The 57,671-nt window shown below is 65.1% G+C and carries 51 protein-coding genes (2 of these 51 only partly in view); 9 read left to right on the plus strand and 42 right to left on the minus strand.

Features of this window, described 5'->3' with window-relative positions; translation table 11 throughout:
* From AM586_RS08355 to AM586_RS08375, 5 genes are all read left to right on the plus strand, one after another.
* On the plus strand, nt 1–317 hold the 3' end of the coding sequence (locus AM586_RS08355; protein WP_047823902.1) for a formyltransferase. Its footprint begins 616 nt before the window's first position; 317 of the gene's 933 nt are visible here — the last part of the coding sequence; the start codon falls outside the window, past its left edge; the stop codon is at nt 315–317.
* Nucleotides 318–335: 18 nt separating this feature from the next.
* Nucleotides 336–1,376 carry a bifunctional UDP-4-keto-pentose/UDP-xylose synthase gene (locus tag AM586_RS08360; RefSeq protein ID WP_047823900.1) on the plus strand — a complete coding sequence of 347 codons (1,041 nt, stop codon included), beginning with the start codon at nt 336–338 and terminating at the stop codon, nt 1,374–1,376.
* Between the two features lie 11 nt (nt 1,377–1,387).
* A complete protein-coding gene (locus AM586_RS08365) occupies nt 1,388–2,332 on the plus strand; it encodes a polysaccharide deacetylase family protein (protein WP_047823898.1) in 945 nt (314 codons plus the stop codon).
* A gap of 9 nt (nt 2,333–2,341) precedes the next feature.
* Nucleotides 2,342–2,833 carry a peroxiredoxin gene (locus tag AM586_RS08370; protein ID WP_082439711.1) on the plus strand — a complete coding sequence of 164 codons (492 nt, stop codon included), beginning with the start codon at nt 2,342–2,344 and terminating at the stop codon, nt 2,831–2,833.
* A gap of 341 nt (nt 2,834–3,174) precedes the next feature.
* Complete coding sequence (locus AM586_RS08375; protein WP_047823896.1) at nt 3,175–4,971, plus strand: PhoH family protein; 1,797 nt, start codon at nt 3,175–3,177, stop codon at nt 4,969–4,971.
* An 87-nt stretch (nt 4,972–5,058) separates the two neighbouring features.
* Here the strand turns inward: AM586_RS08375 and AM586_RS08380 are convergent, their stop codons facing one another.
* From AM586_RS08380 to rpsF, 9 genes are all read right to left on the minus strand, one after another.
* The gene (locus AM586_RS08380; RefSeq protein ID WP_047823894.1) at nt 5,059–6,108 is read right to left on the minus strand and encodes an asparaginase; all 1,050 of its coding nucleotides are present in this window, start codon (nt 6,106–6,108) and stop codon (nt 5,059–5,061) included.
* A gap of 144 nt (nt 6,109–6,252) precedes the next feature.
* Nucleotides 6,253–9,375 (minus strand): pullulanase-type alpha-1,6-glucosidase, encoded by a 3,123-nt coding sequence (pulA, locus tag AM586_RS08385; RefSeq protein WP_047823892.1) that lies wholly within the window; start codon nt 9,373–9,375, stop codon nt 6,253–6,255.
* Nucleotides 9,376–9,526: 151 nt separating this feature from the next.
* Entirely contained in the window at nt 9,527–10,537 is a 1,011-nt protein-coding gene (locus tag AM586_RS08390) for an inorganic phosphate transporter (protein WP_047823890.1), read from the minus strand.
* A 21-nt stretch (nt 10,538–10,558) separates the two neighbouring features.
* Complete coding sequence (locus AM586_RS08395; RefSeq protein ID WP_047823888.1) at nt 10,559–11,185, minus strand: DUF47 domain-containing protein; 627 nt, start codon at nt 11,183–11,185, stop codon at nt 10,559–10,561.
* 221 nt (nt 11,186–11,406) lie between these two features.
* Nucleotides 11,407–12,792, minus strand: coding sequence for a replicative DNA helicase (locus AM586_RS08400; RefSeq protein ID WP_047823886.1), 1,386 nt, complete (start codon nt 12,790–12,792; stop codon nt 11,407–11,409).
* Between the two features lie 109 nt (nt 12,793–12,901).
* Nucleotides 12,902–13,354, minus strand: a complete 453-nt coding sequence (gene rplI, locus AM586_RS08405; protein ID WP_047823885.1) for a 50S ribosomal protein L9 — start codon at nt 13,352–13,354, stop codon at nt 12,902–12,904.
* A 33-nt stretch (nt 13,355–13,387) separates the two neighbouring features.
* Complete coding sequence (rpsR, locus tag AM586_RS08410) at nt 13,388–13,678, minus strand: 30S ribosomal protein S18 (RefSeq protein WP_036249492.1); 291 nt, start codon at nt 13,676–13,678, stop codon at nt 13,388–13,390.
* A 37-nt stretch (nt 13,679–13,715) separates the two neighbouring features.
* Nucleotides 13,716–14,009 carry a primosomal replication protein N gene (gene priB, locus AM586_RS08415; RefSeq protein ID WP_047823882.1) on the minus strand — a complete coding sequence of 98 codons (294 nt, stop codon included), beginning with the start codon at nt 14,007–14,009 and terminating at the stop codon, nt 13,716–13,718.
* A 33-nt stretch (nt 14,010–14,042) separates the two neighbouring features.
* Complete coding sequence (gene rpsF, locus AM586_RS08420; RefSeq protein WP_036232978.1) at nt 14,043–14,426, minus strand: 30S ribosomal protein S6; 384 nt, start codon at nt 14,424–14,426, stop codon at nt 14,043–14,045.
* A 272-nt stretch (nt 14,427–14,698) separates the two neighbouring features.
* Between rpsF and lexA the strand changes: the two genes are divergently transcribed.
* Complete coding sequence (lexA, locus tag AM586_RS08425; protein WP_047823880.1) at nt 14,699–15,343, plus strand: transcriptional repressor LexA; 645 nt, start codon at nt 14,699–14,701, stop codon at nt 15,341–15,343.
* Nucleotides 15,344–15,380: 37 nt separating this feature from the next.
* Here the strand turns inward: lexA and AM586_RS08430 are convergent, their stop codons facing one another.
* The 20 genes from AM586_RS08430 to AM586_RS08525 all read right to left on the minus strand — a co-directional run bounded on the left by AM586_RS08430 (nt 15,381) and on the right by AM586_RS08525 (nt 38,484).
* On the minus strand, nt 15,381–16,136 hold the full coding sequence (locus tag AM586_RS08430; RefSeq protein WP_197416399.1) for a tetratricopeptide repeat protein: 756 nt from the start codon (nt 16,134–16,136) through the stop codon (nt 15,381–15,383).
* An 84-nt stretch (nt 16,137–16,220) separates the two neighbouring features.
* The gene (locus tag AM586_RS08435) at nt 16,221–17,021 is read right to left on the minus strand and encodes a tetratricopeptide repeat protein (RefSeq protein ID WP_082439712.1); all 801 of its coding nucleotides are present in this window, start codon (nt 17,019–17,021) and stop codon (nt 16,221–16,223) included.
* Between the two features lie 86 nt (nt 17,022–17,107).
* Nucleotides 17,108–18,355 (minus strand): cystathionine gamma-synthase family protein, encoded by a 1,248-nt coding sequence (locus AM586_RS08440; RefSeq protein ID WP_047823878.1) that lies wholly within the window; start codon nt 18,353–18,355, stop codon nt 17,108–17,110.
* 48 nt (nt 18,356–18,403) lie between these two features.
* On the minus strand, nt 18,404–19,927 hold the full coding sequence (gene purF / locus AM586_RS08445) for an amidophosphoribosyltransferase (protein WP_047823876.1): 1,524 nt from the start codon (nt 19,925–19,927) through the stop codon (nt 18,404–18,406).
* Nucleotides 19,928–19,967: 40 nt separating this feature from the next.
* Entirely contained in the window at nt 19,968–20,456 is a 489-nt protein-coding gene (locus AM586_RS08450) for a CvpA family protein (protein ID WP_047823874.1), read from the minus strand.
* 3 nt (nt 20,457–20,459) lie between these two features.
* Entirely contained in the window at nt 20,460–21,431 is a 972-nt protein-coding gene (locus AM586_RS08455) for an SPOR domain-containing protein (RefSeq protein WP_047823872.1), read from the minus strand.
* Between the two features lie 11 nt (nt 21,432–21,442).
* On the minus strand, nt 21,443–22,741 hold the full coding sequence (gene folC / locus AM586_RS08460) for a bifunctional tetrahydrofolate synthase/dihydrofolate synthase (RefSeq protein ID WP_047823870.1): 1,299 nt from the start codon (nt 22,739–22,741) through the stop codon (nt 21,443–21,445).
* A gap of 75 nt (nt 22,742–22,816) precedes the next feature.
* Complete coding sequence (accD, locus tag AM586_RS08465; RefSeq protein WP_047823868.1) at nt 22,817–23,689, minus strand: acetyl-CoA carboxylase, carboxyltransferase subunit beta; 873 nt, start codon at nt 23,687–23,689, stop codon at nt 22,817–22,819.
* A gap of 185 nt (nt 23,690–23,874) precedes the next feature.
* The gene (gene trpA, locus AM586_RS08470) at nt 23,875–24,675 is read right to left on the minus strand and encodes a tryptophan synthase subunit alpha (protein WP_047823866.1); all 801 of its coding nucleotides are present in this window, start codon (nt 24,673–24,675) and stop codon (nt 23,875–23,877) included.
* A 24-nt stretch (nt 24,676–24,699) separates the two neighbouring features.
* Nucleotides 24,700–25,932: a tryptophan synthase subunit beta gene (trpB, locus tag AM586_RS08475; protein ID WP_047823864.1), complete on the minus strand. Its 1,233-nt coding sequence runs from the start codon at nt 25,930–25,932 to the stop codon at nt 24,700–24,702.
* A complete protein-coding gene (locus AM586_RS08480) occupies nt 25,916–26,611 on the minus strand; it encodes a phosphoribosylanthranilate isomerase (protein WP_047823862.1) in 696 nt (231 codons plus the stop codon). The genes trpB and AM586_RS08480 overlap by 17 nt, the downstream gene beginning before the upstream one ends.
* 60 nt (nt 26,612–26,671) lie before the next feature.
* A complete protein-coding gene (truA, locus tag AM586_RS08485; protein ID WP_047823860.1) occupies nt 26,672–27,472 on the minus strand; it encodes a tRNA pseudouridine(38-40) synthase TruA in 801 nt (266 codons plus the stop codon).
* Between the two features lie 10 nt (nt 27,473–27,482).
* On the minus strand, nt 27,483–30,575 hold the full coding sequence (locus AM586_RS08490) for a FimV/HubP family polar landmark protein (protein WP_047823858.1): 3,093 nt from the start codon (nt 30,573–30,575) through the stop codon (nt 27,483–27,485).
* Between the two features lie 258 nt (nt 30,576–30,833).
* Nucleotides 30,834–31,958, minus strand: a complete 1,125-nt coding sequence (gene asd, locus AM586_RS08495) for an aspartate-semialdehyde dehydrogenase (protein ID WP_082439713.1) — start codon at nt 31,956–31,958, stop codon at nt 30,834–30,836.
* A gap of 79 nt (nt 31,959–32,037) precedes the next feature.
* Complete coding sequence (gene leuB / locus AM586_RS08500; protein WP_047823855.1) at nt 32,038–33,108, minus strand: 3-isopropylmalate dehydrogenase; 1,071 nt, start codon at nt 33,106–33,108, stop codon at nt 32,038–32,040.
* Between the two features lie 10 nt (nt 33,109–33,118).
* Nucleotides 33,119–33,766 carry a 3-isopropylmalate dehydratase small subunit gene (gene leuD / locus AM586_RS08505; RefSeq protein WP_047823853.1) on the minus strand — a complete coding sequence of 216 codons (648 nt, stop codon included), beginning with the start codon at nt 33,764–33,766 and terminating at the stop codon, nt 33,119–33,121.
* Nucleotides 33,767–33,843: 77 nt separating this feature from the next.
* Nucleotides 33,844–33,966 (minus strand): entericidin A/B family lipoprotein, encoded by a 123-nt coding sequence (locus AM586_RS08510; protein ID WP_109370449.1) that lies wholly within the window; start codon nt 33,964–33,966, stop codon nt 33,844–33,846.
* A 157-nt stretch (nt 33,967–34,123) separates the two neighbouring features.
* Nucleotides 34,124–35,524: a 3-isopropylmalate dehydratase large subunit gene (gene leuC / locus AM586_RS08515; protein WP_047823851.1), complete on the minus strand. Its 1,401-nt coding sequence runs from the start codon at nt 35,522–35,524 to the stop codon at nt 34,124–34,126.
* Between the two features lie 207 nt (nt 35,525–35,731).
* Nucleotides 35,732–37,612 carry a chemotaxis protein CheA gene (locus tag AM586_RS08520; RefSeq protein WP_047823849.1) on the minus strand — a complete coding sequence of 627 codons (1,881 nt, stop codon included), beginning with the start codon at nt 37,610–37,612 and terminating at the stop codon, nt 35,732–35,734.
* A complete protein-coding gene (locus AM586_RS08525; protein ID WP_047823847.1) occupies nt 37,612–38,484 on the minus strand; it encodes a protein phosphatase CheZ in 873 nt (290 codons plus the stop codon). Before AM586_RS08525 ends, AM586_RS08520 begins: the two co-directional genes overlap by 1 nt.
* A 368-nt stretch (nt 38,485–38,852) precedes the next feature.
* Here AM586_RS08525 and AM586_RS08530 point away from each other — a divergent pair, with 368 nt between their 5' ends.
* The 3 genes from AM586_RS08530 (at nt 38,853) to AM586_RS08540 (ending at nt 41,263) form a co-directional block, all read left to right on the plus strand.
* Nucleotides 38,853–39,317, plus strand: a complete 465-nt coding sequence (locus tag AM586_RS08530; RefSeq protein WP_047823840.1) for a universal stress protein — start codon at nt 38,853–38,855, stop codon at nt 39,315–39,317.
* A gap of 122 nt (nt 39,318–39,439) precedes the next feature.
* Nucleotides 39,440–40,084 carry a response regulator transcription factor gene (locus AM586_RS08535; protein ID WP_036232923.1) on the plus strand — a complete coding sequence of 215 codons (645 nt, stop codon included), beginning with the start codon at nt 39,440–39,442 and terminating at the stop codon, nt 40,082–40,084.
* Nucleotides 40,085–40,468: 384 nt separating this feature from the next.
* A complete protein-coding gene (locus AM586_RS08540; protein WP_047823836.1) occupies nt 40,469–41,263 on the plus strand; it encodes a Crp/Fnr family transcriptional regulator in 795 nt (264 codons plus the stop codon).
* Nucleotides 41,264–41,320: 57 nt separating this feature from the next.
* Here AM586_RS08540 and AM586_RS08545 read toward each other — a convergent pair whose 3' ends face one another.
* The 13 genes from AM586_RS08545 to AM586_RS08605 form a co-directional block, all read right to left on the minus strand.
* Nucleotides 41,321–42,442, minus strand: coding sequence for a glycine zipper 2TM domain-containing protein (locus tag AM586_RS08545; RefSeq protein ID WP_109370450.1), 1,122 nt, complete (start codon nt 42,440–42,442; stop codon nt 41,321–41,323).
* Between the two features lie 70 nt (nt 42,443–42,512).
* A complete protein-coding gene (gene pdeM / locus AM586_RS08550) occupies nt 42,513–43,181 on the minus strand; it encodes a ligase-associated DNA damage response endonuclease PdeM (RefSeq protein ID WP_047823834.1) in 669 nt (222 codons plus the stop codon).
* Nucleotides 43,178–45,673 carry a ligase-associated DNA damage response DEXH box helicase gene (locus AM586_RS08555; RefSeq protein WP_047823832.1) on the minus strand — a complete coding sequence of 832 codons (2,496 nt, stop codon included), beginning with the start codon at nt 45,671–45,673 and terminating at the stop codon, nt 43,178–43,180. The genes pdeM and AM586_RS08555 overlap by 4 nt, the downstream gene beginning before the upstream one ends.
* Before the next feature lie 4 nt (nt 45,674–45,677).
* A complete protein-coding gene (locus AM586_RS08560; RefSeq protein ID WP_047823830.1) occupies nt 45,678–47,327 on the minus strand; it encodes an ATP-dependent DNA ligase in 1,650 nt (549 codons plus the stop codon).
* A complete protein-coding gene (locus tag AM586_RS08565; RefSeq protein ID WP_047823828.1) occupies nt 47,320–48,378 on the minus strand; it encodes a ligase-associated DNA damage response exonuclease in 1,059 nt (352 codons plus the stop codon). The genes AM586_RS08560 and AM586_RS08565 overlap by 8 nt, the downstream gene beginning before the upstream one ends.
* A gap of 21 nt (nt 48,379–48,399) precedes the next feature.
* Complete coding sequence (locus AM586_RS08570; RefSeq protein WP_047823827.1) at nt 48,400–50,112, minus strand: ATP-dependent DNA helicase RecQ; 1,713 nt, start codon at nt 50,110–50,112, stop codon at nt 48,400–48,402.
* Between the two features lie 446 nt (nt 50,113–50,558).
* Nucleotides 50,559–50,894: a DUF805 domain-containing protein gene (locus AM586_RS08575; protein ID WP_047823825.1), complete on the minus strand. Its 336-nt coding sequence runs from the start codon at nt 50,892–50,894 to the stop codon at nt 50,559–50,561.
* 169 nt (nt 50,895–51,063) lie between these two features.
* Nucleotides 51,064–52,647, minus strand: a complete 1,584-nt coding sequence (gene ahpF / locus AM586_RS08580) for an alkyl hydroperoxide reductase subunit F (protein ID WP_047824646.1) — start codon at nt 52,645–52,647, stop codon at nt 51,064–51,066.
* 271 nt (nt 52,648–52,918) lie between these two features.
* The gene (ahpC, locus tag AM586_RS08585; RefSeq protein WP_047823823.1) at nt 52,919–53,482 is read right to left on the minus strand and encodes an alkyl hydroperoxide reductase subunit C; all 564 of its coding nucleotides are present in this window, start codon (nt 53,480–53,482) and stop codon (nt 52,919–52,921) included.
* 132 nt (nt 53,483–53,614) lie between these two features.
* On the minus strand, nt 53,615–54,832 hold the full coding sequence (locus AM586_RS08590; RefSeq protein WP_047823822.1) for a hybrid sensor histidine kinase/response regulator: 1,218 nt from the start codon (nt 54,830–54,832) through the stop codon (nt 53,615–53,617).
* Nucleotides 54,829–55,437 carry a chemotaxis protein CheB gene (locus AM586_RS08595; protein WP_197416397.1) on the minus strand — a complete coding sequence of 203 codons (609 nt, stop codon included), beginning with the start codon at nt 55,435–55,437 and terminating at the stop codon, nt 54,829–54,831. Before AM586_RS08595 ends, AM586_RS08590 begins: the two co-directional genes overlap by 4 nt.
* Nucleotides 55,434–56,273, minus strand: a complete 840-nt coding sequence (locus AM586_RS08600) for a protein-glutamate O-methyltransferase CheR (RefSeq protein ID WP_047823820.1) — start codon at nt 56,271–56,273, stop codon at nt 55,434–55,436. Before AM586_RS08600 ends, AM586_RS08595 begins: the two co-directional genes overlap by 4 nt.
* Nucleotides 56,246–57,671, minus strand: partial view of a response regulator gene (locus AM586_RS08605; protein WP_047823818.1) — the 3' portion only. Its footprint extends 2,048 nt past the window's final position; the window shows 1,426 of its 3,474 coding nt (coding positions 2,049–3,474); the start codon falls outside the window, past its right edge — the gene reads right to left on this strand; the stop codon is at nt 56,246–56,248. Before AM586_RS08605 ends, AM586_RS08600 begins: the two co-directional genes overlap by 28 nt.

The raw sequence follows: 57,671 nt of genomic DNA on the forward strand, positions 1-57,671 counted from the left end.
CGGAAGACGGCCGTATCGACTGGTCGCAGCCGGCCGCGCAGGTGTACAACCTGCACCGCGCGGTGGCCCCGCCCTACCCCGGCGCATTTACCGACATCGGCCCACGCCGTTACGTGATCGAACGCGCCCGCCCGTATCGCGGCGACCTGGCAGAGCACATCGCCGGTTTGCCGCCCGGACTGGCAGTGGTGGATAATGCCATCCTCGGCGTCTGCGGCGATGGCCGCGCGCTCATCATCCATAGCCTGCTGGCCGACGGCCTGCGGATTTCTGCGGCCGAACTCGCGGCCCAACTCGTCGCGCATCCTGCTGAGTAACGAACACTCCCACACATCATGAAAAAAGTCCTCATCCTCGGCGTCAACGGCTTCATCGGCCACCACCTGTCCAAGCGCATCCTCGAGACCACCGACTGGGAAGTCTACGGCATGGACATGAGCACGGACCGCATCACCGAACTGCTCGACCATCCGCGCATGCATTTCTTCGAAGGCGACATCACGATCAACAAGGAATGGGTCGAGTACCACGTCAAGAAGTGCGACGTGATCCTGCCGCTGGTGGCGATCGCCACGCCGTCGACCTATGTCCAGGCGCCGCTCAAGGTGTTCGAACTTGACTTCGAAGCCAACCTGCCGATCGTGCGCTCGGCCGCCAAGTATAAAAAGCACCTGGTGTTCCCGTCGACCTCGGAAGTGTACGGCATGTGCCACGACGGCGAATTCGATCCGGAGAACTCGGAACTGGTCTACGGCCCGATCAACAAGCCGCGCTGGATCTATGCCTGCTCGAAGCAGCTGATGGACCGTGTGATCTGGGGCTACGGCATGGAAGGCCTGAACTTCACCCTGTTCCGCCCGTTCAACTGGGTCGGCGCCGGCCTGGACTCGATCCACACCCCGAAGGAAGGCTCCTCGCGCGTGCTGACCCAGTTCTTCGGCCACATCGTGCGCGGCGAACCGATCTCGCTGGTCGACGGCGGCGCGCAGAAACGCGCCTTCACCTACATCGATGACGGCATCGAGGCGCTCATGAAGATCATCGAGAACAGGGACGGCAAGGCCAGCGGCCAGATCTACAACATCGGCAACCCGTCGAACAATTACTCGATCCGCGAGCTGGCCGGCATGATGCTGGAACTGGCCGCCGAGTATCCGGAATACGCCGCCGGCGCCGCCAAGGTGCAGATCGTCGAGACCAGCTCGGGCGCCTACTACGGCGCCGGTTACCAGGACGTGCAGAACCGCGTGCCGAAGATCGAGAACACGATGAAGGACCTCGAGTGGGCGCCTCGCACCAATATGGCGGACGCCCTGCGCGGCATCTTCGACGCCTACCGCGGCCAGGTGGCGGCCGCCCAGGCGCTGATGGACTGAACGTGGCTCAGTTGGCTCCTCCTCTGCTTGTCCTGAAAATCGACGTCGATACCTACCGCGGCACGCTGGAAGGCGTGCCCAACCTGGTGCGCATGCTGACCCGCCATGCGGCCGGCGCGACCTTCCTGTTCTCGCTCGGTCCCGACCATACCGGCTGGGCGATGCGGCGCGCGCTGCGCCCGGGGTTTTTCCAGAAGGTTTCGCGCACCTCGGTGGTCGAGCACTACGGCTTCAAGACCCTGATGTACGGCGTGCTGCTGCCCGGTCCGGACATCGGCTCGAAGGGCGCCGCCGAGATGCGCGCCGCCCACGACGCCGGCTTCGAATGCGGCATCCATACCTGGGACCACGTGCGCTGGCAGGACAATGTCCGCGGCAAGGACGCCGCCTGGACCGACGGCATGATGAAGAAGAGCGAGCAGCGCTACGCCCAGGTCTTCGGCGAAGCCCCGCACACCCACGGCGCAGCCGGCTGGCAGATGAACGCGCATGCGTTTGCGCGCCACGATGCGCAGGGCTACGCCTATGCCTCGGACGGGCGCGCGGTACTGAAGGACGACGGCGCGCTGCAGGATCCGCAGGCCGGCCCCTACCGCTTCACCGGCATGCGCCACATCCAGATGCCGACCACCCTGCCGACGCTCGACGAGCTGCTCGGACGCGAGGTGGGCGGCGTCGAGCTCACCACTGGCAATATCGCCGCCCACCTGCTCAAGCTGACGGCCGAGAACCGGCGCGACCACGTGTATACCTTGCACGCAGAACTTGAAGGACAGAAACTCGCCCCCATCTTCGAGCAGCTGTTGTCAGGTTGGAAAGCGCAAGGTTACCAGCTTGCCTCGATGGCGGACTATTATGAGAAGATAAAGCATGACCCGCTGCCCGCGTTTCCGGTCCAGTGGGGCGAGTTACCGGGCCGGTCGGGAGAGCTGATCGTCCTCGATACCAAAATCTAGGAGAAACCCGTGGCCGAAAGCCCATCCGCAGCACCGACCGAACCCTTGGCCAATTTCACTGCCGCCATGACCGGCGACCAGACCTTCGAGCTGAACGGTCGTCCCGCCAAGTACACGGTGCTGTATTTCTATCCGAAGGACAATACTCCCGGCTGCACCACGGAAGCCATGGCCTTCCGCGACCACCACGAGGAATTCACCGCGCTGGGGGCCGCCGTCTACGGCCTCAGCCGTGACTCGCTGCGCTCCCACGAGAACTTCAAGGCCAAGCTCGGCCTGCCCTTCGAACTGATCTCCGACCCGGAAGAGGCGGTCTGCAATCAGTTCGATGTCATGAAGATGAAAAACATGTACGGTAAGAAAGTACGAGGGGTCGAGCGCAGTACGTTTGTCATTGACGCTAACGGCAAAGTGGTGAAAGAATGGCGTGGCGTGAAAGTCAATGATCACGTCGCGGAAGTGCTGGATTTCCTGAAGAGCCAGCCCCAGGAGCTTCAATAAGCTGCTGCGCGTTGCAGTAGCGGCCTGCGATGCTCCGCTACGGCGGACCGGCTGTACTCTCGGTACGGCTGCGCTTCTCGGCCACTACTGCTGCCGCTCGCTACGCTTCTTGAAGCCCCTGTCGACGATGGCTCGGGTATGATTAACCTGTTGCCATTACGTCTGCCCTTATTTTGAGTCCGAGTTTTACCTCAACGCATCATTCCAATCTGGCCGCCGGCCCAGCTCCCCTTGGAGCGGCCGGGGCCGCGCAGTTCCCCCCACAGTTGCATCTGTCCGGCCCGGCGGCGCGTTCGTCCGCATGGCGCATTCTTCTGACTTCTAACTAGATTGAGAACCTGATGCCACTACCGAAAATACCGAGCAAGCCCGCTACCATTCTGCTGGCAAAAGATTACCCCAAGGCCGAACCCGGCAAATCGCCTGTCCGCGCAGCCGCGAAGGCGGAGAACGACCCCGTTGAAGACCTGGTGAGCGGTCCGGCCGTCCCGGCCAAGACCACCCGCGCGCGCAAGTCGAAGGCCGCCCTGCTGGCCGAAGCCCCGTCGCGCGAGGAAACGCCGGCAGCCGCTCCGGCGACCCTGCCCGCCCCGCCCCGCGAAGACAGGAGCGGCAAGAACGGCGTTGGCGCGAAGCTGCGCGAGACCGACATGAACGAGCCCCATCCGGCCAAGCACAAGCCGGTCGAGGTCAACGTCAAATCCTCGGCCAGCCGCAAGGCCGACAGCGCAGGCAAGACCAAGATGTTCGTGCTCGACACGAATGTGCTGATGCACGACCCGACCTCGCTGTTCCGCTTCGAGGAACACGACGTCTACCTGCCGATGATGACGCTGGAGGAGCTCGACAACCACAAGAAGGGCATGTCGGAAGTCGCGCGCAACGCCCGCCAGGTGTCGCGCACGCTGGACGCCCTGATCGCCAACACCGACGACGACGCCATCGAGACCGGCATCCCGCTGGCCAAGCTGGGCAACAAGGATGCGCGCGGCCGCCTGTACTTCCAGACCCGCCTGAACGCCGCCAGCCTGCCGGAAGGCCTTCCCGCGGGCAAGGCCGACAACCAGATCCTGGGCGTGGTGCGCGCGCTCGAGGCCGACCAGTCGGGCCGCGCGATCGTGCTGGTGTCGAAGGACATCAACATGCGCATCAAGGCGCGCGCCCTGGGCCTGGCCGCCGAGGACTACTTCAACGACCACGTGCTGGAAGATACCGACCTGCTGTACTCGGGCATCGTCCAGCTGCCGGACGACTTCTGGACCAAGCACGGCAAGAACATGGAGTCCTGGCAGGAGATCAAGGGCGGCAACTCGACCACCTTCTACCGCGTCACCGGCCCCTTCATCCCCTCGCTGATGGTGAACCAGTTCGTGTTCTTCGAGCCGAAGAACGGCGAAGCGCCCTTCCAGGGCCAGGTCAAGCAGATCAACGGCAAGACCGCCGTGTTCCAGACCCTGCGCGACTACAGCCACAACAAGAACAATGTGTGGGGCATCACGGCGCGCAACCGCGAACAGAACTTCGCGCTGAACCTCCTCATGAATCCGGAGGTCGACTTCGTCACCCTGCTCGGCCAGGCCGGCACCGGTAAGACCCTGCTGGCGCTGGCGGCGGGCCTGGCCCAGGTGCTGGAGACCAAGGTCTACAACGAGATCATCGTCACCCGCGTGACGGTGCCGGTGGGCGAGGACATCGGCTTCCTGCCGGGCACCGAGGAAGAGAAGATGTCGCCATGGATGGGCGCCTTCGACGACAACCTCGAAGTGCTGATGAAGGGCGACGGCGACGCCGGCGACTGGGGCCGCGCCGCGACGCAGGACCTGATCCGTTCGCGCATCAAGATCAAGTCGCTGAACTTCATGCGCGGCCGCACCTTCGTGAACAAGTTCCTGATCATCGACGAGGCGCAGAACCTGACGCCCAAGCAGATGAAGACCCTGGTCACGCGCGCCGGTCCGGGCACCAAGATCCTCTGCCTCGGCAACATCGCCCAGATCGACACGCCTTACCTGACCGAAGGCTCGAGCGGCCTGACCTATGTGGTCGACCGCTTCAAGGGCTGGAGCCACGGCGGCCACGTGACGCTGGCGCGCGGCGAACGTTCGCGCCTGGCCGACCACGCGAGCGACGTGCTCTAAGCCTCAAGCGCGTCACAAGGAAAAGCCTGCGATCCCGGAAGGGACGCAGGCTTTTTTTCGCTCCCGCAGCCGTAGGATCGAGACGGTTCAGCGGCTGAACGCTGCCTGCAGGCTCTTCTGGTCAGCCGTACCGCCCTGCAGCAGAAGCATCAGGAGGATGCGCGCCTTTTGCGGCGACAGGTCGTCGGCCATGACGGCGCCGGCGTCGACCAGGGTTTTCCCGCCGCCTTCGAAGCCGTAGTTCGGCAACACGCGTCCGTTCGGCACGCGGCTCGCGATCACCACCGGCACCTTCCTGGACAGCGCATATTTGACGGCATTGAACATGGGGATATTCATGTTGCCCCAGCCAAGCGCCTGCACGACGATCCCTTTGGCGCCATTGTCCACCGCCGAGCGCAGCAGGCGTCCGTCAGCCCCGCCGTACATCGAGACGATTTCGACATCGGGCATCTTGTCGGTTTTGATGCCGATATATTGGCGACGCAAGGGTGCCCGAGCAAATACGATACGGTCGAAGTCGACTTCGCCAAGAAAACCATAATCGCCGGACTTGAAGGTTTCGACGCTCGATGTGTGCGTCTTCGTGACGTCGCGCGCTGCGTTGATCTGGCTGTTCATGGCGAGCAAGGCGCCTTTTCCCCTCGCCTGGGGATCGACCGCGATACGCACGGCGTTCAGAAGATTGTGCGGGCCGTCGAAGTCCGGCTCGGACGCATTGCGCTGCGCGCCGATCAGGACGATCGGCTTGTCGGACTTGACCGTGAGATCGAGCCAGTAAGCGGTCTCTTCGAGTGTGTCGGTACCATGCGAGACGATGACGCCGGCGACCTCGGGGCGCGCCAGGGTATCCGAGACGACCTTGCTCAACTGGACCCAGCGCGGCGGATCCATATAGTCGGACGGCACATTGGACACGTTGTTCACCTCGACCTTGGCATACTTCGCCACGTCCGGCACCGTAGCGAGCAGGTCCTCTCCGGAGATCGCCGGCACGGGCGCCTTCTTGACCGGGTCGATTTTCATTGCAATGGTGCCGCCGGTGGCAATCAGGGCGACCACCGGTTGCGGCGTTTGGGCGAAGGCCATGCTTGCACTCATCAAGGCAAGGGCGGCAACTGACTTTATCGTTTTCATGCTTGAACTGTCTCCTATAGGCGATGTTGGATTCCCGCACTTGGATTGTAGAGCATCCCGTCGCGCCCGAAGCGGGCGTGCAGAGCCGAAAAAAAGGGCCGGGCGCATCACCGCCCAGCCCTCTTCCTTCACTGTGTCCGGCGTTTAATCGTTGGCGTTCTGCACGAACACCGCGGTGGTACGGGCCGGGATGCTGAAGCCGCCGCTGGCGCTGTCGAAGGCCGATGCCTTCACCACCTCGTCGCTGCCGTTGCGCTGGATGCGGTGCAGCTGCAGCTTGCGGCCCTTGAGTGCCGGCACGGCGAAGGTCTTCGCGACCTTGTCGACGTTGAACACCACCACCACCCCCTTGTACTGCGCGCCGGCGTATTTGCCAGGATCGTTGCCGTCGATTTCCATCACGATCGCGCCCGGCACCTGGCTTGGCCCGACGTTATGGAACTTCAGGCGGTCGATCACGTCCTGGGCGGTCCGCAGGCGGAACAGGCTCGTGTCCTTGCGGATCGCCAGCAGGTCTTCGAAGGCGCCCTTGGCGGACAGGATCGCGCGGGTGTCCGGCCTGATCAGCGGATTCGTCAGGATCGGCGCCATGATGCCCCAGTTGTCCTGGTTCGGTCCGGCCATCGGCAGGCCGACGCCGAAGTTGTTCGCGCCATAGCTGTAGTCGAGCCGGTTGAACCAGTCGCCGGCGTTGTAGCTGTCGCGGTCCAGCGACTTCGAACGCAGGATCTCCTGGCCCGCGTGGATGAAGGGCACGCCCTGCGACAGCAGCACGATCGATGCGCCCAGGGTCTGCACGCGCACCCGGTCCGAAAGCAGGGTCGATTGCGGCAGGCGGAAAGCGTTGATGTCGAACAGGGTCTGGTTGTCGTGCGCCTCGATGTAGTTGATGACTTCGGACGGATTGGCGGCAAAGCCCGCCTGCTGGCCGAAGTAATCGATCTGGGCGTTCGTGCGCAGCGAGCCGAAACGGTCCGTGAAGCGGTAGTCGCGCAGGGTGCCCGACAGGCTGACCCTCACCATGTCGGCCAGGCGCAATGCATCGTCGCGGCTCTGGTTGGCCTGGGCGTTCGGATCGAGCCAAGCGCCGTTGATGAAGCCCTGCTGGGTGACCAGGGCGCTGCCGCCGTCGCAGCAGCCGCCGCCGCGCACGGCGTCGCGCATGCGGTCGTTGAACGAGCCGATGCCGGTCCCGGCCATGTTGGCCTGGCGCGCCTGCACGAAGCGGGCGTCGTTGGCGACGCTGCCGAAGTTCCAGGCTTCGCCGTACAGGTAGATGTCGCGGCCGGCGGCCTGGTTGACGCCGGCCTGCAGGCGCTTCAACAGCTCGAGCGGGGTAAAGCCCATGATGTCGAAGCGGAAGCTGTCGACCTTGTACTGCCTGGCCCACAGCGACACCGAGTCGATCATCAGCTTGCCCATCATCGTGTTTTCCTGGGCGGTGTCGGCGCAGCAGCTGTCGTTCAGGATGCTGCCGTTCGCGCCCAGCCGGTAGTAATAGGTCGGCACGATGCGGTCCAGCACGGACAGCGGTCCCTGCTGCGACTGGCTGGTATGGTTGTAGACCACGTCCATGGTCACGCGCAGGCCGGTCTCGTGCAGCGACTGCACCATCGCGCGGAACTCGCGCACGCGCGCGGCGCCGTCGTTGGCGTCGGTGGCATAGCTGCCTTCCGGCGCGTTGTAGTGCACCGGGTCGTAGCCCCAGTTGAAGCAGTCGCTGTCCTGGCTGGCGGCGACGGCGGCCTGCTGGGCGGTGGAATCCGCCGCGGCGTTCGGCACGCTCGGCAGGACGCAGCCGGCTTCGTTCACGCTGGCGAAGTCGAAGCTGGGCAGCAGGTGGATGTGGGTCATGCCGGACTTCTGCAGTTCCCTCAGGTGCCGCATCGGGTTCGCGTCGAGGTCGGTGAAGGCCAGGTACTTGCCGCGGTGCGCCGCCGGGACCGTCGTGTCCAGCGCCGAGAAGTCGCGCACGTGCAGTTCGTACAGCGCGATGTCGGTCGGCGCATCCAGCTTCGGAATGCGCTGATCGTCCCAGCCGGCCGGTTTCAGCGTCGCGCTGTCGAGGTTGGCCACGAAGGAACGGGTGCTGTTGGCGTTCAGGCTCAGCGAATACGGGTCGGTGACCGTGTTCGTGACCAGGGCGTTGTTCGCCCAGCGCGACAGCACGTTCACCGTGTAGGTGTAGTAGGCGCGGTTGGTCCAGGACGCATCCGGCGCGGTGTAGCGCCAGACGCCGCTGGCGGCATCCGCGCTCATCGCCACGCTGGCCGTGGCCGGCGCACTGGCGCTCGGGTAGACGTTCAGCGACACCGACTTCGCGGTCGGCGCCCAGACACGGAAGGTCGGCACGCCGGCGCGGTCGAAGCTCACGCCGAGCTGGGCGTTCGAGGCCGCGCGCGCGAACACGTCGTCCAGCATGCCGGCCATCTGCAGCGATGTCACCTGCACCAGGTTGCCGGCGCCGTCGTACTGGGCGATGGCGAACTGGCCGCTCGCCAGTTGCGCGACTTTCGCGGCATCGGCGGCGGCCAGTTGCAGGCCGGTGGCGCCGGCCAGGTGCGGATACTTCTGGCGGATCGCGTCGGACAGCGGCGCCGCGCTCAGGGTGAAGCTGCCGTCGGCGCCGGCGAGGCCGGTCGCGGCGTCGGGCGTCGCGGCCAGTCCGCCGTTCGCGGCGTAGAACAGCTTGTAGCTGCCGCCGGCCGGCGCGCCGGGCCAGGCCAGGGTGGTGGCGGACAGCCAGTGGGCGCTGGCGAAGGCCAGGCTGCCGTAGCTGAGGGCCGGCTGGCTCTTGTAGACGGTGCAGTCGCCTTCCAGCATCCAGATGTCCTGGCCTTTGCTGGCGATGTCGGCGTTCAGGTCGGCGTGCTGGTCGGCGCCGCAGTTCTTGGTGCCGTTGCCGTCCGTGACCAGGAACCAGATCGCGCTCTTGCCCGCCGCCAGCGGGATGTCGACGTAGCCGCCGAACGCATCCGTGTTGGTGAACATGAAGCGGCCGCTGATCCAGGCGGGACTCGGATTTTGCGGACCATCCCAGGAATACACGCCCCACTGGGCAGTATCGTTCTGGACGCGGTGGAAGTGCATGCGGATGTTGCCGGGCGCGACCGGCGTGGCGGAGGCGCTGGCCGCCTGGGCCAGCAGGCGGGTGCCCGAGGTACTGCCCTGCTGGACATCGCCGGCGCCGCAGCCTGCCAGCAGGGCGGATAAGCCAACGGCCGCGCCAAAGCGCAGCCGTGAAGTTAAACTACGTCTATTCAACATGTCGTCCCCTCTGTTGTTATCGGTGGCTTGGAGCCAAATGTAATATTACTACTACAGATAACAAAAAAGTAAGGGAACGGCGTTGTTTAACGTGTACAAATGAAAAAAGGCGGGATTCGCATCCCGCCCTTCTCTATCCGATCCTGCCTGCTTACAGGATGCGGGTGCCGATCCACCAGGCGATCGCCGCCATGAAGGCCGAGGCCGGGATCGTGAATATCCACGCCCAGACGATGTTGCCGGCCACGCCCCAGCGCACGGCCGAGGCCTTCTGCGCCGAGCCGACGCCGACGATGGCGCCGGTGATGGTGTGGGTGGTCGACACCGGCACGCCGATCGAGCTCGCCAGGAACAGGGTGATCGCGCCGCCCGATTCCGCGCAGAAGCCGCCCACCGGTTTCAGCTTGGTGATCTTCTGGCCCATGGTCTTGACGATGCGCCAGCCGCCGAACAGGGTGCCGAGCGAGATCGCCGTATAGCAGGAAATGATGACCCACAGCGGCGGCGTGGCGTCGGTCGCGTGCGCCGCGCCGGCCGCGATCAGCAGCATCCAGATGATGCCGATGGTCTTCTGGGCGTCGTTGCCGCCGTGGCCCAGGCTGTATGCCGCGGCCGAGAACAGCTGCAGGCGGCGGAACCAGGTGTCGACCTTGCGCGGCGGGGTCTTCACGAAGATCCACGACACCGCCAGCATCACCAGCGAACCGAGCAGGAAGCCCAGCAGCGGCGACAGGATGATCCAGGTGACGGTCTTGAGCAGGCCGCCGCCGACCAGGGCGCCGGTGCCCGACTTGGCCACGGCCGCGCCCACCAGGCCACCGATCAGGGCGTGCGAGGACGAGGACGGGATGCCGTAGTACCAGGTGACGACGTTCCAGACGATCGCGCCGACCAGCGCGCCGAAGATCACGTATTGATCGACGATGGCCGGATCGACGGTGCCCTTGCCCACCGTCGAGGCCACGTGCACGCCGACGGTGAAGATGGCGACGAAGTTGAACAGCGCGGACATCGCGACCGCGGTCTGCGGTTTCAGCACCCCGGTCGACACCACCGTCGCGATCGCGTTGGCGGCGTCGTGGAAGCCGTTCATGAAGTCGAAGACCAGCGCTAAAAGGACGAGCAGGCCCAGCACATAGAGGCTGATTTGAAGATGATCCATATTGTTTTTATTCTTATGGTCTTACGCGTTTTCGACGATGATGCCTTCGATGATATTGGCGACGTCCTCGCAGCGGTCGGTGACGGTTTCCAGGATCTCGTAGATGGCCTTCATCTTGATCAGGTTGCGCACGTCCGGTTCGTCGCGGAACAGCTTGGACATGGCGGCGCGCATCACGTGGTCGGCGTCCGATTCCAGGCGGTCGATCTCTTCGCAGATCGCGACCATCTTCTGGGCGTTGTCCATGTTGTGCAGCATGCCGACGGCCTGCTGGACCTTTTCGCAGCAGGCCAGGCACAGCTCGGCCAGGCGCTTGGCTTCCGGCGTCACGGCGTGCAGGTCGTACAGCGAGATGGTCTGGGCGGCGTCTTCCATCATGTCCAGGATGTCATCCATGCGGGTGATCAGCTTGTGGATGTCGTCGCGGTCCAGCGGGGTGATGAAGGTCTTGTGCAGCAGGTCGACGCAGGCGTAGGTGATCTTGTCCGCCTGTTTTTCGATGCTCTCCACGGCGTGGGTGCGGTTTTCCAGGTCGTCGAAATTGGTCATCAAGCCGACCATTTCCTGTGCACCCTTCACGCAGAGTGCGGCGTGCTGGTTGAACAGGTCGAAAAATTTGCCCTCCGTGGGCATCAGGCGTCCAAACATATGGTTCTCCGTTGTAAATCTCTTGGAACTTCATTAACGTTGCGGGTTTAACCACAACAAATCGTATTTTAGTTTTACTGGTTTTACTGCTCAGCGACAGGGGGCTTCGGAAACCGTAGCGAGCGGAAGCAATGGCGGCCGAGAAGCGCAGCCGTACTTGCGTACGGCGAGCATCGCAGGCCGCCAGAGCGACGCGCAGCAGGTTTACGAGCCCCCCACCACTAGTCGCCTTGGTAGATGGACAGACTGCCGCTGTAGTTGCCGAACTTGGTGTACATGCCCATCCAGGTCAGTCGCACCGCCCCGATCGGGCCGTTACGCTGCTTGCCGATGATGATCTCGGCGGTACCCTTGTCGGGCGAATCCGGGTTATAGACTTCGTCGCGGTACAGGAAGATGATGACGTCCGCATCCTGCTCGATAGCGCCGGATTCGCGCAGGTCGGACATGACCGGACGCTTGTTCGGGCGTTGTTCCAGCGATCGGTTCAGCTGGGACAGCGCGATCACCGGACAGCCCAGCTCCTTGGCCAGGCCCTTCAGGCTACGCGAAATTTCGGAAATCTCCGACGCGCGGTTGTCGCCCGGCTTCGATCCCTGCATCAGCTGCAGGTAGTCGACGATGATCAGGCCGAGCTTGCCGCACTGGCGCGCAAGGCGGCGCGCGCGGGCGCGCATCTCGATCGGGTTCAGCGCCGGCGTCTCGTCGATGAAGATCTGGGCATCGTTCATCTTCTGGATCGCATGCGTCAGGCGCGGCCAGTCCTCGTCGATCAGCTTGCCGGTACGCAGGCGGTGCTGGTCGAGCTGGCCGATCGAGCCGAGCATACGCATGGCGAGCTGGGTGCCGCCCATCTCCATCGAGAAGATCGCCACCGGCAGGCCGGCCTCGACCGCCACCGCCTCGCCGATGTTGACCGAGAACGCGGTCTTGCCCATCGACGGGCGGCCGGCGACGATGACGAGGTCGCCCGGCTGCAGGCCGGAAGTCATCTTGTCGAGGTCGATGAAGCCGGTCGGGACGCCGGTGATCTCGCCCTGGTTTTCGCGGCTGTAGAGTTCGTCGATGCGCTCGACCACCTGGGTCAGCAGCGGCTGCACCGGCAGCCAGCCCTGGGCGCCGCGGGCGCCCTGCTCCGCGATCGCGAAGATCCGCGATTCGGCTTCGTCGAGGATCTGCTTGACCTCGGCGCCCTGCGGATTGAAGGCCTTGGCCGAGACTTCGTCGGCGACGGTGATGAGCTGGCGCAGCACGCCGCGGTCGCGGACGATCTCGGCGTAACGGCGGATGTTGGCGGCAGATGGCGTATTCTGCGCCATCGCGTTGAGGTACTGCAGCCCGCCCACTTCCTCGGCCTTGCCGAGCTGGACGAGCGACTCGTACACGGTGATCACGTCGGCAGGCTTGCCGGCATTGATCAGGCGGACCATCTGTTCGAAGATGATCCGGTGGTCGTAGCGGTAGAAGTCCTCCGCATGCATGAAGTCGGCAATACGGTCCCACGCCGCATTATCGCGCAGCAGGCCGCCGATGACGGACTGTTCTGCTTCGATGGAATGCGGGGGAATGCGGAGCGACTCGATCTGCGGGTCTGCTGGGGTGTTCATGGCGCGAATTATACCCGTTTGCCACGAAGCGCTGAAAAGATTGGTGAGTTTCCTCAAATAAAAAAGCCGGGAGATCCCGGCTTTTTTCTCATTCTAGCAACAGAACGATTTAGGCAGCTTCGCCCACGACTGCGACGGTCACGTCAACGACGACGTCGGTGTGCAGAGCGACGGCAACCGGGTGCTCGCCGGTGGTCTTCAGCGGGCCGGTCGGCATGCGCACGTTGGCCTTCTCGACGGCGAAACCTTGCTTGCTCAGGGCTTCAGCGATGTCGAAGTTGGTCACGGAACCGAACAGACGGCCGTCCACGCCGGCTTTCTGGGCGATGGTGATGGTCATGCCGTTCAGCTTGTCGCCCTGGCCTTGTGCGGCTGCCAGTTTCTCGGCGGCTGCCTTTTCCAGTTCGGCGCGCTTGACTTCGAATTCGGCCACAGCGGCTTGGGTAGCGCGGCGGGCCATTTTTTGCGGGATCAGGAAGTTACGTGCGTAACCGTCCTTGACCTTGACCACGTCGCCCAGGTTACCGACGTTGACGACTTTTTCCAGCAGGATGACTTGCATATTATTCTCCAGTATACGTGTCGTGACCGACGATTAAGCGTTGTGCAGGTCGGTGTACGGCAGCAGGGCCAGGTAGCGGGCGCGCTTGATGGCGGTATCCACTTGGCGCTGGTAGTGCGCCTTGGTGCCGGTCAGGCGAGCCGGCATGATCTTGCCGTTTTCCTGGACGAAATCCTTCAGGGTGTCGACGTCTTTGTAGTCAACCTGTTCCACGCCTGCAGCGGTGAAGCGGCAGAATTTCTTGCGCTTGAACAGCGGGTTCTGCTGTTTGCGCTTCAGTTTTTCCTTGGCCTTGTTTTTGTCGAACTTTTTACCGAATGCCATTTGAGGCTCCTGTATCTAAATGTGTGCCCGCGAATTCTTACGCGGCGGCACTGAAATCAATGATGTGAAACACCAGGGCTTTGCTGTTGCGGTTCTTCCTGGCCAAGAATCCCTTGAACCGGTGTACCGCACCCAGTTCCGCATCGGCAAACCGGGCCGAGATGTCGCCCGCGGCAAGCGCGGAAATCTCGAACTCGACCTGCCTGGCGATCCCCGCCTCCGTCTGCTGCGACCCGTGTTGCAGGGTGCCGCTGACGATGGGAATGCCGGCCGGGGTGTAGCGCAGGGTATCGCGTTCCGCGATGCTTGCGACCAGCAACAGCTCGTTCACTGCCCGTGCGCGCTTCTTTCTTAAGATTAAGAATTAAGCGGCTGCGGCCGGGGCAGCTGCCTGCTCGGCGCGGTGGCTCTTGGCTGCGTCTTCGCGCTGGACCGACTTCATCATCGGCGACGGTGCGGTTTCGGCCTTCTTCATCTTGACGGTCAGATGACGCAGCACGGCATCATTGAATTTGAATGCGGTTTCCAGCTCGACCAGGGTCTCGTTGTCGCACTCGATGTTCATGCAGATGTAGTGTGCCTTCGGCAGCTTCTGGATCTGGTAAGCCATTTGACGGCGGCCCCAGTCTTCGACGCGGTGGATGTTACCGCCGCGCGAGGTGACCGTGGTCTTGTAGCGCTCGATCATCGCCGGGACCTGCTCGCTCTGGTCCGGGTGGACGATAAATACGATTTCATAATGACGCATGCAACACTCCTTAAGGACGTTTAAACAAATGCCCACCTCGGCGTCAAGACGAGTGTGGGAAGGGAAAGCCCGACATTATAACCGCAAAAACGTCAAGAGCTCAATCGCCTTGTGCGGTCCGGCAGGAATCGGCTGTGCCCGCCAGGCAAAAAAAACCGGCAAAAACCACGGATTCCCCTTGCGCCCGGCGCAATACTGTACAAAAATACAGGGTATCGGGCCCTGCTCGCACACGCTCACCTAAGCTTCCAAGCTCTCAAGCTCACTACACCATGCTCAAGCTCACCGCACGGCAAGAACAGATCCTCAACCTGATCAAGGAAGCCATCGACAACACCGGCTTTCCGCCGACCCGCGCCGAAATCGCGCAGGAGCTTGGTTTCCGCTCGGCCAACGCCGCCGAGGAACACCTGCAAGCCCTGGCGCGCAAAGGCGCGATCGAAATCTCCCCGGGCACTTCGCGCGGCATCCGCCTGGTCGGCGCCGCCGCCAGCGAGCCCGCAGCGGTGCCGGCCGTCCCGGCCGCCCTGCTGATGTCCCTGCCCCTGGTCGGCCGCGTCGCCGCGGGTTCGCCCATCCTGGCCCAGGAACACGTCGAAGCGACCTACTCGGTCGACCCGGCCATGTTCTCGAGCAAGCCCGACTTCCTGCTGAAGGTGAAGGGCTGGTCGATGCGCGACGCCGGCATCTGCGATGGCGACTTCCTGGCAGTCAAGAAAGTGGATTCGGCCAAGAACGGCCAGATCGTGGTCGCCCGCATCGGCGACGAAGTCACCGTCAAGCGCTACCGCAAGAACGGCGGCACCATCGAACTGCTGCCGGAAAACCCGGAATTCTCCGTCATCACGGTCGACCCGCAGAACGACGAGTTCGCACTCGAAGGCCTGGCCGTCGGCCTGCTGCGCTCCTGGCACTAGAAAGTCGAGGCCGGCAAGGCCTCGGCTTCTCGGTTGCTCAGTTGTTCACGCGGTTCTTGCGCCGGTCCTCGAGTTCACGCTCGCGTTCCAGGGTCGGCGTGCTCTTCACGATGTCGTTGTGTTCCTTCACCCAGGCATCGGTGGCATCCCGCCACGCGGCAAAGTCCGCCAGCACGAGCTTGGCCTTGACCTGGGCGCTTTCGGTCAGGTTCGCATACACGTCGGCCAAGCGCTTTTCCGCCCGCGCCATTTCCGCTTTATTGATCAGCTTCGCCACATCGGCAGGGATGCGCTTGGTCAGCGGCGACGCCTCGTTCAGGGCGCGCGCCTGGGCATTGTAGCAATCCTGCCACTTCGTCATATTGGCTGACACCCGTTCGATCTCGTCGTTCTGTTTCGAGACAGCGGGAAAGTGCGGCGTTGGGCAACGGTACTGGCCGCCCTGCAGGTCGGAGCCATCGTAACGGTCGACCCAGTAGTCGATGTCGGCGCGGCGTTCGGTGCGCTGGCGCATCACGTCCAGCGACGCGATGGCGACCGGATTCCCCTTCGCGGCCGCCTTGCGGAACCAGGCCTCGGCCTTGGCCTCGTCGACGGCGCCGGCTTCTCCATACCAGTACATCTCGCCCAGGTGCTGCTGGGCCTCGACGTTACCGGCGTTCGCCAGTTTGGTATAGCGCTGCAGGGCAGCCGGAAAGTCCTTGTTGGCAAATGCCGCGTTGGCGGCTGCGAGCTCGTCGGCGTAGCAGCTTCCCGCCAACAGCATGCTCAGGCAAAAAACGACAGTCTTCACGTGCGATCGGTCCAGACAGTTGAGTAATGGCACATCATATCGCCTGAACCGGCATGTGCCAATTACTCAAATGTAAGGGCAAGCTCAGTGATTTGCCGGGTTGGCGCCCCGCGGCGCATTGGCCAGCGACTGGTTCGACTCGTAGGTCTGGCGCAGGCCGGTCGCAATTTCCAGCTTGTTGCGCGCCGTTGCCTCTTCCGTCTTCTTGTTCGCATCCGCCACATACGCGTTGGTGGCGTTGGTCCAGGCGTCGCGCTTGGCCAGGATGGTGGAGGCGTTATCGCCCATCGAGCGCGCCACGCTGGCGAATACCTGGTCCAGGTGCGACTGGGTCTGCTCGATCTCGGCCGGCGTCATCATGTCGAGCACATCCTTGGGCACGTGCTTCAATACCGGGGTCATGCCCTGCATATTCGCCACCGCGCCGTTATAGCATGCCTGCCACGCTGCAACGTCATCCGTCACTTTCTTGATTTCGGAATTGGTTTTTGAAATAACGGGAATATCGGGCGCGACACAATTGTATTTACCGGAAGTCAGGTCTTCGCCTTTATAGCCCTTCATCCAATAAACGATTTCATTTCCGCGCGTTTCGCGGCGCTTCAAGGATTGCAGCGATTCGGCCGCATCCTTGTTGCCGGCCGCAGCCGATTTCTCGAACCATGCCGCCGCCTTCTTCAGATCGGAAGAAGTACCGTCGCCAAACCAGTACATTTCCCCCAGTCGAAATTGTGCTTCTGCATTGCCTGCTTCGGCCAGCCGGGCATAGATTGGCAGTGCCCGGCCATAATCCTTAGCATTCAACAACTTATTTGCTTCATTCAAATCGTCGGCGAATGCAATGCCGGAAATCAGCATTAAAGATACGCAGAATAACTTTTTCATCTGAATCTCCACATGTTGGGCAATGAAAGCCCATAGTATGTAGAGACTGCTATAAACTCAAGCCGATTTGCATAAGGCGGCTTCTATTATTCCGCAGATAATGCTTCGCCAAAATCGCGCAGCAAGTCCTGCGTATCCTCGATACCCACCGACACCCGGATCAGCGACTCGGCGATACCCATGCTGGCGCGGCGCTCGGGCCCCATCTCGAAGAAGATCGTGTGCGCGACCGGGATCACCAGCGTGCGCGTATCGCCCAGGTTGGATGCCGGGACCGCGATCTGCAGGCGATTCAGGTAATCGAAGCAGTCGATGCCTTCCTTCAACTCGAAGCTGAACAGCGAACCATAGGCGCGGAACAGATCGGTGGCGATGCCGTGCTGCGGGTGCGATGGCAGGCCCGGGTAGTGGACCGCGGCGACGCGCTCGTCGGCTTCCAGCATGGTCGCCAGCGCCAGCGCGTTGGCGCAGGTGCGGTCCATGCGCAGGGCCAGCGTCTCGGCGCCGACGGCGATGTGATGGGCCGCTTCCGGCGCCAGCGAGGCGCCGAAGTCGCGCAGCGATTTGGCGCGCAGCTGGGCCATGCCCTGCGCCTTGGCCGGCTGCTTGCGGAAGTTCGGGGCGATGTTCGGATAGGCGCTCCAGTCGAACAGGCCGGTGTCGGTCAGCGCGCCGCCGAGCGCCATGCCGTGGCCGCCGATCGACTTCGTCAGCGAGTTGACCACCAGGCCGGCGCCCACCGTCTTCGGGCGGAACAGCCAGGGCGTGGTCATGGTGTTGTCGACCACGTAGAGGATGCCGCGCTCGCGGCACAGCTCGCCGATCCGCGCCAGGTCGGCGATCTGGGTGCGCGGGTTGGCGATGGTCTCGACGAACACCAGGCGGGTATTGTCGCGCAGCGCGGCTTGGACGTTGGCGACATCGGTCGCATCGACGAAGGACACCTCGGTCCCCTGCCCCGCCACCGTGTTCCACAGGCTGTTGGTGTTACCGAACAGGAAGGACGAGGACACGACATGGTCGCCCTCCTTCAACAGCGCCTGCGCCAGCGCGCCGATCGCCGCCATGCCGGTGCCGAAGCACAGCGTCGCCACGCCGTCTTCCATCTTGCTGATCTTGTCTTCCAGCGCCGACACGGTCGGGTTGCCCTGGCGGCCGTAGCGGAAGCCCGGCTCCTTGCCCTGGAAGACCGAGGCCAGCTGGCGCGCGTCGCCGTAGCCGAAGGCCACCGAGGTATGGACCGGCTTGTGCAGCGAGCCATGCTCGATGGGCTTGCGGCGATCGTTGTGGAGGATGGTGGTCGTGAAACCGTAGTTGTTCTTCGTATCGCTCATGTTCGTATCGTACAAATGAAAACGGGCGCCACGGCGCCCGGTCAAGGATTACTCTGCCGCTACCGGCGGGTTCAGGTTCAGCTGGGTGCGCACCAGGTCCTCCGAAGACTTGCCGGACGACTTGTGGCGATGGTGCTCGAGCTGGTCGAGGTAGGCCGGGGTGACGTCGCCGGTGATGTAGACGCCGTCGAAGCAGGACGCCTCGACGCTGGTGATCGCCGGATTGACGTCCATGATCGACTTCTTCAGCGCGTCCAGGTCCTGGTAGACCAGGCGGTCGGCGGTGATCTCGCGGCACACCTCTTCCACCGTGCGGTCGTGGGCGATCAGCTCGTCGCGGGTCGGCATGTCGATGCCGTACACGTTCGGGTACAGCACCGGCGGCGCGGCCGACGCGAAGAACACCTTGCGGGCGCCGGCTTCGCGCGCCATCTGCACGATCTCGCGGCTGGTGGTGCCACGCACGATCGAGTCGTCGACCAGCAGCACGTTCTTGTCCTTGAATTCGGAGGCGATCGCGTTCAGCTTCTGGCGCACCGACTTCCTGCGCATGCCCTGGCCAGGCATGATGAAGGTGCGGCCGATGTAGCGGTTCTTGATGAAGCCTTCGCGGTACTCGACGCCGAGCTTCAGCGCGAGCTGGATCGCGGCCGGGCGCGAGGAATCCGGGATCGGCATCACGACGTCGATCTCTTCGATCGGGATCTCCTTGCGGATCTTGTCGGCCAGGTACTCGCCCATCTTCAGGCGGGTCGCGTACACCGAGGCGCCGTCGATCACCGAGTCCGGGCGGGCCAGGTACACGTATTCGAAGGCGCACGGATTCAGCGACGCATTCTCGGCGCACTGGCGCGCGTGCAGCTGGCTGTTTTCGTCGATCCAGACGGCTTCGCCGGGGGCGATGTCGCGCACGAAGCGGAAGCCCAGGCCTTCCAGGGCCACCGACTCGCTGGCGACCAGGTATTCCGGCCCCTGCTCGGTCTCGTTCACGCCCAGGCACAGCGGACGGATGCCGAAGGGGTCGCGGAAGGCCAGCAGGCCGTGGCCGGCGATCTGGGCGATCACGGCGTAGGCGCCGCGCACGCGCTTGTGGACCATCGCGACCGCCTTGAATACGGCGTCCGCGTCGAGCGAATAGCCGTTGGCGGCGGTCTGGATTTCGTGGGCCAGCACGTTCAGCAGCACTTCCGAGTCGGAGCTGGTGTTCACGTGACGGCGGTCGATGCGGAACAGCTCATCCTTCAGCTGTTCCTGGTTGGTCAGGTTGCCGTTGTGCGCCAGCGTGATGCCGAAAGGCGCGTTGACGTAGAACGGCTGCGCTTCCTCTTCGCTGGACGAGCCGGCGGTCGGGTAGCGGCAGTGGCCGATGCCGGAATTGCCTTGCAGCGAACGCATGTTACGTGTGCGGAACACATCGCGCACCAGGCCGTTGGCCTTGTACATCGAGAACATGCTGCTGTGATTGGTTGCAATACCCGCCGCATCCTGGCCGCGATGCTGCAACAGCAGCAATGCGTCATACAGCAACTGGTTGACGGGGGCTTGCGAGACGACGCCGACGATGCCACACATGGTGCGCTCCTAAAACTGGACAGCTAAACGATGAAAAGATCTAAAACTGAACATGCTGCGCAAAGGCAGCGGGCAAGAAAGGCTTGACCGTGCGCGCCCCGGTCTCCGCCATGGGAGAGAGCAACGCGTTTTTCCAGAAAGCCTGTTGGGGGATGGAGGTCATTCCACACAATATGACGCCGGCCAGCACGATTACAATGCCCCGGCCCAGGCCGAACAGGCCGCCGAGTCCGCGGTCGGCCAACGACAGGCCGGTTGCCTCGATCAGGGCGCCGATCGCCAGGGCCAGCAGGCCCATCAGCACGCGCACGCCGAGGAACAGTGCAATGAAGGCAACGATCAGCCTGAGCGACTCGCCCGGAATCACCGATGGTAGCATGGGCGCCAGCTTCGCGCCGAACGCGTTCGCCACCACGAAGGCCGCGATCCAGCCGACCAGCGACAGGATTTCCTTCACCAGGCCACGCATGGTGCTGATGACGACCGACGAGATCAGGATGAACAGGACGAGGTAATCGAAAAGCGTCACGGTTCAGACAGGGGTCATGAAGCCCGACAGGCCGATACGGCCCAGCTTGGCGCGTACTTTCTCGGCATCTTCCTTGCTCAGCGGCCCGACTTTGACCTTGATGAGCTCACCCGCTTTTTCGGTGTGCGAGCTGATGCCTTCGCCGCGCAGCCGGGCTTGCAGCTCGGCCGCTTTTTCCTGGCTCGACAGCGCGGCGACCTGCAGCACGAACTTCTGTGAGGACGAGGCGGCCGCCTTGTCCTTTTCCGCCTTCTCGGCCGCCTTGCCTTCGAGGATGGCGAGTGCGCGCGCATCGTCGTGCGGCTTGGCCGGCTTGTCCTCGGCTTTCGGCTTGACGGACTTCTCGGCTTTCTCGGCCTTGTGCTCGGGCTTGGGCTCCTTGTGCTCGGCCTTGGGCTCCGGCTTGCGTTCGGGCTTCGGTTCCGGCTTCGGCTCGGCCTTGGCCTTGGGCGGCTCGGGCTTGCGTTCGGGCTTCGGCAGGTCCGGCAGGCTCTGCGGTTTGGCGGCGGCGACCACGGCCGGCGCTTTCGCGACCGGCGGCGCCTGGACGACTTCTTCGCCCTTGTCGACGCTGTCCTCGGCGGCCACGGCCTTGCCGCCCGCGGTGGCCTGTGCGGCCGGATCGGCCGGCACCGGCAGCGGCGCGGCCTTGTCCTTGGGCGGGATCTGGATCGCGATGTCGCCGGCGACCGGCTTGGGCTGGGAGTCGAGCAGCATCGGCAGGCCGACGGCGGCCGCCAGCGCCAGTGCGATCGCGCCGACCAGGCGGCGGCGCGCGCGCTTCTTCTCGGGCAGCATGGGATCGTTGCCGGTGCCGCGTCCGCGCGTGCTGCCGGCAACGGCGCCCGCGCTCGAGGCACGCTTGGATCGGGCGCGTTCGCCGAGTGCGGCGTCGTCGTCCTTGCTGTAGAAACGGCCGCTGTCCTCGGCGGCGCGGCCCTGCTTGTTTTTACCGAAGAACGAGAACAAGCCCATGCGTTGTCAGGTCAATGAAGAGAGGATTTACGGGCCGCCATCACGCCAGCCACGGTATAGAACGAACCAAAGACCACTATTCTATCATCCTGTCCGGCCCGGCTAGTTGCATCCTGGAAGGCCGCGCCCGGATCGGCGAAGGTTTTTACCGAAAACTCGTCGGGCTTGGCCCCGGCCGGCTTCTTCGCCTCCAGCTTCGCAGCCAGTTCAAGCGGATCGGCCGAGCGCGGCGACGGCAAGGCCGTCACGCACCAGTGGTCGATATGGGGCGCCATGTGCTCGATGACGGCGTCGATGTCCTTGTCCTGCATGATGCCGAACACCGCATAGGTGAAGCGGTGGAAGCCCATATTGCCGAGGTTCTGGGCCAGGGCGGCCGCCGCGTGCGGATTGTGGGCCACGTCCAGCACCGTGGTCGGACGGCCCGGCAGCACCTGGAAGCGTCCCGGCAGCTCGACCATGGCCAGGCCGGCGCGCACTTCCTGGGCGCCCACCGGCAGCTGCAGGCGCAGGCATTCCAGCGCGGCCAGCGCGGCCGAGGCGTTCAGCAGCTGGTTCGCGCCACGCAGGGCCGGATAGGCCAGCGAATTGCGGCGCTGGGAGCGGCCGCCATAGGCCCACTGCTGCTTGTCGCCCTGGTAATTGAAGTCGCGCCCGATCAGCCACAGGTCGGCGCCGACCTCCTCGGCATGCTTGATGAGCGAGGCCGGCGGCTGCGGATCGCTGCAGATCGCCGGCTTGCCCGGCCTGAAGATGCCGGCCTTCTCGAAACCGATCTCTTCGCGCGTGTCGCCCAGGTAGTCCTTGTGGTCGATGTCGATGCTGGTCACGATCGAGACGTCGGCGTCGATCACGTTGACGGCGTCGAGGCGGCCGCCCAGGCCGACTTCGAGGATCGCAACGTCGATCTCGCTGGTCGACAGCAGTTGCATGATGGCCAGCGTGGTGAACTCGAAATAGGTCAGGTCGATGTCGCCGCGCGCATTTTCCACGCGCTCGAACGCGGACACCAGCGCTTGGTCGCTGGCCATCTCGCCGTTGATGCGGGCGCGCTCGTTAAAGTCGAGGAAGTGCGGCTTGATGTACAGGCCGGTGCGGTAGCCGCTCTGCAGCAGCATCGCTTCCAGCATGGCGCAGGTCGAGCCCTTGCCGTTGGTGCCGGCAACCATGATCACGGGGCAGGAAAAGGCCAGCTGCAGACGCTCCTTGACGGTGCGCACGCGGTCCAGGCCCATGTCGATATGGGTTTCGGCATGGCGCGACTCGAGCAGCGCCAGCCAGTCGGGCAAGGTGGTCGGGAGATTTTGCATGGGATATCCGGTAGGCCAGAAAGCGAACGCGGCCGGCCGCCCCGGAAGGGCCGCCGGCCGCGCCGATGGAAACGATCAGGCGATGACGTCGGCCGGCTGGCTTTGCAGCAGGGCCAGCAGATGGGCGATCTCTTCGCGCATCTTGCGGCGGTCGACGATCATGTCGACGGCGCCCTTCTGGACCAGGAACTCGGAACGCTGGAAGCCTTCCGGCAGCTTTTCGCGCACGGTGTTCTCGATCACGCGCGGGCCGGCGAAGCCGATCAGTGCCTTCGGTTCGGCGATCACCACGTCGCCCATGAAGGCGAAGGAAGCCGAGACGCCGCCCGTGGTCGGGTCGGTCAGCACGCTGATGAAAGGCAGCTTCTTCTCGGACAGCTTGGTCAGCATCGCGGTCGTCTTGGCCATCTGCATCAGCGACAGCAGGCCTTCCTGCATGCGCGCCCCGCCGCTGGCGGTGATGCAGATGAAGGGCACCCGCTGCTCGAGCGCCACCTGGGCGCCGCGCACGAAGCGCTCGCCCAGGACGGAGCCCATCGTGCCGGCCATGAATTCGAATTCGAAGCAGGCAACGACCACCGGCAGGCTCATGATCGAGCCGCCCTGCACCACCAGCGAATCGGTCTCGCCGGTCGCATCCATGGCCTGCTTGAGACGGTCGGGATACTTCTTGCTGTCCTTGAACTTGAGTACGTCGACCGGCAACACGTCCTGCCCGATTTCATAGCGGCCGCCTTCGTCCAGCAGCGCGTCGAGGCGCTCGCGGGCGCGGATGCGCATGTGGTGGCTGCACTTCGGGCAGACATGCAGGTTCGATTCGAGGTCGGTCCGGTACAGTACCGCTTCGCACGACGGGCACTTGACCCACAGGCCCTCGGGCATGGTCTGCTTTTTGGCGGCATCGGAGCGCTGGATCCGGGGGGGCAGCAGTTTTTCCAACCAACTCATGTGTTCTCCTTTGCGGCAATTCAGAATTGGCGGTAGTGTAGCCGGTCAAGTCCCGCTTGTCGAATGCTTGCTCTAATTTACTTGCCTCTTATACAAGCTTGAAAAGCAGGCCAGATGCGGGTCTCGGGGCGCCTGAAAAAAACCGGGCGCATGGCCCGGTCGAGATCCTGGCGCATACGCCCGGCTTACCTGCCGTCGAGCGCCGAGCGGATGCCGGCCACGAAGGCGCGCACCGCTTCCGGCCCCTGCTCCTTCGGCGTGTTCTCCAGCTCCTGGATGATGCGGCTGCCGATCACCACCGCGTCCGCCACCGCCGCCACCGATTTCGCGGTCTCGGCGTCGCGGATGCCGAAGCCGACCCCGATCGGCAGTTTCACGTGCTCGCGGATCGCGGCCACGCGGCGCGCGACGTCGGCGGTGTCGATGCCGCCGGCGCCGGTCACGCCCTTCAGCGACACGTAGTAGCTGAAGCCGCTGCCGTGGCGCGCTACCTGCCTGATGCGCTCGACCGTCGAGGTCGGGGCCAGCAGGAAGATCAGGTCGAGGTCATTCGCCTGCATCTCGGCGGCGAAGGCCTCGCACTCTTCCGGCGGGTAGTCGACCACGATGGCGCCGTCGGCGCCCGCGGCCTTCGCGCGGCGGATGAACTCCGACGGGCCCATGCGTTCGATCGGGTTCGCGTAGCCCATCAGGACCACCGGCGTGTGCTCGTTGGTCTTGCGGAATTCGACCACGTAGTCGAGGACGTCTTTCATGCTGATGCCGAAGGCCAGCGCGCGCGCGCAGGCGCGCTGGATCACCGGGCCTTCCGCCATCGGGTCGGAGAACGGGACGCCGAGCTCCAGCACGTCGGCGCCGCCCGCCACCAGGGCGTGCATGATCGGGACGGTGAGGTCCGGGCCGGGGTCGCCGGCCGTGACGAAGGTGACGAGGCCGGTCTTGCCCTGCTGCTTGAGGGCCTTGAAGGTATGTTCGATTCTGGACATGTCTGCTCTCTTGTTTTTATCTGATCAACCGAAGTTCAGGCCGGCGCGCTGCGCCACCGTGTGCATGTCCTTGTCGCCGCGGCCGGACAGGTTCACCAGGATGATCTGGTCGGCAGGCAGCGTCGGCGCCAGCTTGGCCGCGTAGGCGATCGCGTGCGACGATTCCAGCGCCGGGATGATGCCTTCGATGCGGCAGCAGTCGTGGAAGGCCTGCAGCGCTTCCTCGTCGGTGATCGACACGTACCGGGCGCGCTCGATGTCCTTCAGCCAGGCGTGCTCGGGGCCGACGCCGGGATAGTCCAGGCCGGCCGACACCGAATGGGTCTCGATGATCTGGCCGTTCGCATCCTGCAGCAGGTAGGTGCGGTTGCCGTGCAGGACGCCCGGGAAGCCGGCCGTCAGCGAGGCCGAATGCTTGCCGGAGTCCAGGCCCTCGCCCGCCGCCTCGACGCCGACCAGCTTGACGCCGGCTTCGTCGATGTAGGGATAGAAGATGCCCATCGCGTTCGAGCCGCCGCCGATGCAGGCGACCACGTAGTCCGGCTGGCGGCCGGTCATCTCCGGCATCTGCACCAGGCATTCCTCGCCGATCACGGACTGGAAGTCGCGCACCATCATCGGATACGGGTGCGGGCCGGCCACGGTGCCGATGATGTAGAAGGTGTTCTCGATGTTGGTGACCCAGTCGCGCATCGCTTCGTTGAGCGCGTCCTTCAGGGTCTTGGAGCCGGACTCCACCGGCACGACGGTCGCGCCCAGCAGCTTCATGCGGTAGACGTTCTGGGCCTGGCGCTTGACGTCTTCCGCGCCCATGTAGACCACGCATTCGAGGCCGAAGCGCGCGCAGATGGTCGCGGTGGCCACGCCGTGCTGACCGGCGCCGGTCTCGGCGATGATGCGCGGCTTGCCCATCCGCTTTGCCAGCAGGGCCTGGCCGATCACGTTGTTGATCTTGTGCGCGCCGGTGTGGTTCAGGTCTTCGCGCTTGAAATAGATCTGGGCGCCGCCGCCCTGCTGCGACCAGCGCTTGGCGTGGTACACGGGCGACGGGCGGCCGACGAAGTGCGCCAGCTCGTAGCGGAACTCTTCCAGGAATTCGGGATCCTGGCTGTAGCGCGCGTAGGCTTCGTTGAGCTCGGCCAGCGCATGGCTGAGGGTCTCGGCGACGAAGCTGCCGCCGTAGGGGCCGAAGTGGCCGGAGGCGTCCGGCAGTTGGTACTGGGGGGTCTTGAACAGACCTTTAGGGGTGTTCTCCATGGTGTGACTCGCTCATATCGGGTGATGCATCGGCAGCCCGCACCGCGTCGACGAACGCGGCAATCTTGCGGGCATCCTTGATCCCCTTGCTTTCCTCGACACCACTGCTGATGTCGACCGCAAAGGGGCGTACGCGCATCACCGCGCTAGTCACGTTTTGCACGCTCAAGCCACCACTCAAAACGACCCGAGGCGCGAGCTCTTTTGGAATAAGAGACCAATCGAAGACCTTTCCTGCGCCGCCGTAGGCGTCGACCCAGGTATCGAGCAGGAGGCCCGAGAACCAGGGGCTGGCGGCGCGGTATTGAGCTTCCGATTCTAGCAGGTCGGACGCGCTTGTGTCAGGTTTGACGCGGTAGGCCCGTACGAAGGGCCGTTTCACGACGTCCGCGATGGCTGCGCACTGCTCTGCCGTTTCGTCGCCGTGGAACTGCAGCAGCGCGATCGGGCCGGCATCCACGGCCTGGCGGACCTCGTCCGCGCTGGCGTTGACGAACAGGCCGACGCCGCTGGCGAAGGGCGGCATGGCGGGCGCCAGCGCCGCAAATTGCGCGGGTGTGATGTAGCGCGGGCTCTTCGGATAGAAGACGAAGCCGAGGGCGTCGGCGCCGGCATCGACGGCCGCGCGCAGGTCCTGTTCGCGGGTGATGCCGCAGATTTTGATTCGGGTGCGTTGCATGATTTCCCTATTCAGTCGGGGTCGGAGCCCAACCGTGAAATTCGGGATCCGACCCCGAATTCATAACCAGGGCAGCGGTGGCGTCGCCTCCTGCGGCAGCCCCCACTTCGGATCGTAGTCGATTGTAGCAAGATACAAACCGTCGGGCATGAAGGTCGGGGCGGCGGCGTCGCGCGAGCGGGCGGCCAGGACCTCGGCCATCCAGCCCGGCTGGTTGCGGCCGGTGCCCACGTAGACCAGCGAGCCGACGATGTTGCGCACCATGTGGTGCAGGAAGGCCGAGGCGCGCACCGTGAACACGATCACGTCGCCGTGGCGCACGATGTTCAGCTCGTGCATCTGCTTGACGGGCGAATTCGCCTGGCAGCCGGAGGCGCGGAAGCTGCTGAAGTCGTGCGTGCCGATCAGGTGCCCGGCGGCCTCGCGCATGCGCTCCACGTCCAGCGGGCGGAACACCCAGCCGGCGCGCCCGGCCAGCAGGGCCGATGGGTTCGGATGGTTGTACAGCACGTAGTGATAGGTGCGCGAGCGGGCCGAGAAGCGCGCATGGAAGTCCTGCCCTTCCGCGTCCGGCGCGACCACGTGCGCCCAGCGCACCACAATCGAATCGGGCAGGAAGGCATTCGTGCCGCGCACCCAGGATTGCGGCGCGCGGTCGAGTTCCGTGTCGAAGTGGACCACCTGTTCGATGGCGTGGACGCCGGCGTCGGTGCGGCCGGCGCAGGTGGTGGCGAGCCTGGTGCAGGCGAACTTCTCGAGAGCGATCTCGAGCTGGTCCTGCACCGTGTCGCGCGACGGTTGTTTCTGATACCCGTTCCAGGCGGTGCCGATGTACTGGACACCCAATGCGATTCTTGTCACTCAGCCGGCCTCACGCGAGCTGTGCGCGCATTGCGTTGGCCTTCGAGACCTGGTCGCTGTTGCCGCCCTTGATGACTTCTTCGAGCAGCTCACGCGCGCCCTCCTTGTCGCCGATTTCCTGGTACGCGATTGCCAGGTCCAGCTTGGTTTCCATTTCCATGTGCGCCGCCGACAGCTCGGCCGGCGCAGCGGCCGGCGCCGTCACCGTCCCGGCTTCCGGCAGCGGCAGGCCGTGCTCGCCCGGGAGGTCGAGGTCGAAACCGGCCAGGTCGAAGGCCGGCTCCACTTTCGCCGGCTCCAGCATGCCGTGCGGTGCGTATTCGGCACTGTCGACCGGGGCCGGGGTCGCCGCCGGCAGGTCGGACAGGCCAAACAGCTCGTCTTCCAGCGACAGGTCCGGCGCCGGGGTGGGCGCCGGTGCGCTTGCCGGCGCGACCGGCTCCAGGCCGAAGTCCATGCTGTCGAGATCGAACAGCGGGTCTTCCAGTTCGGTGGCCTGGCGGGTCTGTTCCGGCGCCGCCTGCGGCGACGGCAGGTCCGGCAGGTCGAACTCCCTGGCCAGGTTGGCCATGTCGAAGTCGCTGTTCGGCGCTGCAGCTTCCGTTGCGGCGACCGGGGCCGCGGCGGCGCCCGGGACGGTGTCGCCCAGGTCGAAGTCGCCGAAAGTCAGGTCATCGACGGCGTCGGCCACCTGAGCGGCCGGCTGGACGGCCGGCTGCGGCACCGGGTTCGCAGCCGGTGCGCCGAAGTCCATGTCGAAGGAGAAGTCGAGCGGCTCCTCGGCGGCGGCCGTTGCGGGGGCTGCCTCGGCCTGCGCCACGCCCGGTTCGGCCGGTGCTGCCGTCGGCGCGGCATCGAAGCCGCCCATGTCGAAGTCGAGCAGGTTGTCGTCGTACTGCGCGTCGTGCTGCGCGTCGTGCTGCGCCTGGGCCGGCTTCGGCTCCTCGGCCTGCACCGGCTCGAAAGCCAGGCCGCCCAGGTCGAAGTCCAGGGTGTGCTCTTCCTCGGCCGCGGATGCAGCCTGCGCGTCGGCGGGGGCGGCGGCTTCGGACGGCGCGGCCGGCTGGGCCGTGCCCATCGCGCCGGCGAAGTGCTGGTCGAAGCTCATCGGCTCGTGTGCAGCCGCCGGCACCGGGGCGGCGCTCAGGTCGGCGCCGAAGGCATCGTCGAAGTCCCTGGCCGTGAAGGCCTGGGCCGGCTCGCCGGGCGCCGGGACCGCGTCGGCCTCGGCGCCGCCGGTCGCATACAGCGGATTCAACGGATCGATGGACAGGCCCAGCGCGGCGGCCTGGGCCCACTCCTCGCCCTGGCCGCGGGTCATGCTGTACAACTCGCCGGCCTGGGTTTCGAAGGCGCGCTGATCCTTGCGCGAGGCGTAGATCTCGAGCAGCTTCAGGCGCACCGGGTAGCGCTCCGGATGGGTGCGCAGGGCTTCCTTCAGGATTTCCTCGGCCTGGGCGTCGCGGCCATAGGCGATATACACGTCGGCTTCGGCCACCGGATCGACCTCATTGGTGTCGAGCTGGCTGGCCGAGGGGGCGAAGCTGGAATTGAACACGCTGTTGCTGGTGTCGACGCTCTGGCCGCCGGTCTCGGCGAACAGCGAGTGCGCCGGTTCGGTCGGTACGCCCAGGATCGATGGTTCGGCGACGACCTTGACCACTTTCTTCTTGCGCCGCTGGGCGACCAGCAGGCCGCCGAGCAGCAGCGCAGCGGCGCCGCCGCCGACCAGGGCCAGGTTGTCCAGGATAAAGTCGAGCAGGCCCGGTTCGGCGGGCGCGGGCTTGGCGGCCGGCTTGATGGTCGCGAGCTTCTTCGGCGCGGGCTTCTGTTGCTGCGGGGCCGCCGGGGTCGGGGCCGGGGCCGGGCTTGCGGCCGGCGCCGATGCGTTCTGCTGGGCCTCGGCGCCGCCCTTGCTCTTGACCGTCGCAATCTTCTCGAGGTCGCCGATATTGCGCTCGAGTTCCTTGACGCGCTGCTGGGCTTCTTCCAGCTCGCGCTGCTTGGCGATGGTGTCCTCGGTGCTCATGGTCGCGCCCTTGCCGGCGGCGGCGCCCGCAGCCGGCGCCTTCGACAGGCGCAGCTGGTCCTGGGACTCGTTGGCGGCGGTCGGGCGTTCCTCGACCTTGGCGGTAATCTTGCCGCCGGCGCTCTGGCCCGCCTGCGGCGCCTTGACCGGCTCGGCGGCGCCGACCTGGCCGGCCAGCTTGTTGCGGTAGGCGTTGAAGTCGGCAGCATGCGCGACCACCACGCCGTGGGCTTCGTCGTCGTTCAGCGCCTGCACGCTGCCCGAAGCAGGCACCGACAGGATGCGGCCCGACTTCAGGCGGTTCATGTTGTTGCCGATGAAGGCGTCCGGATTGGCGCGGTACAGCGCCACCAGCATCATGTCGAGCGAGACGTCGACCGGCTTGAGCTGGGCGGCGATGCGGCCCAGGCTGTCGCCCGGCTTGACGCGGTAGCTCGCCGCGCCGGCCTGGCGGCCGGCCTCGCCCCTGCTTGCGCCGGTGGCCGCGCCGGTGCCCGAACCCGGGGCGGCCTCCTCGGTCGCGCGCGCACGGCTGCGGCGCGGAAGTTCCGCCGCCGGACCTGCCGGTGCGCTTGCTGCCGGCGCCGCCTTTTCCGCGCGCGGACGCGCAGCCTCGTTCGCGGCCACTTGCGCCGACTGGGTCGCGCGCAACTCGGCCGGATCGAGCAGGAAGGTGTATTCGCGCACCAGGCGGCCGTTATTCCAGGTCAGCTCCAGCAGCATGTCGACGAAGGGCTCGTTCAGCGGCTGGGTCGAGGTGACGCGGATGAACTGGCGACCGTTGCGCTGCTCGACCGCGAAACGCAGCGACAGCAGGGCCGGGTTGAATTCGATATTCGCGGTGCGGAAGGCTTCCGCCGAAGCCAGCTTGGCCACCAGGCCGTTGGCCTCGTCGCTCGACACCGCCGTCAACTCGATTTCGGCGCGCAAGGGCTGGCCGAGCGCGGACAGCACGGTCAGCTTGCCGAGGCCTGCAGCATGAGCGGCCGAGCTCAGGACCAACGCACTGGCGACCGCCGCGGTGAGCTTCTTCAGCGCGGACGACTTCATCGAGGGACGGTGAGTGGGATGCATAATTCGACTGAATGAGTTGAGCGGGGGCGAAGCGTTGCCCGGAGGTCTCGGCAACATAGCATCATGCACTAGGGCATGCAAGCTCTACAGAAGGAAACATTCACCAGTTGTGAGGTATGTAGACGGTCTATTCATGGAACTGATGTTTTCCGGGTCAAACCATGACATTTCATTAGCACCTCTTGCAATGACAACCATACGCCAAAACAACAAAGGCGGCCGCAGCCGCCTTGCATTGTACCGTGCCGTTCGACCCGCTTATTTGTCCAGCACGATGCGCAGCATGCGGCGCAGCGGCTCGGCGGCACCCCACAGCAGCTGGTCGCCGACGGTGAAGGCCGAGATGTACTCCGGCCCCATCGACATCTTGCGCACGCGACCGACCGGAATGGTCAGGCTGCCGGTGACGGCGGCCGGGGTCAGGTCGCGCATCGAGGCTTCGCGGGTGTTCGGCACGAACTTCACCCACTGGTTGTCGTTGGCGATGATGTCGTTGATCTCGTCCAGCGGCACGTCCTTCTTCAGCTTGATGGTCAGCGCCTGCGAGTGGCAGCGCATCGCGCCGATACGGACGCACAGGCCGTCGACCGGGATCACGTTCCCGCTTGCCGGGCTGCGGCCCAGGATCTTGTTGGTCTCGGCGCCGCCCTTCCACTCTTCCTTCGACTGGCCGTTGCCCAGGTCCTTGTCGATCCAGGGGATCAGGTTGCCGCCCAGCGGCACGCCGAACTGCTTGGTCTCGTCGCTCGAGAGGCCGTGCTGGGTCGCCAGCACCTGGCGGTCGATTTCCAGGATGGCCGACGCCGGATCGTCCAGCAGCGGCTTGACGGCCGCGTTGATGGTGCCGAACTGGGTCAGCAGTTCGCGCATGTGCTGGGCGCCGCCGCCCGATGCGGCCTGGTAGGTCATGGAGGTCATCCAGTCGACCAGGTCGTGCTTGAACAGGCCGCCCAGGCCCATCAGCATGCACGACACGGTGCAGTTACCGCCGACGAAGTTCTTCACGCCGCGGGTCATCGCATCCTTGATGACGTTCAGGTTGACCGGGTCCAGCACGATCACGGCGTCGTCGTTCATGCGCAGGGTCGAGGCGGCGTCGATCCAGTAGCCGTTCCAGCCTGCCGCGCGCAGTTGCGGGAACACCTCGGTGGTGTAGTCGCCGCCCTGGCACGAGATGATGATCTCGCACTTCGACAGCTCGGCGATATCGGTCGCGCTCTTCAGTTTGGTCTCGTTCTTCGCCATCGCCGGGGCCGGACCGCCCGGGTTCGAGGTGGTGAAGAACACCGGCTCGATATGGTCGAAATCGCCCTCGTCCTGCATGCGCTTCATGAGGACCGAACCGACCATGCCGCGCCAACCAACCAGACCAACTAGTTTCATTTTAATCTCTCTTAATCTATGTTCTGGCGGGCCCGGAGAGCCCGCCCTACGGCGTTATTGATTCGTGCTTAACGCCGGATTATGCCAATGCGTTGACCACCGCATCGCCCATCTGTTCGGTGCCGACGCGGGTCGTGCCTTCCTCGAAGATGTCCGGCGTGCGCAGGCCCTGGGCCAGTACGGCCTTGACCGCGTTCTCGATGCGGTCGGCCTGCTCCGGCTTGCCGAGCGAGAAACGCAGCATCATCGCGGCCGACAGGATCGTCGCCAGCGGATTCGCCACGCCCTTGCCGGCGATGTCCGGCGCCGAGCCGTGCGAAGGCTCGTACAGGCCCTTGTTGTTGGCGTCCAGCGAAGCCGACGGCAGCATGCCGATCGAACCGGTCAGCATCGCCGCCGCGTCCGACAGGATGTCGCCGAACATGTTGCCGGTGACGATGACGTCGAACTTCTTCGGTGCGCGCACCAGCTGCATCGCCGCGTTATCGACGTACATGTGCTCGAGCTCGACGTCCTGGTAGTCCTTGTGCACCTCGGTGACGATGTCGCGCCAGAACTGGAAGGTTTCCAGCACGTTCGCCTTGTCGACGCTGGTCACGCGCGAGCCGCGCTTGCGGGCGGCCTGGAAGGCGACGTGGGCGATGCGGCGGATTTCGCCTTCCGCATAGCGCATGGTGTCGAAGCCTTCGCGCTGGCCGGCGAACGGACCGTCCGGGCACTCGCGCACGCCGCGCGGCTTGCCGAAATAGATGTCGCCGGTCAGTTCGCGGATGATCAGGATGTCCAGGCCGGACACGACTTCCGGCTTGAGCGTCGAGGCGCCCGCCAGCTCCGGATACAGGATGGCCGGACGCAGGTTGGCGAACAGGCCGAGCTCCTTGCGCAGGCCGAGGATGGCCTGCTCGGGGCGCAGCGCGCGCTCCAGGGTGTCGTACTTGTAGTCGCCGACGGCGCCGAACAGCACCGCGTCGGCGGCCTTGGCCAGCGCCAGCGTGCCTTGCGGCAGCGGATGGCCGTGGGCCGCGTAGCCGGCGCCGCCGACCTCCGCGCTCTCCAGCTCGAATTTCTCGCCGAGGGCGTTCAGGACCTTGACCGCCTGGGCCGTGATTTCGGGGCCGATGCCGTCGCCCGGCAGGATCGCAATCTTCATGTCAGCTTTCTCAGATGGTGTTGGCGAGCCAGGGCTGCTGGCGCAGATGGCGCTCTTCGAAGGCGCGGATCTCGTCGGCATGGCGCAGGGTCAGGCCGATGTCGTCCAGGCCGTTCAGCAGGCAGTACTTGCGGAACTCGTCGATCGCGAATTCGAAGGCCAGGTGGCCGTCCGGCGTGCGGATGACCTGCTGCTCGAGGTCGACCACCAGGCGGAAGCCGGGGAAGGCCTTGACCTCGTTGAACAGCTGGTCGACCTGCTGTTCGCTCAGCACGATCGGCAGCAGACCGCTCTTGTAGCAGTTGTTGAAGAAGATGTCGGCGAAGCTCGGCGCGACGATGGCGCGGAAACCGTACTGCTGCAGGGCCCAGGGCGCGTGCTCGCGCGACGAGCCGCAGCCGAAATTCTTGCGGGCCAGCAGGATCGAGGCGTCCTGGTAGCGCGGCTGGTTCAGCACGAAGTCCGGATTCAACGGACGCCCGGTGTTGTCCATGCCGGGTTCGCCATGGTCCAGGTAGCGCCATTCGTCGAACAGGTTGGGGCCGAAGCCGGTGCGGCGGATCGACTTGAGGAACTGTTTCGGAATGATGGCGTCGGTATCGACATTGGCGCGGTCGAGCGGCGCCACCAGTCCATCGTGTACGGTGAATTTTTCCATGATCGCAGGGGTCAGAGCCCGGTGTTGCTTTTAAAAGGGCTCTGACCCCGGAGTCCGCGGCCAGAGCCCATCAAGGTTTATTTTCCGCCCGCGCCAGTAATCACCTGGCCGACCTTCTGCACGTCCTTGCCGACGCCGGAGATGGTATTGCAGCCAGTGACAACGAATGCGATGAGTGCGAGAGCGAGTGCTTTTTTCATGGTATCCCTAATATTGATGTCATGCTCCGGCCGGGATGATCGACCCCGGCCAGGTAGTTGCGGCGCTGGTGGCGCCTGTATCCTTACAATTCCTGTGCGGCTGAGCAGCGGGGTCAGAGTCGCTCGAAAACCAACACCGGACTCTGACCCCTCCGTTCTACAGTGCGCGCACGTCGACGAAGTGGCCGGCGATGCCCGCCGCAGCCGCCATCGCCGGCGACACCAGGTGGGTGCGTCCGCCCTGCCCCTGGCGGCCTTCGAAGTTGCGGTTCGAGGTCGAGGCGCAGCGTTCGCCCGGTTCGAGGCGGTCGGCGTTCATGGCCAGGCACATCGAGCAGCCCGGCTCGCGCCATTCGAAGCCGGCGGCCTTGAAGATCTTGTCGAGGCCTTCGCGCTCGGCCTGTTCCTTGACAAGGCCCGAACCCGGCACCACCATCGCCAGCTTCACGTTCGAGGCGCGCTGGCGGCCGCGCACGACGGCGGCGGCGGCGCGCAAGTCCTCGATGCGCGAGTTGGTGCAGGAGCCGATGAACACCTTGTCGATGCGGATGTTCTCGATCGGCGTGTTCGGCTTCAGGTCCATGTAGACCAGCGCCTTTTCCATCGCGTCGCGCTTGACCGGGTCGCGTTCCTTGTCCGGATCGGGCACGCGGCCGTCGACCGTGGTCACCATCTCGGGCGAGGTGCCCCAGGTGACCTGCGGGCGGATCTCGGCCGCGTTCAGGGTCACCACCATGTCGAACTTCGCGCCCGGATCGGTGTGCAGGGTGCGCCAGTAGGCGACGGCCTGCTCCCAATGCGGCCCGCTGGGTGCGAACGGACGGCCTTTCACGTAATCGATGGTGGTGTCGTCGACCGCGACCATGCCGGCGCGCGCGCCGGCCTCGATCGCCATGTTACAGACCGTCATCCGGCCTTCCATCGACAGCGAACGAATGGTCGAGCCGGCGAATTCGATCGCGTAGCCGGTGCCGCCGGCGGTGCCGATCTTGCCGATCACGGCCAGCACGATGTCCTTGGCGGTCACGCCCGCCGGCAGCGCGCCGTCGACCTGCACCAGCATGGCCTTCGACTTCTTCGCCAGCAGGGTCTGCGTGGCCATCACGTGCTCGACTTCCGAGGTGCCGATGCCGTGCGCCAGGCAGCCGAAGGCGCCGTGGGTCGAGGTATGCGAGTCGCCGCACACCACCGTCATGCCGGGCAGCGTGGCGCCCTGCTCCGGCCCGATCACGTGGACGATGCCCTGGCGCTTGTCGTTCATGTTGAAGTAAGTAACCCCGAAGGCCTTGGCGTTGTCGTCGAGGGTCTCGACCTGCAGGCGCGAGGTCGGGTCCGCGATGCCATGGCTGCGGTCGGTGGTCGGCACGTTATGGTCGGCTACGGCGAGGTTCGCGGAGGTGCGCCATAGCGGACGGTCCGCCACGCGCAGGCCTTCGAACGCCTGCGGGCTGGTGACTTCGTGGACCAGGTGACGGTCGATATACAGCACGGTGGTGCCATCCGCATCGGCACGCACGACATGCGAATCCCAGAGTTTGTCGTAGAGCGTTTTTAACATGATATTCCGTAAAGACGACCGCTTCATGCGGGCATGGTCTTTGATTATGCCATATTTGTGCACTGCGTCAGCCCCCGCTGCTTGCACGATTATTCCAATGAACTCATCAGCGCACGAATTTTATTTGCACTAGTTTTCATTCGTGCAAATAAAAAAAGCCTGCGCAGTTTATGCGCAGGCTTTTCTTGGCTTTATGATGTGTTGCTTTTATGCAGCCAAGCGCACGCTGGAGCGGCAACCGTCCATCAGGAAGGACAGGCCCACCACGAGCACCAGCGAACCTTCGGCGGAGCGCGCAGTGCCCGTGATGCCTTCGACGTGCAGCGCCGTCATCGGCTTGATCACCAGGTCGGCCGTGCCGTCCACCGCTTCCACCGCGATGATGTAGGGCTGGGGCGCGTTGATGACGATACCGACGCGCTCCGAGCATGCCTCGTAGCCGAGCGACAGCGCCAGCGAGCGCACCGGCAGCGGACGGCCCTGGTCCTTCAGCACCGGGGCGCCGCCGACCTGCATGAACTCTTCCGGCAGCTCGACCACGCGCTCGACCACCGCCATCGGCAGGGCCAGCTGGGCGCCCGAGGTCGACACCAGCATGGTCGGCACGATCGACAGTTCGATCGGCAGGCGGATCGAGAACTTGGTGCCGGTGCCGAGGTTCGAGTCGATGCGGATCGCGCCGCGGTTCTTCTCGACCGCGGTCTTGACCACGTCCATGCCGACGCCGCGTCCCGACACCGACGACGCCACTTCCTTGGTCGAGAAGCCCGGCAGGAACACCAGCTGGTAGGCTTCGTCGTCGGAACTGGCCTGGTGCTCGGTGATCAGGCCCTTTTCCATCGCCTTCTTGCGCAGCTTGGACGGGTCCATGCCGCGGCCGTCGTCCTGCAGCACGATCATGACGCTGTTGGCTTCCTGCCAGGCTTTCAGCAGGATATAGGCCTTGGCCGGCTTGCCTGCGGCGACGCGGTCTTCCGGGCCTTCGACGCCGTGGTCGAGCGCGTTGCGCAGCATGTGCACCAGCGGGTCGTACAGGCTGTCCACCACGACGCGGTCGACTTCGGTCTCGGCGCCTTCGATGATCAGCTCGACTTCCTTGCCCAGGTCCTTGGCCAGCTCGCGCACCAGGCGCGGGAACTTCTGGAACAGGCGGCCCACCGGCTGCATGCGGGTCGCCAGCGTGGCGCGCTGCAGCTCGGCCGAGTAGCGCGAGGCGCGCTCCAGGGTCTCGGTCAGGGTCGCCATCAGGGTGGCGGCCTGGCCTTCGAACTTGAACTGCGCCAGACGCTCGAGCAGCACGGCAGCCTGGTTCGCGGCCTGCACCGATTCGCCCGCCACTTCCAGCAGCGCGTCCAGCTTGACGGCATCGATACGGATGCTCTCGTCCTTGGCCGGGGCGCTTGCGGCCGGCTTGCTCTCGGAACGGCGCTCGACGCCGTCCCAGCCGGCCCTGGCCGGCGCTGCTTCCTGTGCTGCGGCGGGCGCGGCCGGCGGCGTCACCGCGGCTGCCGGAGCGGCTGCCGCTGCCGGAGCAGAAGCCGCGGCCGGCGCATGAGTGCCCGGCGGGACCACCGCCATGTACATGCCTTCCCAATCCAGGTCGTCATTGCCGACGTCTGCGGCGGGCGCAGGCGCTGCAGCGGCGACCGGCGCCGGGGCCGCCGCCGGAGCGGGAGCAGGCGCAGGTGCGGCCTTCGGCGCATCCTTGCCGTCGATCGCATCCTTCAGCATGCGCTCGAGATCGGCCGGCATCGGCGCAAGCTGCTCCGGCGCCGTGCCGTTGTTCAGGTCGTTGAGCTGGTCGGCGACGAAGCCGGAAGCCTGCAGCGACGCCTCGATCGCCGACGGCGTGACCGGGGCCGCGCCGGTGCGCAGCGCATCGAACAGGTTCTCGGTCAGGTGGCAGGCGGTCACCAGCGCAGGGAGTCCCATGAAGCCCGCGCCACCCTTGATGGTGTGGAACGAGCGGAACACCGCGTTCAGCGTTTCCTTGTTATCCGGATCGCGTTCGAGGCGGAGCAGATGCTCCTCGACGTTGGTCGCAAGATCCAAGGCCTCGATCACGAAATCCTTGAGCATTTCATCCATTAGAATCCCAGATCGGCAAGAAGGTCATCGACACTGTCCTGGTCGAGCGCCGCGGACGGCACCGACGGTCCCTGCATCAGTTCGGCGGGCTTCTCCTGTTCCTGCGCCGCGTGCTTCTGCGCCAGCTTTTCCTTCACCTCGGCCGGGGCGCTGTCGCGCAGCAGCTGGGCGAGTTCGTTCTCGACCGTCTGCGTGATCTTGACCACTTTCTTGATCAGCTGGCCGGTGATGTCCTGGAAATCCTGGGCCATCATGATCTCGAGCAGGCGCGCCTTCTCGGCTTCGGTTGCTTCCGACACGGCTGCCGCGAAGCTGCGCGAGTCGCCGGCCAGCGCCTTGAACTGGTCGAGCGACAGCTTGCCGGAGAACAGGTCGGCCCAGCGGCCTTCCATATCCTTGGCCTGCTTGGACAGCTGGTCCTGCGCCGGCATGCCTTCGTCCAGCGTGTTCAGCACCTTGTTCGCGGCCTGCTCGGTCAGGCTGGCGACGTATTCCAGGCGGTCCTGGGCGTCGATGATCTGGGACGAGGCTTCGGTGAGCGCCTTGTCGTAGCCGAGTTCGCGCAGCGAATCGTGCATGATGCGCACGATGCTGCCCAGGCGGGCATACATCATCTGGCCGTCCGGATCGTCCGAGGCTTCGGCAGCGGCGGTGACGGCCGGGGCCGGCACGGGTGCGGCCGGCGCGGCGGCGGGCGCGGAATTCGAGGCAACCTGGTCGAACAGGGCCTCGAGGTCGTCGCTGTCGCCACTCTCTCCGCCCGCGGCGGGTTCGGGCGCCGGAGCCGGTGCCGGTACGGGAGCGGGCGCGCTGGCTCGTTGCGCTGCCACTTCCTCGAATAATGCGTCGAAATCGTCAGCGGCGTCGGTCATAGTCCCTGCTTCTCCATAATGTAAATGTCGCGATGATCAGTGCTGTGTGCTGTACTGCTGCCGTCAATACACTGACGGCCGGGTATTGCACGAGTGTATCAGCGTGGTTGCCGTAGGTAAATCTTAGAAGACGGACCGTTGCCGATTGGCTCCGTAAACTTAGTTCAGCGACAATTATTTCTGCGTGTTTCTGAATATTTTCACAAAGCAAGTGTTGTATTTTTTTATCGCAGCTGCTTTTGTGCCATGTGATGTTTTCGCGCAGGAAAGCGAGCCCAACCCTGATTAAGATCAAGCATTTACTATCTGCCAAGGATGAAAAGCCGAACTACAATAAGAAGGTAACGTGACGTGAGGGAGGGCTCACCATGTACCAGAAGATCCTGATCACCACCGACGGCTCCGCGGTGTCCCAACACACTGCCTGCGCCGGCGTCCAGTTCGCGCAACAGATGGGAGCGGAAGTGCTCGCGCTGTTCGTCGCGCCCGAGTACCAGTACCCCGTGTATGTGGAAATCATCCCGCCGTCCTATCCCAGCGAAGAGGACTATATGGCGCAGATGCGGCGCCTGGGCGAGGAATACATGGGCAAGATCATGCGCAAGGCCGACGAGTGCGGGCTGAAGCATTCCTGCATGACCGCGTTCTCGGACGCGGCCGCGCTGAAGATCGTCGACGTGGCTGAGCAGCAACACTGCGACCTGATCTTCATGGGCTCGCACGGCCGCAGTGGCTGGGGCCAATTGTTGCTCGGCAGCGTGACGAACAAAGTGCTGTCGCAGACGAGCAAGCCGGTCCTGGTGCACCGTCTGATCCGCGAGCCCGGCACCTGAATCCGCCGCGCCGGGCCGCTGGCGGGTGACCGCCGGGGCGGCCTATTGCCAAAAAAATACAAATTAAATTTTAGCAATGTGCTAGCGTGTAGGCTACGCACGCATTGCACTGGGGAACTCCTATGATTCGCATAGTCATCGCTGACGACCACACCATCATGCGCGAAGGCCTCAAGCGCATCCTCGACGGCGCGCTCGATATCGAGATCGTCGGCGAAGCCATCAACGGCTTCGAAGTGCTGTCGCTGGTGCGCCAGGGAGGTTTCGACCTGCTGCTGCTCGACCTGTCGATGCCCGGCCGCAGCGGGGTCGACCTGATCCGCCAGGTGCGCAGCGAAGCGCCCAAGCTCGCCATCCTGATCCTCACCATGCACGAGGAAGAACAGTATGCGGTGCGTGCGATCCGCGCCGGCGCCCAGGGTTACCTGACCAAGGAAAGCGCCGGCACCCAGCTGGTCGGCGCAATCCGCAAGGTGGCGTCGGGCCGTCCTTATATCAGTACCGAAGTGGCCGAGCAACTGGCGCTGAACATCATGGCGCCGAACGAGCAACTGCTGCACAAGCAGCTGTCGGACCGGGAATTCGAGGTGTTTTCCTTGCTGGTGGGAGGCAAGTCGATTACCGAGATTGCCAACAACCTGCATCTGTCTGTGAAGACAGTGAGCACTCACAAGACCCGCATCATGCAGAAGATGGGCATGACCTCGCTGTCCGAAATGGTCCAGTACGCCGTCGCCCACCGCCTGCTGGCGCCGATGAAGGCCTGACCGCTGGAACCGGGCGGCGCCTAAACTGTTTTGGACATTCCTGGCTGTCCATGGTTGCTCCACGACCTGCGTGGCGCATAAGAGACGAGCTCTTCTCGACGCTTATCCTACACGGGTATGCCCTGCCTTCCCTCGGAAGTGAGCCAAGATAGTAAGAATATTCTTACATTCTGACTCACCTTCCTACCTACACATTCAGCCGTTGCTGATATGAATGCCGAACTCGTGTTGGCATACTGACTTCAGCGTTTCGACTTGCTTGCGGTCCATTCTCCGCATTGAGCCTCCTGAAACCTTGTTTTCCTTCACCTGGAGATGAGTATGCAGTCCCAGCCAATGTCAGAACAACGCAACGCCGCCCCCTCGACCCTGCACTCGTCACAGATGGAGGCCGGGCGCCAGCGCCAGGGTCGCCTGTGGTCAAACCTGAAAGAGGTCTGCGACCTGCTCCATATCCCGGCCGCCGTATCGATGAATACCGAGGAGCTGCTGTTCCAGCACGTACAGTTCAAGACCGGCCAGCGTGTCCACACGATCGGCCAGGCGTTCGACACCTTATATATCGTCAACTCCGGCTTCCTGAAAACGGTGCTGATCGACGAGTTCGGCAACGAACAGGTGCTGAGCTTCCCCATGAAGGGCGACATGCTCGGTGTCGACGGCATCCACACCCGGCACTACGCTTCGGAAGCGGTGGCCCTGTCCGACTGCGACCTGATCCTCGTACCGTTCAAGAAGCTGACTGCCCTGGGGAGGGTGCATGCCGAGCTCGAGAACCTGATGTACGGCGTGATGAGCCGCGAACTGGTGCGCGAACAGGCCATGATCGGCATGCTCGGCGCCCTGTCGGCGGAAGCGCGCGTGGCCCGCTTCCTGATCTCGCTGGCCGATCGCTTCGCGGCGATGGGTTACTCGAGCAAGTTGTTCAACCTGCGCATGACGCGCCACGAGATCGGCAGCTATCTCGGCCTGACCCTGGAAACCGTCAGCCGCACGCTGTCTGCCTTCAACGAGATCGGCCTGATCACCGTCGACCAGCGCACCATCGGCATCAAGGATCCGGAAGCGCTCAAGACCCTGCGCCGCCTGCCGCCCTCGCGTTCGCGGGCCAAGCAGAACGCCAAGCACAAGGCGGATGCCGAGTCCTCGGGCGATGGCCAGGTGCTGACCACGGCCTGACATGAAAAAAGCCAGCCCCTTGCGGAGCCGGCTTTTTGCCTGCCGTGCTGGCGTGGCTCAGTCGCGCGTCAGCACCCCATCGCTGACCCGCACCTGCTCGCCGACGCGGAAGCCCGGATCGTTGTCGTAGCGGATCGACTGGGTCGAGCCGTTTTCGTAGCGCACCACCACCTCGTAGCGCGGGGCGCGTGCATTGCGCTCGATGCTGCGTCCGGCAATCGCGCCGCCGACCGCACCGGCCACCGTCGCCGCCGTGCGGCCGCTGCCGCTGCCGACCTGGTTGCCCAGCAGGCCGCCGACCGCCGCGCCGCCCACGGTGCCGAGCGCGCCGGCATCGCCCTGGAGCACGTTCACCGCCTCCACCGTCGCGCAATTGGTGCAGTAGCGCGCCACCTGGTCGCCGTTGCGCGGACCGTCGCCGCTGCGGCGTCCGTCACGCATGCGTTCGTCGTGCATGCGTCCGCCCGCCATCAGCGGCTGCCCCAGGGTCGCGGTCGAGTAGCGGCCGTTGGCGCGGATGGTCGCGGTCACGGACGCGTCCGGCGCGATATCGTCGCCGCGGCGGATCGTGTACAGGCCGGAATATTCGCCGGGGCGCACTTCGGGTAGCGTGAAGATGCCGCGCGTGCCGGCGATCTGGACCTCGACCTTGGCGCCCGGCGTGCCCATTACCGTGAACTTCAGCTCGTGACCGGGACCGAGGTCGTCGCTGCCGCGCACGTCGAAGGTGCGGACCTGCGGCGTGCTCGCCATCTCGCGGTCGCCCGGGCTCACGTTTTCGGGAACGCGCACGATGGTCGCGGCCAGCGCCTGGGTCCTGACCATGCCGTTCACGCGCAGGTTGGCGGTGATGGAACTGTCCGGGCGGATGCGGTCGTGCCGTCCGATCGTGTAGGTGCCCCGGTAGGTGCCGGGACTGGTCTCGGTCAGGTTCAGGTTGCGGGTGGCGCCGTCGATGCGCACGCTGGCGTTGCCGCCCGGTGTGCCGAAGACCTCGAAATTCAGTTCCGCGCCCGGCTCGATGCGGCGCAGTTCGTTGACGTTGAAGCCCTCGATGCGCGGCTCGAGCGCGCGGGCGCGCGGATGTTCCTGGGCCTGCACGGGAACCGGCACGGTCGCCGTGAAGAGAGGGAGCGCGGCAACCACTGCCGCGGCCAGTGTCTGTCGGGTTGTTGCCATGGGGTCCTCCTGCAGAGCGGTTATTATCAATGTAACCAGCTTACGCCGCGGTGCCCGATAGCTCGGTGCGCTAGCGAACGCTGTGCACGGCCTCGCCTGAGCTCACCCAGATGCGTTCGCCAGGCTCGGGCTTCAGCGCATGCCCACCAGTAAATGCGCCAAAGGAAGGCAGGATCATGCGCCGCGGCCCGGCAATAAAGCATGGCAGGCGCAGCGCGTCGGAGCGGGTCGCCAGCACGTACACCGGATGCACGTGGCCCGCCAGCACATAGCCGGGCGCATCGATGTCGGGATGGTGGCAGAAGGAATACGGGCCGAGTGTCCAGGGCTCGTCGACCAGTTCGATGCCGAGCCGTTCCGCCGGGTCGCCGGCATGCTTGTCGTGGTTGCCTCGGACCAGCGTCAACAGCAGCTCGCGGCGCCGGTCGCGCCAGGCCAGCATCGCCGCCTGGGTGCTGGCCGCATGCGCCGCGCGCGCGTGCAGGAAGTCGCCGAGGAAGAGCACGTGCCGGGCGCCGGTCAGGTCGACCAGCGCGTCGAGCGCGTGCAGGTTCTCGGTGGTCGTTCCTTTCGGCACCGGGATGCCGAACGAGCGGAAGGCCGCCGCCTTGCCGAAGTGGATGTCGGCGATGATGAGCATGCGCTCGCGCGGCCAGAACGCCGCCTTCTGCGGCAGCAGGACCAGCTGCTCGCCGCCGAGTTCGGCCGTCAGCGCGCCCGGAAACGCCAGGTCGTTCATGCCGCGGCCGCCTTTTCCAGTTCGCGCACCATGCGCGCCACGCGGTCGGACAGCTTCTCGGTCGAGACTTTTTCGCGGAACCGCTCGACCATCAGCGGGAAGCCGAAGGGCGTGGCGCGCTTGAGCTCGTGGAAGGACACCCGGCGCCCGTGCAGCTCCCGAAGCGTATCGCGCAGGCGGGTCAGCTCCAGTTCCTGCTCGAGCACCTCGCGCTCGGCCTGGGTCAGCAGCAGGTTGCCGCTGTCGTGCTTGCGGAAGACTTCGTAGAACAGTGCGCTCGATGCCTGTACCTGGCGCATCGACTTGCGCTGTCCCGGAAAGCCCTGGTTCACGAGACCGGCGATGCGCGCCACCTCGCGGAAGCGCCGCTGCGCCAGCTGGGTCGCATTCAGGCTGTCGAGCACGTCCTCCAGCAGGCGCCCGGTATCGAACAGGCCAACGCCGCTCCCCAGCTCGGCGTCGAACAGGCGCGGCCAGTCGACCGGCTCGGGCGACAGCAGTTCGAAGCCGTAGTCGTTGACCGCCACCGAAAAGGTCGACGGCATGATCTTCCCGACCCGGAAGGCGACCAGCGAGGCCAGCCCGGTATGCACCGAGCGCCCGCCGAAGGGATAGACGAACAGGTGGTAGCCCTCGCGGCTCTTCATGCTTTCGACCACCAGCACTTCGCCGGTGGGCAGCGCCGACCAGCGCGCCTGCACTTCCAGCAGCGGCCGCACGGCCTGCATCTCGGGGCCATCGAAGATCCCCTTCGAGGCCCGCTCCAGCTCTTCGAGCCCGGCGCGGGCCATCTCGGCGCTGAGCGGCACCTTGGTCCCGCCCCAGCGGCTGATCGCGCCTTTCGTACTGCTGCTGCGCTTCACGTAGGCCGTCATCTCATGCACCCGCACCAGCTCCAGGATGCGGCCGCTGAAGAGAAAATGGTCGCCCGGCTTCAGGCGCCCGACGAAGGACTCTTCGACGCTGCCGATCCGCCCGCCGCTCACGTACTGCACCTGCATCTGCGCGTCCGAGACGATGGTGCCGATGCTCATGCGGTGCCGCCGGCCGATGGTGGCGTCCGGCACGCGGTAGACGCCCTCCTCGTCCGGCAGCACGCGCCGGTACTCCGGATACACCGACAGGCTCTGGCCGCCGCGCGCGACGAAGTCGAGCGCCCATTGCCATTCCTCCGGCGTGAGATGCCGGTAGGACCAGGCGCTGCGGACTTCCTCATACAGCTCCTCCGAACGGAAGCCGCCGCCCAGCGCGATCGTCACCAGGTGCTGCACCAGCACGTCGATCGGCTTGTTCGGCACCTGGCGCGCCTCGATGCGGCGGGTGGCGACCGCGCGTTTGGCGCCGGCCGCTTCCAGCAGCTCCAGGCTGTTGGTCGGCACCAGGGTCACGCGCGAGATCCGTCCCGGTGCGTGGCCGCTGCGACCGGCCCGCTGCAGCAGGCGCGCGATGTTCTTCGCGCTGCCGACCTGCAGCACGCGCTCGACCGGCAGGAAGTCCACGCCCAGGTCGAGGCTGGCGGTACAGACCACCGCCTTCAGTTCGCCGTTCTTCATGCCCTTCTCGACCCACTCGCGCACTTCGCGATCGAGCGAGCCGTGGTGCAGCGCCACCACGCCGGCCCAGTCGGGACGCGCCTCGATCAGGTTCTGGTACCAGATCTCGGACTGTGCGCGGGTGTTGGTGAACACCAGCGTCGCGCCGTGCTGGTCGATCTCGTCGATCACCGGCTGCAGCATCTGCAGGCCCAGGTGGCCGCCCCAGGGAAAGCGCGAGACGTTCTGCGGAATCAGGCAGTCGACCACGATCTGCTTCTTCAGGTCGCCCTCGACCAGCACACCCTTCGACGGGTCGGCATCCGTTCCCAGCAGCACATTGCGCGCGTCCTCCAGGTTGCCCATGGTCGCCGACAGTCCCCAGACGACCAGCCCCGGATTCCAGCGCCGCAGCCTTGCCAGGGCCAGCTGCACCTGCACGCCGCGCTTGCTGCCCATCAGCTCGTGCCACTCGTCGATGATGACCATGTCGAGGTGCTTGAACTGGTCGCGCGCGGCCGCATGCGACAGCAGCAGGGTCAGCGATTCCGGCGTCGTGATCAGGGCGCCCGGCAGGTTCTTCGACTGGCGCGCGCGCTCGCTCGATCCGGTGTCGCCGGTGCGCGCGCCCAGGGTCCAGGCGCCGATCGCCTCCGGGCTGGCGGCGCCCAGCTCGGCTGCCGCGAGTTCCAGCGAACGCTGGGTGTCGGCCGCCAGCGCGCGCATCGGCGTGAGCCACAGCACGCGCAGTCCGGTGCGGTCGCGCCGCGAACGGTTGGCGCCGCGCAGCATGGCCGCGAACCATACGGCGTAGGTCTTGCCGGCCCCCGTGTTCGCGTGCAACAGGCCGGACTGCCCGGCCAGGGCAGCCTTCCAGACCGCGCGCTGGAAGGAAAAGACCTTCCATCCGCGCGCCGCGAACCAGGCATCGACGGCCTGCTCTGCCTGCGACTTGCTCATGAGCTCATGGTCCTTTGGCCGCCTCGTCCGGCAGCCCCTGCAACAGCCCCTTCAGGGTATCGAGCGTATCCGCCTCGTCGACCGGCTTGTCCTCGCGCCGGCGCAGGATGCGCGGGAAGCGCACCGCGATCCCCGCCTTATGGCGCGGCGACGGCGCGATGCCCTCGAAACCCAGCTCGAACACCATGGTCGGTTTCACCGAGCGCACCGGACCGAACTTCTCGACCGTCGTCTTGCGGATGGTGGCGTCCACCTGGCGGATCTCGGCGTCGGTCAGGCCCGAGTAGGCTTTGGCGAAGGGCACCAGGCGGCGCTGCTCGCCATCGCCGTCCCACACGGCAAAGGTGTAGTCGGTGTACAGCGAAGCGCGCCGCCCGCTGCCCGGCTGGGCGTAGATCAGCACCGCGTCCACCGCGTAAGGGTCGATCTTCCACTTCCACCAGGTGCCGACATCCTTGGTGCGGCCCACGCCGTACTGGGCATTGCGGGCCTTGATCATCATCCCTTCGACGCCGCGCGCGCGCGACTCGGCGCGCAGGGCGCCGAGGTCGTCCCAGGTATCGCTTGTGACCAGCGGTGAGATGCGCAGCTGCGGCTTCGCCACCCCGGTGACCAGGGTCTCCAGCAAGGCGCGCCGCTCGTGCTGCGGCAGGCCGCGCAGGTCGACGCCGTCCAGTTCGAGCAGGTCGTAGGCCAGCAGTACCGCCGGCAGCTCGGCCAGCAGCTTATTGCTGAGCGTCTTGCGGCCGATGCGCTTCTGCAGGTCGGCAAACGGCGCCGGGGCGTCGGCGTCAAGCCAGATCAGCACCTCGCCGTCGACCACTGTCCCTTCCGGCAGCGTCAGGCCGGCCAGCTCCGGGAAGCGCTCGGTAATCAAATCCTCGCCGCGCGACCACAGGTAGTTCTGGGCGCCGCGCCGCACCAGCTGGGCGCGGATGCCGTCGTATTTCCACTCGACCTGCCAGTCGGACAAGGGTCCGAGATCGGCCGGGTCGCCATTCAGCTGGTGCGCCAGGAAGAAGGGGTAAGGCTGCCCGCCGCGCAGCTTGTGCTCGTCCTCGGACTGGGCCGCGATCAATTGCAGGAAGCCGGCGCCGGTCGGGCGCACGCGGCCGTCGGTCCAGCCCATCAGGCGCTGCGCGATCAGCTTGGCGTCCACCGCGGCGATGGCCGCCAGCGCGCGCGTCACCAGCAGCTTCGACACGCCGACCCGGAAGCCGCCGCCGATCAGCTTCACGAACAGGAAGCGCTCGCGCCAGGTCAGCTCGTCCCAGTACGCGAACAGCTTCTCGCGGATGGCGGCCGGATCGGCGCCGCGCAGCGGACCGATGCGCTCTTCCATCCACACGGCCAGGCCGATGTCGCTGTGGCGCTTCGGCGGCGGCAGGATGTGGGCGATGGTCTCGGCCATGTCGCCGACCGCCGCGTGCGATTCCTCGAACAGCCACTCGTCGAGGCCGGCGTACTCGATGGCGGCTTCGCGCAGCAGCCTGCTCGGCACCGCCTGGCGCGGCTTGCCGCCGGCCAGGAAGTACACGGCCCAGGCGGCGTTCTCCGGGGCCGCATGCTCGAAGTAGTTCTGCAGCGCCTCCAGCTTGCGGTTGGTGGCGGTGGTCTCGTCGAGGTCCGCATAGAGCTGGGCGAATTCACGCATCCTTCGCCTCCTCCTTGCGCGCCGGGCCCTTGTGCGCCTCTCCTTCTTCCGGGGCGGCCGAACCTTCGGCGTCGTCGTCTTCGTCCCCATATTCAGTGTCGAAGGCCTTCGCATCCAGCCCGAGCTGGCGCAGCCAGCGCACCATCACCGGGATCGAGCCGTGCGTGACCACCACCTGCTGGGCGCCGGTGGCCTCGATGGCGCCGAGCAGCCCGGGCCAGTCGGCATGGTCGGACAGCACGAAGCCGCGGTCGACGCCGCGCCGCCGGCGTGCGCCGCGCAGCAGCATCCAGCCGCTGGCGAAGGCGTCGCTGTAGTCGCCGAAGCGGCGGGTCCAGGTGGAACCCGCGGCCGAGGGCGGCGCCAGCACCAGGGCGCGCTTCATCTCGTCCTTGCCGGTTTCGCTGACGAGTTGCGTGGGCGGCAGCGCCACGCCGCCGTCGCGGTAGACGCGGTTCAGCGGCTCGACCGCGCCGTGGCAGACGATCGGACCGATCGCCGTGTCGAGGCCGGACAGCACGCGCTGGGCCTTGCCGAAGGCGTAGGCGTAGAGCACGCTGGTGCGGCCTTCATCCGCGTTGCGGCGCCACCAGCGGTTGATGTCGTCGAATACTTCCTGCTGCGGATCCCAGCGGTAGATCGGCAGGCCGAAGGTGGATTCGGTAATGAAGGTATGGCAGCGCACCGCTTCGAAGGGCGCGCAGGTCTTGTCGGGTTCGACCTTGTAGTCGCCCGAAGCGACCCAGATCTCGCCCTCGTGTTCCATCCGCACCTGGGCGGAGCCCAGTACATGGCCGGCCGGGTGCAGCGAGATGGCGACGCCGTTGTGCACGATGCGTTCGCCGTAGGCCAGTCCGTCGATATTGATGTCCGCGCCCAGGCGCGACTTCAGGATGCCCACGCTCGCATCGGAGGCGAGGTAATGGCGGTGGCCCCAGCGCGCGTGGTCGCCATGGGCATGGGTGATGACGGCCCGGTCTACCGGCCGCCAGGGGTCGATGTAGAAATCGCCGGGTACGCAGTACAGCCCTTCCTTTCTTACGACGACCATGTCACCCAATGCACTCTCCTCTTAAACGTGTTCCACGAAGTCCTTCAGGAAGGACCGCTGTTCGCCGTCCGGGAACTCGATGCAGACCTGGTCGGCAGCGATCGAGACCACCGTGCCCTCGCCATACTTCGGCACCTTGACGCGCGCGCCGGGCTCGAACGAGGACGCCGGATCGGGTTCCGGCTCCGGCTCGCGGTCGAACTCGTCGTCGTGGATCTCGATATCTTCCGTCAGCACCGCCGCCGGCGGATTCAGGCAGTTATCGCAGCGGCAGCACTTCTCGAAGCCCTCGACCTCGTCGCCGAAGTAATCCAGCAGCAGCTTCCAGCGGCAGAAACCGCTGACGGCATAGCTCACCATCTGCTCCAGCGCTTCCTTGTCGTGCTCCTGCTTCTGGCGGTAGACCGCGGCCATGGCTTCGAACAGGCTCGCCTTCGGCTCCTGGGCCGTCACGTTATACGCCAGCTTGCGCGACTGGCGCAGCAGCTTCGCATCCTTCAGCAGCTTGAGGCAGACCGTGAGGTTGTGGCCTGCAAGATCGCCGGCCACGTCCTCGACGCGCTCGGGCGTCGCGGTTTCGTTCCCGGCCAGCTCGCGCACGGCGTCGTAGACGGCGCGGATCTCATCCGCGCTCGGATAGTGCTTCACCAGGAAGAACTGCTGCACCCGCTTGTCTTCCTGCAGGAACAGCAGCGTGCATTCGGCGTCCTTGCCGTCGCGCCCGGCGCGGCCCGATTCCTGGTAATAGGATTCGAGGTTGGCCGGAATCTGCAGGTGGATCACGAAGCGCGTGTCGGGCTTGTCGATGCCCATCCCGAAGGCGTTGGTGGCCACCATCACGCGCCGCTCGTCGTCCATGAACAGGTCCTGGTTCAGCTTGCGCTCGGCGGCCGGCAGCTTGCCGTGGTAGATCGTGACGGACTCGCCCTGCTCCTGCAGCAGGTGGTAGATCTCTTCGGCGCACTTGACGGTGGCGGCGTAGATGATGCCCTTGCCTTCGGTCTCGCGCACCAGGCGCAGCGCCTGCTCGAGTTTCTCCTCGGGGTTGGTCACCTGCAGCACGCGGTAATGCAGGTTCGGCCGGTACACGCCGGTATTGATGACGTTCATCCGCGGGCGGCTGAGCTGGCGGCCGATGTCGTCGATCACGTCCTCGGTGGCGGTGGCGGTCAGCGCCAGCACCGGCGGGCGGCCCAGCGCTTCGATGGCGCCGGCCATCTCGAGATAGGCCGGGCGGAAGTCATGCCCCCATTGCGAGATGCAGTGGGCTTCGTCGACCACCACCAGGGCGATCCTGACTTCCTTCAACACCTCGACGAACTCCGCCATCACCAGGCGCTCGGGCGTGCAGAACACGATCTCGCAACGGTTTTCCGCAATCGCGGCGAGCGACTCGCGCTCTTCCTCGGCGTTCAGGCTGCTGTTGACCTGCACCGCGCGGATGCCCATCTCGTTCAGCTTTTCGTGCTGGTCCTTCATCAGCGAGATGAGGGGCGACACGACGATGGTCATCCCTTCGAGGATGCGGGCGGGGATCTGGTAGCACAGCGATTTACCGCTGCCGGTGGGCATGATCGCCAGTGTGTCCTTGCCGTCGAGGACGCTGTCGATTACACGTTGCTGGCCGTCGCGCAGTTGCTGGAGACCGAAGACGGTATTCAGCAGGCGGCGGATGGTGTTGCGGCGTACCGCAAGCAGGCCTTTGTGCAGGAGTTTGGGTTCGTGTCGGGTCATGATGGACCCAACTGTAAATCTGGCCGGCCTGGACTGCTATAGGACGCAACCTACAGTTACCGTAGGAGCTCCACTAGAGCTTCCTGCAAGCACTCATACAGGGTCACAAGGTGAATTCCTACAATGCGAAGGATTTCTCGCCGATAGTTGCCAAACAGCAGTCGACCTAAGATGGAAGCATATTCTCTCGCAACCAGCATTCATCCGGAGGTTCATCATGATCCGCGTCTTCCCTGCCACCTGGACCGCACTCCACGTCGGCCTCATCAGCCTTGCTACCTGGTTCCTGGTTGAAACCGATGCGCTGAACGGCATGGCGCCGATGTTCTTCCACTGATCGATGCTGCAGGCGCTGCAGTCTCACCTCATCCCCAGCGGCAGGCCTTGCGCTTGTCGGGCGACGCTACTCTGAGCAATCACGAGTCGGCGCGCCTTTCCTTTTCCCTTCAAGCATACGCACCAGTCGAACCCGCATAGCGGTTCGGACGGGATTCCTGCGTCCAGAACACGATCAGCACGATCCAGCCGATCACCGGAACGAGATACAGCAACTGCCACCACCCGCTGCGGTCGGTGTCATGCAGGCGCCGGGTGGCGGCCGCCAATGAAGGCAGCAAGGTCGCGATATTGAATACCGCCTGCAGCGTATCGCTGATCACCCCGCAGCAGCCGGACCCCAGGACCAGGAACAGGGCGAACCACCAGTACTCCGAACGCGATGCCGTGCCTTCGAAAGTGGCGTACTTGCTGAAACAGGTTCTGATCGATTCAAAAAAGCTCATGGGATCCCCGGTTGACGAGTATGGCGGCCACCAAGGCCGCGCGTATCTCTATCGTACAGAGGATTTCCACTCAGAATCTCTCTAACTCTCACCGATGCGGACCCGGGAAGCCGGCTTCGACCCTTACCTGGCGAAGCCGGTCGACCCGGACAGGCAATCCAGAGCGCTCTCAGGCCGCTTCGACCGCCACCGGCATGCGGATCAGGTAATCGAAGGCCGACAGTGCGCACTTGGCGCCGTCGCCCGCCGCGATCACGATCTGCTTGAACGGCGTGGTGGTGGCGTCGCCGCCGGCGAACACGCCCGGCACATTCGTGCGGCCGTGGGCGTCGACCACGATCTCGCCGAAGCGCGACAGCTCCACACTGCCCTTCAGCCATTCGGTGTTCGGCACCAGGCCGATCTGCACGAACACGCCTGCCAGCTCGACGTGGCGGTCTTCGCCCGACAGGCGGTCCTTGAAGCTGATGCCGTTGACCTTCTTGCCGTCGCCGGTGATTTCCGTGGTCTGGGCGTTCACGTGGACGCTCACGTTCGGCAGGCTGTGCAGCTTGTTGACCAGCACCGCGTCCGCCTTCAGCTGGTTCGCGAACTCGATCAGGGTCACGTGCTCGACGATACCGGCCAGGTCGATCGCCGCTTCCACGCCCGAGTTGCCGCCGCCGATCACGGCCACGCGCTTGCCCTTGTACAGCGGACCGTCGCAGTGCGGGCAGTAGTTCACGCCGGCGTTCTTGTATTCCTGCTCGCCGGGCACGTTGACGTTCCTCCAGCGCGCGCCGGTCGACAGGATCACGGTGCTCGACTTCAGCGAACCGCCGTTGGCGAATTTCACCTCGACCAGCTCACCCGGCTTTGATGGCGCGATCAGCTGCGCGGCTTCCTGCTGGGTCATGATGTCGACGCCGTAATGGCGCACCTGGGCTTCCAGCGCGGCGGAGAATTTCGGGCCGTCGGTTTCCAGCACCGAGATGTAATTCTCGATCGACATGGTGTCGTTCACTTGGCCGCCCATGCGGCCGGTGGCGATGCCGGTGCGGATGCCTTTACGGGCCGCATACACGGCCGCTGCCGAGCCGGCCGGGCCGCCGCCGACGATCAGCACATCGTACGGTTCCTTCGCATTCAGCTTGGCGGCGTCGCGCTCGCCGGCGCCCTTGTCCAGCTTGGCGACGATTTCTTCGAGCATCATGCGGCCGGAACCGAACATCTCGCCGTTCAGGAACACCATCGGCACCGCCATCACCTGCCGTTCTTCGACTTCCTTCTGGAAGGCGCCGCCTTCGATCACGGTGGTCTTGACACGCGGGTTCAGGATCGCCATCAGCGACAGCGCCTGCACCACGTCCGGGCAGTTATGGCAGCTCAGCGACATGTAGACGTCGAACTCGTAGTCGCCGTCCAGGCTCTTGATGGTGTCGATGACGTCCTGCTCGACCTTCGGCGGATGGCCGCCGGTCCACAGCAGGGCCAGCACCAGCGAGGTGAATTCATGGCCCAGCGGCAGGCCGGCGAAGCGCAGGCTGGTGTCGGCGCCCAGGCGCTGCAGGCTGAAGGACGGCCGGCGGGCATCGTTGCCGTCTGTGCGCAGCGTGATCTTGTCGGCGCGCAGGCCCTGGATGGTTTGCAGCAGGTCGAGCATCTGCTTCGAGGTGTCGCTGTCGTCGAGCGAGGCCACCATCTCGAAGGAATGCTGGACGCGTTGCAGGTAGGCACCCAGCTGGGTCTTCATATCATTGTCGAGAGCGCTCATGGTCTTATCCTTTTCGTTCAAACGTGTTCAGACGTGTTCAGGCCGATGCGACGCACATGCGGACGCATCCAGTTAAATCAAATCAAAGTGGTGAATCTGGGCCGGCAGATCGACCAGTTTGATCGCCTGCATTGCTTCAATGGCCTGCCCATGTAAATGGGCGGCATTCTTCGGAGGGGAAGGAGAGCGGCCGCCCCTCGCGGCCACGCTCCTGGTATTACTGGTACCACGCGTGGGCTCGGGGAGCCCACCCTACACCTAGCGCTACTACTTAGATCTTGCCGACCAGGTCCAGCGACGGCTTCAGGGTTTCGGCGCCTTCGCTCCACTTGGCCGGGCAGACTTCGCCCGGGTGCGATGCGACGTACTGGGCAGCCTTGACCTTGCGCATCAGTTCCGATGCGTCGCGGCCGATGCCGTTGTCATGCACTTCCATGACCTTGATCTGGCCTTCCGGATTGATCACGAAGGTGCCGCGCAGGGCCAGGCCTTCTTCTTCGATCATGACTTCGAAGTTACGCGACAGGACGCCGGTCGGGTCGCCGATCAGCGGGTAGTTCACTTTCTTGATGGCTTCCGAGGTGTCGTGCCATGCCTTGTGGGCGAAGTGGGTATCGGTCGACACGCCGTAAACTTTCACGCCCATCTTTGCGAACTCCGGCTGGAAGGTAGCCAGGTCTTCCAGTTCGGTCGGGCAGACGAAGGTGAAGTCCGCCGGGTAGAACATCAGGACCGACCAGGTGCCTTTGAAGTCGGCTTCGGTCAGGTCGACGAACTTGCCGTCGTGGAAAGCGGTTGCCTTGAACGGTTTGATCTCGGTGTTGATGATGGACATGAAAACTCCTCTTTCGGGGTTAAAAAAACGTTAGGTGCGTACTATAACCCGCACACTGGTGAATGTGAAATTAATTGAACGGATTCGGTCAATTGATTTTCTCTATCGGGGCGGCGGTGGCGAAATGCAGGATCAGGCGGAAACGGCCGCGGCCGGCACCGCCGCCTCCGTGCATGGCAGCAGCAGGCTGAAGGTCGCGCCCTGCCCCGGCGCGCTCTGCACGGTCAGCTCCCCGCCGTGCGAGGTGGCGAGCTGGCGCGAGATATACAGCCCGAGGCCCAGTCCCTTCGGCTCGCCGGCCCTGGCGCCGCGCTCGTAGGGTTCGAAGATGCGGTCGATGTAGTCGGGGGCGATGCCCTTGCCGTAGTCGCGCACGTCGATCCGCACATTGCAGCCGATCTCCTGCACGTTGACCTCGACCGTGCCGCCGCCGCCATAACGCAGGGCGTTCGTCAGCAGGTTGACGATCACCTGTTCGATGCGGAACTCGTCCCACCAGCCTTCGACGGGCTTGTGGACCGACAGTTTCAGGGTCGTGTTCGCCGCGGCGGCCTGCAGGGACAGGTCGTTGACGACGCGCTCGAGCAGGCCCATCAGTTCTACCTTGCCCGGACGGATCGACAGCGTGCCGCTCTTCATGCGCGAGACGTCCAGCATGTCGTCGATCAGGCGGATCATGGCCTTGATCTGGCGCTCGTCGCGCTTGATCATATTGCCGACCTGCTCGGGCGTGGAGGCCGGCAGGTTGCCGCGCTTGAGCTGCAGGCTGCGCATCTGGGTTTCCAGGAACAGCGTGTTCAGCGGGGTGCGCAGCTCGTGCGCCACCAGCGACATGAAGTCGTCGCGCATGCGCAGCGAGCGCTGCAGCTCTTCCTGGGTCTTGTTCAGCTCGCGCAGCAGGACGTCCTGCTCGCGCCGGCTGCGCTCCAGCGCTTCCATCTGGCACCGCATCGCGCGGCGCTGCTGGTCGAGGGTGACGAAGACGTTCACCTTGCTGCGCACCGCGTCCGGATCGAGCGGCTTGTGCAGGAAGTCGACGGCGCCCTGTTCGTAGCCCTTGAAGGCGTAGTTCAGCTCGCGCCCGGCGGCCGAGACGAACACGATCGGAATGTTGCGGGTGCGTTCCGTGCCGCGCATCAGCTCGGCCAGTTCGAAGCCGTCCATGCCCGGCATCTGCACGTCCAGGATGGCCAGCGCGAACTCGTGCTCGAGCATCAGGGTCAGCGCTTCTTCGCCCGAGGCAGCCTGGAACACCTGGCGCTGGCCGTCGCGGATCAGGGCATCCAGCGCGCGCAGGTTTTCCGGCAGGTCGTCGACGATCAGCAGTTTGCTTGGGTCTTGTGCGCTCATGATATTTTCGTCTCCAGCATGGGCAGCAGCGCCCCGATGCGGGCCAGGGGCAGGATCAGGTGCGGGGAAAAACGGTCGATGGCGCTTTGCGGCATGGTGGCCACCTGTGCCTCATCGGGGTCTTGCACGACGGTCAGGCCGCCGCTCGCATGAATATAAGCCATGCCGGCCGCGCCGTCGTGGTTGGCGCCGGTGAGCAGGATGCCCACCAGGCCGGGCCCGTAGGCGTCGGCGCTCGATTCCATCAGCACGTCGATGGCCGGGCGCGCGAAATGCACGGGCGGTTCGCAGCTCAGCGAGAAGCTGAAGTCGCGCTCCACGGACAGGTGGTAGCCGGCGCCGGCGAAGTACACGGTGCCGGGGGCAATGGCTTCCTTGTCGGCGGCTTCCTTGACCGGCAGCGGCAGGCGCTCGCCGAACAGCTCGGCCAGCCGGCTCTCGCGGTCGCCCGGCAGATGCAGGATGCAGAAGACCGGCAGGCGGCCCCCGGCCGGCAGCTTGGGCAGCAGTGCGCCCAGGGCCTCGACCCCGCCGGCGGAGGCGCCGATCACCACCGCCTCGATGCGGCGGCCGGCCAAGGCGGTCTGCAGGTCTGTATCCGTCACGAGCCCACCTTGCGGAACACCCGCTCGCGCCTGGCCAGCGGTTCGAAGCGCTGGGCGTAGCTGGAGAAGTCGATGCTCTCCTTGCTGCCCAGGCCGAGGAAGCCGCGGTGCACCAGGGATTCGTGAAACAGGCCCAGCACGCGGTTCTGCAGGCGCCGGTTAAAGTAGATCATGACGTTGCGGCAGCTGATGAAATGGGTTTCGGCGAACACGCTGTCGGTAGCCAGGCTGTGGTCGGCGAAGGTGACGTTTTCCACCAGCGAGCGCTCGAACAGCGCGCCGCCGTAGGCCGCCGTGTAGTAGTCCGAGAACGCCTTCGCGCCGCCGGCCTTCTGGTAATTCTCGGTGTACAGGCGCATGCGCTCGAGCGGCATCACGCCGCGCCGCGCGGCTTCCAGCGACTCCTGGTTGATGTCGGTCGCGTAGATCAGGCTGCGGTCCAGCAGGCCCTCCTCGTGCAGCAGGATCGCCAGCGAATACACTTCCTCGCCGGTGCTGCAGCCGGCCACCCAGAGCTTCAGTGACGGGTAGGTCTTCAGGAAAGGCACGACCTGCCGGCGCAGCGCCAGATAATAGTCGGGGTCGCGGAACATTTCCGTGACCGGGATGGTCAGGAATTGCAGCAGCTGGGCGAAGGCGCTCGGCTCGTGCATTACCCGGGCTTGCAGCGCGGACACGGTATCGCAGTCCATCGCGCGCATGGCGGCCAGCACGCGGCGCTTTTGCGACGCGCCGGTGTAGTCGCGGAAGTCGTAGTTGTACTTGAGATAGACAGCTTCGACCAGCATCCGCAGTTCGATATCGATACTCAAATCCGCTCCATGGTCGGCATCCATACCCGCAGCAGCGAGTACAGTCGGGTCAGGTCGATCGGCTTGGCGAGATAATCGTTGGCGCCGGCGGCCAGGCATTGTTCCTGGTCATCCTTCATCGCCTTGGCCGTGATCGCGATGATCGGCAGGCGCGTGAAGCGCGCGTCCTGCCGGATCCTGCGCGTCGCCTCCAGGCCATCCATGCCAGGCATCATGACGTCCATCAGCACCAGGTCGATCGATTCCACTTCATCGAGCTTGGCAAGGGCTTCGAAGCCGTTGCGGCCCACTTCCACATGCGCGCCGCGCTGCTCCAGCGCGCTGGTCAGGGCAAACACATTGCGCACGTCATCATCCACCAGCAGGATGGTCCTGCCCTCGAACACCCGGTCGCGCCCGCGCACGCTCTTGAGCATGGTCTGGCGCTCGGACGAGAGCTGCGACTCCACCTTGTGCAGGAACAGCGTCACTTCGTCGAGCAGGCGTTCCGGCGAGCGCGCGCCCTTGATGATAATCGAGCGCGAATATTTCAGCAGTTCCGCTTCTTCCTCGCGGGTCAGGTTGCGGCCCGTGTAGACGATGACGGGCGGAAAGGAGCAGAGTTCTTCCAGGGACATCGCCTGCAGCAACTCATTGCCCTGCATGTCGGGCAGCTTCAGGTCGATGATCATGCAGTCGAAAATCTGTGTGCGCAACAGCTTCAGCGCTTCCTCGCCCGATCCGACGGCGGCGATCTCGACGTCGCTGTCGGCAATCAGCCTGACCACGCTCTCGCGCTGGCGCTCGTCGTCCTCGACCAGCAGCACCCGCTTGACCTGCTGCGAAGACTTCTCCTTCAGCTTGCGGAACACGTCCTCAAGCTGTTCGCGCGAGGTAGGCTTGAGCGCATAGCCGATCGCGCCCAAGTGCAGGGCTTCGCCGCCGTTCTCCTGGCTCGACACCACGTGCACCGGAATGTGGCGGGTGGCCGGATTGTCTTTCAGCTGCTGCAGCACCGACAGGCCGGACCGGTCCGGCAGGCGCATGTCGAGCAGGATCGCGTCCGGGTTCTCGCCGGCCGCCAGCTCCAGGCCCTCCTCCGCCGTCAGCGCCACCAGGCAGCGGAATTCCATGTCGTGCGCCAGGCCGTACAGGATGCGCGCGAATTCCGGCTCGTCCTCGATCACCAGCGCGGTGCGGCGCCCAAGCGCCGGCTCGGCGCGGTCGTCGTCGAAGCGCGGGCCGGCCGGCTGCGCCACCGGCGCTGCTTCGGCGGCGGGCAGCGCCGGCGCGGCCGGCGCACGCACCGGTTTCGCCGCATGCACCAGCTGGGGCGCCGGCGGCGTCGCGGCGACGGCGCCGTTGCGCGGCAGGCTCAGCATGAAGGTGCTGCCCTCGCCCAGCGTGCTCGCCACCGTCAGCGTGCCGCCCAGCAGGCTGGTG

Origin of the sequence: Massilia sp. WG5 (genome assembly GCF_001412595.2) — a bacterium.
In the GTDB taxonomy this organism is placed as follows: Bacteria; Pseudomonadota; Gammaproteobacteria; order Burkholderiales; family Burkholderiaceae_D; genus Telluria.

Excerpts from the sequence above, each read along its gene's own strand:
- lexA (WP_047823880.1), top strand. The coding sequence starts at position 14,699 with ATGCTCAAGCTCACCGCACGGCAAGAACAGATCCTCAACCTGATCAAG.
- AM586_RS08490 (WP_047823858.1), bottom strand. The coding sequence starts at position 30,575 with ATGCATCCCACTCACCGTCCCTCGATGAAGTCGTCCGCGCTGAAGAAG.
- AM586_RS08480 (WP_047823862.1), bottom strand. The coding sequence starts at position 26,611 with ATGCAACGCACCCGAATCAAAATCTGCGGCATCACCCGCGAACAGGAC.
- purF (WP_047823876.1), bottom strand. The coding sequence starts at position 19,927 with ATGTGTGGCATCGTCGGCGTCGTCTCGCAAGCCCCCGTCAACCAGTTG.
- rplI (WP_047823885.1), bottom strand. The coding sequence starts at position 13,354 with ATGCAAGTCATCCTGCTGGAAAAAGTCGTCAACGTCGGTAACCTGGGC.
- AM586_RS08375 (WP_047823896.1), top strand. The coding sequence starts at position 3,175 with ATGCCACTACCGAAAATACCGAGCAAGCCCGCTACCATTCTGCTGGCA.
- AM586_RS08540 (WP_047823836.1), top strand. The coding sequence starts at position 40,469 with ATGGAGGCCGGGCGCCAGCGCCAGGGTCGCCTGTGGTCAAACCTGAAA.
- AM586_RS08380 (WP_047823894.1), bottom strand. The coding sequence starts at position 6,108 with ATGAAAACGATAAAGTCAGTTGCCGCCCTTGCCTTGATGAGTGCAAGC.
- trpB (WP_047823864.1), bottom strand. The coding sequence starts at position 25,932 with ATGGAGAACACCCCTAAAGGTCTGTTCAAGACCCCCCAGTACCAACTG.
- ahpF (WP_047824646.1), bottom strand. The coding sequence starts at position 52,647 with ATGAGCGCTCTCGACAATGATATGAAGACCCAGCTGGGTGCCTACCTG.
- leuD (WP_047823853.1), bottom strand. The coding sequence starts at position 33,766 with ATGGAAAAATTCACCGTACACGATGGACTGGTGGCGCCGCTCGACCGC.
- AM586_RS08565 (WP_047823828.1), bottom strand. The coding sequence starts at position 48,378 with ATGGTCGTCGTAAGAAAGGAAGGGCTGTACTGCGTACCCGGCGATTTC.
- AM586_RS08400 (WP_047823886.1), bottom strand. The coding sequence starts at position 12,792 with ATGAACACCCCAGCAGACCCGCAGATCGAGTCGCTCCGCATTCCCCCG.
- AM586_RS08455 (WP_047823872.1), bottom strand. The coding sequence starts at position 21,431 with ATGGGCTTGTTCTCGTTCTTCGGTAAAAACAAGCAGGGCCGCGCCGCC.
- AM586_RS08555 (WP_047823832.1), bottom strand. The coding sequence starts at position 45,673 with ATGAGCAAGTCGCAGGCAGAGCAGGCCGTCGATGCCTGGTTCGCGGCG.
- leuB (WP_047823855.1), bottom strand. The coding sequence starts at position 33,108 with ATGAAGATTGCGATCCTGCCGGGCGACGGCATCGGCCCCGAAATCACG.
- AM586_RS08575 (WP_047823825.1), bottom strand. The coding sequence starts at position 50,894 with ATGAGCTTTTTTGAATCGATCAGAACCTGTTTCAGCAAGTACGCCACT.
- AM586_RS08535 (WP_036232923.1), top strand. The coding sequence starts at position 39,440 with ATGATTCGCATAGTCATCGCTGACGACCACACCATCATGCGCGAAGGC.
- AM586_RS08360 (WP_047823900.1), top strand. The coding sequence starts at position 336 with ATGAAAAAAGTCCTCATCCTCGGCGTCAACGGCTTCATCGGCCACCAC.
- AM586_RS08560 (WP_047823830.1), bottom strand. The coding sequence starts at position 47,327 with ATGCGTGAATTCGCCCAGCTCTATGCGGACCTCGACGAGACCACCGCC.
- pdeM (WP_047823834.1), bottom strand. The coding sequence starts at position 43,181 with ATGAACGACCTGGCGTTTCCGGGCGCGCTGACGGCCGAACTCGGCGGC.
- folC (WP_047823870.1), bottom strand. The coding sequence starts at position 22,741 with ATGCAAAATCTCCCGACCACCTTGCCCGACTGGCTGGCGCTGCTCGAG.
- AM586_RS08520 (WP_047823849.1), bottom strand. The coding sequence starts at position 37,612 with ATGGATGAAATGCTCAAGGATTTCGTGATCGAGGCCTTGGATCTTGCG.
- AM586_RS08390 (WP_047823890.1), bottom strand. The coding sequence starts at position 10,537 with ATGGATCATCTTCAAATCAGCCTCTATGTGCTGGGCCTGCTCGTCCTT.
- ahpC (WP_047823823.1), bottom strand. The coding sequence starts at position 53,482 with ATGTCCATCATCAACACCGAGATCAAACCGTTCAAGGCAACCGCTTTC.
- accD (WP_047823868.1), bottom strand. The coding sequence starts at position 23,689 with ATGAGTTGGTTGGAAAAACTGCTGCCCCCCCGGATCCAGCGCTCCGAT.
- AM586_RS08525 (WP_047823847.1), bottom strand. The coding sequence starts at position 38,484 with ATGACCGACGCCGCTGACGATTTCGACGCATTATTCGAGGAAGTGGCA.
- asd (WP_082439713.1), bottom strand. The coding sequence starts at position 31,958 with ATGAAACTAGTTGGTCTGGTTGGTTGGCGCGGCATGGTCGGTTCGGTC.
- AM586_RS08435 (WP_082439712.1), bottom strand. The coding sequence starts at position 17,021 with ATGAAAAAGTTATTCTGCGTATCTTTAATGCTGATTTCCGGCATTGCA.
- pulA (WP_047823892.1), bottom strand. The coding sequence starts at position 9,375 with ATGTTGAATAGACGTAGTTTAACTTCACGGCTGCGCTTTGGCGCGGCC.
- trpA (WP_047823866.1), bottom strand. The coding sequence starts at position 24,675 with ATGTCCAGAATCGAACATACCTTCAAGGCCCTCAAGCAGCAGGGCAAG.
- leuC (WP_047823851.1), bottom strand. The coding sequence starts at position 35,524 with ATGTTAAAAACGCTCTACGACAAACTCTGGGATTCGCATGTCGTGCGT.
- AM586_RS08545 (WP_109370450.1), bottom strand. The coding sequence starts at position 42,442 with ATGGCAACAACCCGACAGACACTGGCCGCGGCAGTGGTTGCCGCGCTC.
- AM586_RS08530 (WP_047823840.1), top strand. The coding sequence starts at position 38,853 with ATGTACCAGAAGATCCTGATCACCACCGACGGCTCCGCGGTGTCCCAA.
- AM586_RS08510 (WP_109370449.1), bottom strand. The coding sequence starts at position 33,966 with ATGAAAAAAGCACTCGCTCTCGCACTCATCGCATTCGTTGTCACTGGC.
- rpsR (WP_036249492.1), bottom strand. The coding sequence starts at position 13,678 with ATGGCATTCGGTAAAAAGTTCGACAAAAACAAGGCCAAGGAAAAACTG.
- AM586_RS08600 (WP_047823820.1), bottom strand. The coding sequence starts at position 56,273 with ATGGATGCCGACCATGGAGCGGATTTGAGTATCGATATCGAACTGCGG.
- AM586_RS08440 (WP_047823878.1), bottom strand. The coding sequence starts at position 18,355 with ATGAGCGATACGAAGAACAACTACGGTTTCACGACCACCATCCTCCAC.
- AM586_RS08395 (WP_047823888.1), bottom strand. The coding sequence starts at position 11,185 with ATGTTTGGACGCCTGATGCCCACGGAGGGCAAATTTTTCGACCTGTTC.
- AM586_RS08590 (WP_047823822.1), bottom strand. The coding sequence starts at position 54,832 with ATGAGCGCACAAGACCCAAGCAAACTGCTGATCGTCGACGACCTGCCG.
- AM586_RS08570 (WP_047823827.1), bottom strand. The coding sequence starts at position 50,112 with ATGACCCGACACGAACCCAAACTCCTGCACAAAGGCCTGCTTGCGGTA.
- rpsF (WP_036232978.1), bottom strand. The coding sequence starts at position 14,426 with ATGCGTCATTATGAAATCGTATTTATCGTCCACCCGGACCAGAGCGAG.